Origin of the sequence: Sinimarinibacterium flocculans, assembly GCF_003201205.1 — a bacterium.
In the GTDB taxonomy this organism is placed as follows: Bacteria; Pseudomonadota; Gammaproteobacteria; order Nevskiales; family Nevskiaceae; genus Solimonas; species Solimonas flocculans.
Map to the genome: position 1 here is coordinate 1 of NZ_QICN01000014.1, position 57671 is coordinate 57671.

Consider the following 57671-nt stretch of genomic DNA (forward strand, 5'->3'; position numbering starts at 1 on the left):
TCGGCGCCGAGATCGAGCGCAAGCGCGCCATGGTGCAGATGCCCGATGAACCGGCACCCGCACCCGCGCCGGCAGCGCAGCAGGACGGCGAGGGCCAGTCCTCGCAGGCCCCCGGCGCACACACCGGAACGGCCTGAGCCTCACCCACTCTCCCCCGCGTCCTTCCAGGGCACTTTCTCCTCCGTGCCCAAAGGACGCCTCCTCGGCGGATTGCCGGATCTGGCACTCCGCTGTTTTCTTTCAGGTCAGTCCCACGCGCCTGGCGCCCTCGCCAAACAGGGCAGCCGCTTCGGCGTCGAAGCGAAAGGCTTCGAGAAAGTCCGCAAAGCCGTAGCCCGGCAGCAGACAGCGCGCAGTCGCGGCATGTTCGCGCGCGGCGTCCAGCGCACCGGCCAGGGCGAGGGTACAGGCGGCAATCGCGAAGATGTGCTGATGCGCGTTGGGACGCGCCGCGGCCTGGACAGCGCAGGTCGACGCTTCCTCGAAACGCCCGAGGCGCGTCAGCGCCATCGCGCGCGACCCGAGCATCGCGAACAGCAGCGGATCGAAAGGGCTCAGCCGGCGCGAGCAGTCGGCCATCGCGATCGCCGCATCGGGGTCACCGGACTGTGACTGCACGAATGCCAGCGAGTAGTGGCCGAGCGCGAAGTTGGGACTGAGCTCGACGGCGCGTTCCAGTTCCGCCACCCCCTGTTCGCTGCTGCCGCGCAGCCAGAGGGCACGACCCATGGACCAGTGCGCCGCCGGATCGCGGTCGTCGACCATCAGGGCCTGTCCCGCCGTGGCGTAGGCGCGCTCGATCTCGCGCTTGCGGTCGCCCCAGGCCTGGAAGGCATTCTGGAAATGCGTGAACGACAGGCCGGCGTAGGCGCGCGAGAACGTCGGATCGAGGCGTACCGCGGCGTCGAAGAAATGCTGTGCCCGTGCATTGTCCTCGCGCGTGAACCGGTACATGTGCCACAGCCCGCGATGATGCGACTCCCAGGCGTCGAGCGAGCTCGGCGGGCGCAGGATCGCGCGATTGCGTTCGAGCGTCTCGATCTCGCTGGCGATGGACGCGACGATCCGGTTGCCGATCTCGTCGAGCACGATGAAGGCTTCGTCGAAGGCGTGCTGGAGAATTTCCGACCAGACGACGCGCGAGGTGCGGGTCTCGACCAGCTCGATGGTCACCCGCAATCGCTGGCCGCCGACGCGGATGGCGCCGGAGAGGACGTAGTCGACGTTGAGCATGCGGCCGGCCTCCTCGGGGCCGATGCGCCGTTCGTGCAGGGCGAAGGCGCTGCCCTGGGCGACCACGAACATGCTGCGCAGCTTTGCCAGACGCGTGGTGACGTCGTAGGCCAGCGCGTCGGCGGGGCCGCCGCGCGCGTGCGGCTGCGCGGATTCATCGGCGAACGGCATCACGACGATGGACGCACGTCGGGCTGCGCCGGCGCCGTTGTCTGCGCTCGCGGTCGGGGCCTGGGCTGCGGGGGTGGTCGTCACCTGGCGGTGACCGGTCTGCGCGCGGGCGGCCCGCCAGGCCTCGCGCAGTGGCGCGGCGTCGAGGCCCTCGGCCTCGAACAAGGCCGTGGCCGTGGCGACATGCTCCTCGCCGTCGCGCAGACGCCCGCTCAGGGCCAGGGCCTGGAGCAGGCGCTCGTGCACGCGCCGGTCGAAGGGCGAGAGTTCGAGCCATCGTTCGAGCGGAACAGTCGCCTCGGCCGCGGGCAGGCGCGTGGCCAGTTGTTCCAGCAGCGTCGCGTGGCAGGCCCGCAGCCGGCGCCGCTGCGCGCCCAGCCATTGCTCGAACTGCGGGCTGTCGTCGAGAACCAGGCCTTCGAGAAACTCCCCGCGGAACAGGTCGGCCAGCGACTGTTGCCGCTCCAGGGGCAGGGATTCGAGGCCGGTGCTCGCCGCCTGCGTCACCTCGAGGGCGTCGACCCGGCAACCGTCGAGATCGAGGGCGACCGTATCGCCGTCGGTGCGCACCCGCGACGGTCCGGGCGTATCGATCGCGGCGCGGATGCGGCTCAGGCACCAGCGCAACTCGCCGCGGGGATCGGCCGGTCCGTCCCACAGCAGCGCGCAGAGCTGGCCGCGTCCGAGCGGGCGCGTGGCGAGTGCCAGGTGGGCGAACAGTGCCCGCAGCTTGCGCGACGCCGGCAACGCCACCGGCGTGTCGTCCCGCCACAGGGTCAGCGGTCCGAGCAATTGCACGCGCAGCTCCGCTCGTGGCGGCGGCGACCCTTCCGGGCTCCGCCCACCGGTCTTCCCACGGCGGCTCACACGCTCGGTTCCACGCACGGCCTTTACCGTTGCTCGCGTCGGTCGGACCAGTATGCGCCCGCGCGTTGCGGGGCGGCAGGCCGCCGACACCCGCCCGTCATGGAGTCCCGATCATGTCCACGTTTCCCCGCCTGTTGTCGCTGCTGCTGCCGCTGACCATCGCAGCCCCGGCGTCCGCCGACCCGCCCGCTTCCGAAGGCTCGCGCGCCTTCACCATTGCAGATGCGCGGCTGCAATGGGGGCCGTGTCCGCCGTTCCTCCCCCAAGGCTGCGAGATCGCCGTACTGCACGGCGACCCGGCGAAACCCGGCGTCGACGTGTTCTTCAAGGTCCCGGGCGGTGCGACCGTCCCGGTCCACCGGCATACCTCGGCCGAGCGCATGGTGCTGGTCTCCGGCGCACTCGACGTGACCTATGAAGGAGAGCCGACGCAGTCGCTCACGCCCGGCATGTATGCCTACGGGCCGGCGATGAAGGCGCACGGCGCCGTCTGTGCGCCGGGGGTGCCCTGCGTGTTGTTCATTGCCTTCGACACGCCGATGGACGCGACTCCGGTCGCGCAGAGCCACTAGCTTGCTGCCCGTCCGGATGGAGAACCGCCCATGAACAGCACAGCCGTTGCCGAATCCGCAGTCGTGCCCGATCTGCGCCAGATCAAGTCCCAGCAGCAGGCGGCGTGGTCGTCCGGCGACTACGCCGTCGTCGGTACCACCTTGTCGATCGTCGGCGAAACCCTGTGCGAGGCGCTCGACCTGCGCTCGGGGCAGCGCGTCCTCGACGTCGCCGCGGGCAATGGCAACGCCTCGCTGGCCGCCGCACGGCGCTGGTGCGAGGTCGTGTCCACGGACTACGTCCCGTCGCTGCTCGAGCGCGGGCGCGAGCGGGCCGCGGCCGAGCGCCTCGACATGCGCTTCGAGGAGGCAGACGCCGAGGCGCTGCCGTTTCCGGATGCCAGCTTCGACGCGGTCATGTCGACGTTCGGGGTGATGTTCACGGCCGACCACGTCCGCGCCGCGGACGAGATGCTGCGCGTCTGCCGGCCGGGAGGACGCATCGGACTCACCAACTGGACGCCGGCCGGATTCATCGGCCAGTTGTTCAAGACCATCGGCCGGCACCGACCGCCGCCGCCCGGCACGGCATCGCCGGCGGCGTGGGGCACGCGCGAGCGTATCGGCGAGCTGTTCGAGCGGCAGGCACGATCGATCGTCGCCGCCGAACGCCAGTTCGTCTTCCGCTACCGCTCGCCGCGGCATTGGCTCGACGTCTTCCGCACCTGGTACGGCCCGACGCTCAAGGCCTTCGCCGCCCTGCCGGCGCCCGCCCAGGCCGAGCTCGAGAATGACCTGATGGTGCTGGTCGACCGCTTCAATCGCGCCGACGACGGCACCATGGTCGTGCCCGGCGCGTATCTCGAAGTGGTGATCACGCGTGCCTGACGCGCTCGGCTATGCTGCGCAGCCGGGACCCCGCACCCCCGACCGGGGGTGCGGGGCGGCATGCCCCACAAGGATTGCGAGGTCGCCGTGAGCAGATTTCCCAGCATCCTCGGTACCGTCGGCAACACGCCCGTCGTTCGCATCAACCGCCTGGCGCCCCCCGGCGTCAATCTCTACGTCAAGGTCGAGGCCTTCAACCCGCTCGGCTCGGTGAAGGACCGCCTTGCGCTCGGCATCATCGAGGCCGCCGAGCAGTCGGGCCGCCTCAGGCCCGGGCAGACCGTCGTCGAGGCCACCAGCGGCAATACCGGCATCGGCCTCGCCATGGTCTGTGCCGCCAAGGGATATCCGCTGGTGGTGACGATGGCCGAGCAGTTCAGCGTCGAGCGCCGCCGCCTGATGCGTTTTCTCGGCGCCCGGGTCGTGCTGACGCCGCAGGCACAGCGCGGCTACGGCATGGTCGTGAAGGCCACGGAACTTGCCGAGAAGCACGGCTGGTTCCTGACCCGCCAGTTCGAGAACGAGGCCAACCCCGACGTCCACTCACGGACGACCGCGCAGGAAATCCTGCGGGACTTCGCCGGCGAGCCGCTGGATTGGTGGGTCACCGGCTACGGGACCGGCGGCACGCTGCGGGGCGTCGCCCGGGTGCTGGCCAGGGAGCGGCCCGAGACGAAGATCGCCGTCTGCGAGCCCGAGGATGCGCCGCTGCTGGGCAGCGGCGTCGAGCAGGCGCGACACCCGGACGGTTCGCCTTCGGCTCCGCATCCGGCCTTCAAGCCGCATCCGATGCAGGGCTGGACCCCGGACTTCATTCCCAAACTCGCCGGCGACGCCGTGGCCGCCGGCGGCATCGACCGCATTCTCGCGATCCCCGGTGCCGAGGCGCTGAAGTGGTCGGGCGAGCTGGCGCGCAAGGAAGGAATCTTCGTCGGCATCAGCGCCGGCGGCACCTTCGCCGGCGCCCTGCGCGTCTGCGCCGAGGCACCCAAGGGCGCCAACGTCCTGTGCATGCTGCCGGATACCGGCGAGCGCTATCTGAGCACACCGCTGTTCGCCGAAGTTCCGGCAGACATGACGCCTGAAGAACTCGAGATCTCGCGCTCCACCCCGAGCGCGCAACTGTCGCAATGAAGGCGAATCCCCGACGGGCCATAGCGCAAGCGTGAAAAAGCCCCGGGGCGCGGATCTGGCTGCCTACGCTCGGGTACGCACGCCTGAGTCGGGCATTCCCAGCGGTGGAGGTCCGGCAGCTCGCTGAGCCCCGTGCCACGAACCGCTCGCCTCAGTATTCCTCGCGAGCAGGTAAACCGTTCATGCCGTGGCGCGAGTGATGATCGGCCTCACCTTCGCTTTGAAGCGGCGTTGAGCGTGCCAGAGGTCGTACTTTGCCTGCATGCTGAGCCAGGATCCCGGCGTCGTGCCCAGCGCTTTCGCGAGGCGGAGGTCCATTTCCGGGCTCACGCCCGTGGCGCCGTTTAGCAGGCGTGACAGCGATACGCGCGCGACACCGAGGCGCTCGGCAGCCTCTGTCACGCTGATCTCGTCGAGCCACTCGCGCAGCACCTCGCCGGGGTGCGGAGGGTTATGCATCGTCGCCATGTTTCGTCTCAGTGATAGTCCTGGTAGTCGACGACCTCGGCGTCTCCGTTCACGAATGTGAACGTCAGCCGCCAGTTTTCGTCGACCCAAACCGCCCAATGCCCGGCCAGGGCACCGTGCAATGCATGCAGGCGCCAACCCGGTGCATTCATGTCTGCGGGCCCGCTGGAGTCATCCAGACGAGCCAGTTGCAGCCGCAGACGTTTGGAATGCTTCGGCTGAATGCCCACAGCCTTGCCGGTCTCGAAGAAGGTCTTTAGCCCCTTGTGCCGGAAAGAGCGGATCATGTCGGAACTGTATCATGATGCGATACAGGGACCAAAATGGACACTGCTGCTGCAGCCGTGAGAGCAACCCTGACGCACGCCTGGGCGTGCTCTGATGATGACGGAGGGGGTTCGAGTCCCGTCGCGACGTATGAAAAAGCCCCGGAGGTCCGGGGCTTGATCGTTGCTGCGTTGGTAGGCGCGATTGGACTCGAACCAACGACCCCCACCATGTCAAGGTGGTGCTCTAACCAGCTGAGCTACGCGCCTGCGGCCTGAGCCGAGGGGCGCGAATTATGGCCGCTGCCTCGGTTGTGCGCAAGGCGCGTCCCGCGCCGCCGGGGATTGCGGTCAGTGGATCAGGAAGTACTTCTGATTGATCCAGAAGTGAACCAGGATGCCCGCGGCGTAGCCCAGCGCGATCGCCCAGGTCCAGCGCAGGTGGGCGAAGAAGGTGTAGACGCCGCGCGCCTGGCCCATGACGGCGACCCCGGCGGCCGAGCCGATCGACAGCAGGGACCCGCCGATGCCGGCAGTGAGCGTGACCAGCAGCCACTGGCCGTCGCTCATCTCGGGATACATGCTCAGCACCGCGAACATCACCGGAATGTTGTCGATCACCGCCGACACGATGCCGACGAGCACGTTGGCGGTGGTCGCGCCCAGTTCGCCGTAGAGCAGCTGCGAGCCGACGCTCAGGTAGCCCAGGGTCCCCAGGCCGCCGACGCACATGATGATGCCGTAGAAGAACAGTAGCGTGTCCCACTCCGAGCGCGCGACCTGGTTGAAGGTGTTGAGGCGACGGCGCTCGTGCGGATCGCTGCTGCCGGTGTCGCTGATCCCGCCCTGTTCCATCATCGTGTTGTGCAGGGTCTTGCCGTGGCGGCCCTTGCCGGTGCGGTTGAGGACGTAGCTGACCAGCATCAGCGCGCCGAGGCCGCCCATCATGCCCAGCGCCGGCGGCAGGTGCAGCCACGCGTGCAGGGTCACGGTGAACGCGATCGTGGCGATGAACATGCACAGGATGACCAGGCCGCCGTGGCGGACTTCGGGCTGGACCTTCAGCGGCTCCGGCGTCGCGCGCGGCACGGTCATCGACATGATGAGCGCCGGAATCACCCAGCTGACGATGCTCGGCAGCAGGAGCACGAGAAACTCGTGGGCCGGGAACACGCCCTTCTGCCAGACCATCAGCGTGGTGATGTCGCCGAACGGGCTCCAGGCGCCACCGGAGTTCGCGGCAACGACGATGTTGATGCAGGACACGACGATGAAGCCGGGGTAACCGCGGCCGACCGCCATCGCCACCGAAGACATCACCAGCGCCGTGGTCATGTTGTCGGCAACGGGAGACACGAAGAAGGCGATCAGGCCGGTCAGCCAGAACAGCGTGCGCAGCGACCAGCCGCGCGACACCAGCCAGCCGCGCAGGGCGTTGAACACGCCGCGCTCGTCCAGGGTGTTGATGTAGGTCATCGCCACCAGCAGGAACAGGAACAGCTCCGCGTACTCGACGAGGTTGTGGCGCACCGTGCGGGCAACGATCTCGGTGTCGCCCAGACCGGCGTAGACGCCGCCGATCATGCCCCAGATGATCACCGCGCCGAGCAGCACGGGAATCGACTTGCGCAGGTGCAGTTGCTCTTCGGCGATGACCAGCACGTACGCGGCGACGAACACGGCGATGGCCGCGATGCCGACCCAGTGCGCGGTCAGGTCCAGCGTTGCGGCGGTCTCCGCGGCCAGGACGGAGGCAGGGGAGAACAGAACCAGCAGGGCTGGAACGAGCAGGGCGCGCATGGCTTTCTCGGGTGGGGACGACGACGGCGCGCGATCATAACGGCCGCATTCCGGAGCGGCAATCAGGTCGAACCCGCATCGCGCCCGGCTCCGAGTGCCGGCGCGCGACGGTCAGCGGCTGCTGCTACCGGTGTCCGGCGTACGCAGCTTCGGGCCGCGCGCCGCGATCGGCGTGCAGTCGTTCGGCATGCGCGGTTCGCGGCGCAGCCCTGTCTCGGCGTGCCGGGTCGGCGGTCCCAGTCTGGGCATCTGGCGTGGCATGGACATCGTCTGGCTCCTGCTGAGCGCGATGCGGTTGCGCTCCGATGTCACGATGCGCGCGTTGGCGGCGCGCGTCTGTCCCCGATCGCCGCCGCACCGCCGTCGCGCGGTCTGGCGCATTGTCGTGCGAGCCCCGACCGACCCCGACACGGCCCCGACCGGGCCGGTCAGGCGTTGGCCACCAGGGCCTGCTCGCGCAGCTTGCGGATCTCGTCGCGCTTGGCTGCGGCGGCCTCGAACTCGAGATTCAGCGCGAGCTGCTTCATCTCCTTCTCCAGCTTGGCGATCTTTTTCGCCATGACCTCCGGCGAAACGACCTCGTAGCGCGCCTTCACTTCCGCGGCCTTCGCGGCCTTGCCCGACAGGTCCTCGTAGCCGTAGCGCATCACGTCCGCCACGCGCTTCTGCACGCCCTTGGGCGTGATGCCGTGCGCGGCATTGAACGCGATCTGCTTGTCGCGGCGTCGGGTCGTCTCGTCGATCGAGCGACGCATCGAATCGGTGGTCTTGTCGGCGTAGAGAATCGCCTTGCCTTCGAGGTTGCGCGCCGCGCGGCCGATGGTCTGGATCAGCGAGCGGTCGGAGCGCAGGAAGCCTTCCTTGTCGGCATCGAGGATGGCCACGAGCGAGACTTCCGGGATGTCGAGGCCTTCGCGCAGCAGGTTGATGCCGACGAGCACGTCGAACAGCCCGAGCCGCAGGTCGCGGATGATCTCGGCGCGCTCGACGGTGTCGACGTCGGAGTGCATGTAGCGCACCTTCACGCCGTTCTCGTGCAGGTAGTCGGTGAGGTCCTCGGCCATGCGCTTGGTCAGCACGGTGACCAGCACGCGTTCCTTCTTCTCGACGCGGATGCGGATCTCGCCGAGCAGGTCGTCCACCTGCGTCGATGCCGGCCGCACCTCGACTTCGGGGTCGACCAGGCCGGTCGGACGCACGACCTGCTCGACGATGGCGCCGACCGACTTCTCCTTCTCGTAGTCGGCGGGCGTGGCCGAGACGAAGATCGTCTGCGGGATGATGCGTTCGAACTCGTCGAAGCGCAGCGGCCGGTTGTCGAGCGCCGACGGCAGGCGAAAACCGTACTCGACCAGTGTCTCCTTGCGGTTGCGGTCGCCCTTGTACATCGCGCCGATCTGCGGAACGGTGACGTGCGACTCGTCGAGCACGATCAGCGCATCCGGCGGCAGGTAGTCGAGCAGGCAGGGTGGCGGCTCGCCCGGCGCGCGGCCGGACAGGTAGCGCGAGTAGTTCTCGATGCCGTTGCAGTAGCCGATCTCCTGGATCATCTCGAGGTCGAACATCGTGCGCTGCTCGATGCGCTGCGCCTCCAGCAGCTTGCCCACCGACTGGAAGTGCTTGACCCGCGCACGCATCTCCTCGCGGATCTCGTCCATCACGCCCAGCACCTTCTCGCGCGGTGTGACGTAGTGGCTCTTCGGGAACACGGTGACGCGCGGCAGCTTCTGCCTGACCTCGCCGGTCAGCGGATCGAACAGCGACAGCGACTCGATCTCGTCGTCGAACAGCTCGACGCGCACGGCATCGGCATCCGATTCCGCCGGGTGAATGTCGATGACCTCGCCGCGCACGCGATAGGTGCCGCGCTCGATCGCGACCTCGTTGCGCGTGTACTGCATCGACGTGAGCTGGCGGATCAGCTCGCGCTGGTGGATGCGCTCGCCGCGCACCAGGTGCAGCACCATCGAGAAATAGCTTTCCGGATCGCCCAGGCCGTAGATCGCCGAGACCGAGGCGACGATGATCGCGTCGCGCCGCGTCATCAGCGCCTTGGTCGCCGACAGGCGCATCTGCTCGATGTGCTCGTTCACCGAGCTGTCCTTCTCGATGAAGGTGTCGGTGCTCGGCACGTAGGCCTCGGGCTGGTAGTAGTCGTAGTACGAGACGAAGTACTCGACCGCGTTGTCCGGGAAGAACTCGCGGAACTCGCCGTAGAGCTGCGCCGCCAGCGTCTTGTTCGGCGCCATGACCAGCGCCGGGCGCTGCAGCTCCTGGACGACGTTGGCGATGGTGAAGGTCTTGCCCGAGCCGGTCACGCCGAGCAGGGTCTGGTGGGTCAGGCCGTCGCGCAGGCCCTCGACCAGGCCCTGGATCGCGGTCGGCTGGTCGCCGGCCGGCGGCCAGTCGGCCTTGAGGCGGAAGGCATTCTCGTCGCGGCCCTTGAGCCGGACCACTTTCAGGGATTCTCGGGGGGCTTCCTGCATGGCCGTGAAAGCTTACAGGCTTGGCGACGCGGGCGGATGCACGCCGCGCCGAGCGCCTGCTGACGGCATGACGAACCGATCAGAAGCGCCCGCGCAGATGCAGCGTCACTGCCCGTGGACGCACGTAGACGACGTCGTTCGCCGGACCGGTGAACGCACTCTGGTTGATGCCGCGCTCGTCGGTCAGGTTGCTCAGCGTCAGCGTCAGCGAGGGCCAGATCGCCGCACTGTCGGTCACGCCGAGCTGGAGGTCGACCAGTTCGTAGTCGAACACCGGCACATCGTTGGCCAGCGTCGTGAAGGCTTCGGAGATCAAGGTGTGCGTCAGCGATCCATGGATGCCCCAGCCGCCCGTCAGCGGCCGCTCGTAGGCGATCACGGTCGCGGTCTGCCAGCGCGGCGCGTAGGGCCAGGGCGTGCCCGGCATGGTTTCCACGCCGGCGCCCGTCGTGAAGGCCTCGGTGGTGACGGTCCGGGTGTAGGCGGCCGATACCGAGACGCTCAAACCATCCACCGGCGTGCGCCATTGCAGGGCCAGTTCCGCACCGTCGCTCTTTGCGCCGCCGACGTTGTCGTAGTACGTGGCCACCGGGTTGGGGTTGCTGGGGTCGCGCTGGGCGAGCTGCGGCTGGTCCCAGTCGGCGTGGAACACCGTGAGGTCGGCATGGAGCTGATCGTCCAGCCACTGCGTGCGCACGCCGCCTTCGTAGTTCCAGATGGTGTCGGACTCGAAGGACCGCGGCGCCGTCGTGGACAGGCTGCTGGCGGTGGGCTGGATGCCGCCGACGCGGAAGCCGCGCGAGACCAGTACGTAGCTCTGGAAGCGGTCGCTGGGTTGCCAGCGCAGCGAGGCCTTGGGCGTGAGGCCGCGCTCGGCAACTTCACCTTCGTTGACGTTCTCGACGACGCCGTACAGCGCGCCGGAGGCGCGGGTGACGCCACCCGAGGTGGTGCGGTAGCCGCGCAGGCCCAGCGAGGCCTGCCAGTCATCGCCGAGATCGCGGGTCACGTCCGCGAACAGCGCCAGCTCGCGCACCGTGATGTCCGCACGCTGGTGCCCGAGGACGGCCTGGCCGCCGGGGGTGATGAACGCGTCGCCCGCCGGCAACCCTCCGCCGTACGCCGAGAGGTCCGGTATTGCGATCGGCGTCAGCGTCGACACTCCGGGCGTCGTGAAGATATCGAAGCCGCTGTCGATGGGCTGTTCCTGCCAGAACGCGCCGGCAACCCAGCGCCAGGGATGATCCATGCCGGCGGCCGACGACAGCCGCAGCTCCTGCGACCAGGTGTCGGAGTCGAAGAAGATCTCGCTCGAGATCGTCGACGCATCGGCCTCGCCGGTGGCCAGTCGCGAGAGTTCGGGCGCTTCCTCGAAGCGCTTGCGGACCAGCGCGGTCTCGGCGTGGAAGGTGAAGCGGTCGAACTCGTACGCCAGCGCGAGGTTGCCCATGTCGTAGTAGGAATCCCTGGGACTGGGGCCGGGGGTATTGTCGCGGGACAGTCGCCCGTCGCCGTTGTCGGCGAAGGGCGCGTCGTCGAAGCCCGTGTCCTGGCGCATGTACAGCAGCGAAACCTGCAGCGCGTCCGTCGGCCGCCACTGCGCCATGATGCGCGCACCGCGCTGCCGGATCCGGTTGATGTCCTCCAGCCCCCGGCCGGTGTCGTCGATGTAGCCCGGCGAGCGCCGGTCGAAGCCGACCAGGCGGACTGCGAGCGAGTCGCCCAGCGGAAGGTTGGCGGCGGCGCCGTAGATGGGCGCGCCGTCGCCCTCGCTCACCTGGGTGTACTGCGCGAAGTACTTCACCTCGAAAGCGTCGAGCTCGGGTGACTGCGGCACGTAGCGCACCGCACCGTTGAGCGCGCTGGCCCCGTAGAGCGTGCCCTGCGGACCCTTGAGCACCTCGACGTTGTGCATGTCGAAGGGGTTGGGGTCCAGCGCGACGAACGGAAAGTAGGCGTCGTTGAAGGACACGTTTCCGAACAGGGTGCCCGTGGTCGAGTTCGTGCCCAGTTCCGAGGAGATGCCGCGAATGGTCACCTTCACCGCGCCGGGCTCGTTGGGAATGATGTTGACGCCGGGCACCAGCTTGAGGAAGTCGTCGATGCCCTGCGCGCCCGACTGCTCCAGTGACTCGCCGTCGAGCACCGCGATGCTGGCCGGAATGTCGCGCAGCACTTCCTCGCGCTTGTTGGCGGTGACCACGATCTCCTCGATCGGTGGCTTGCGTGCGGGTTCCAGGCTCGAGTCCGGCTCCGGAGGCGATGCCGTCAGGCTCTCGACCGGTATCAGCGCCTCGATATCGGGCGTGGACTCGGCAGCGGCAGCGGCCGACCACGCCAGAGCCGCGCACAGCATCGCGGCCCGTTTGGCACGCGCCATCGATTCGTTCCCCATGCGGATCTCCCCCCGGAGTTGCACCGCCCCCATGTTCGCCGGGGGCTTCGCGGATCGACTCACCCGATTACGGGGCCTGGCTTCTCAGGCCTGCGGGCCTCAGTGCGCCGAGCGTCCTCGCCACTGCACTGCGTAGAGGTCATGGCGGCGGTCCTTGAGATTCTGCACCGTGCCGTGCGCGCGCGCGGTCGCCAGCGCTGCGAGGTCGAGATCGGCGAAGGCGATCATCTCCACGTTGGGCGTGGTGTCGGCGGCGACGCCGTCGCGGCCGAACGGGAAGTCGCAGGGCGTGATGATGGCGCTCTGCGCGTAGTGGATGTCCATGTTGTGCACCCGCGGCAGGTTGCCGGTGTTGCCGGAGGTGACGACATAGATCTGGTTCTCTACCGCGCGCGCATGCGCGCAATAGCGCACGCGCAGATGGCCGTTGCGCTCCTCGGTGGAGTAGGGCACGAACAGGATGTCCGCGCCCTGATCGACGAGGTGGCGCGTGAGTTCCGGGAACTCGCTGTCGTAGCAGACCAGCACGCCGATCGTGCCGCAGTCGGTCTGGATCGCGCCCACGTAGTCGCCGCCCTCCACCTGCCACCAGTAGCGCTCGGCCGGCGTCGGGTGGATCTTCGGCTGCTCGAACACCGAGCCGTCGCGCAGGAACACGTGCGCGAGGTTGAGCAGGCGGCCGTCCGGCTGCAGCGCCGGATGCGAGCCGGCGATGATGTTGACGTTGTAGCGCAGCGCCAGTTCGCGGAACAGCGTTTCCAGACGATCGTTGTACTCGGCGAGCTTGAGAATCGCGTCGCGCGGCGCGAGCGGCTCGTTCTCCACCGACAGCAACTGCAGCGAGAAGTACTCGGGAAAGACGACGAAGTCGCTCTTGTAGTCGGCAACGGTGTCGACGAAGTAGCGCACGATGTCGGCGAACTCGTCGAACGAGCCGATCGCCCGCTGCAGGTATTGCACCGTGGCCACGCGCACCGTCGACGGGCCACGGTCGGCTGCCGAATGCGCGCGGGCGACATCGCGGCGGGCCTGCGGGTTGCGCCACAGCATGTGCGTGGCGGCGCCGCCGGACTCGGCGTCGGACTTCAGGTATTTGGGCAGCACGCCCAGGAACTCGAAACCCTGGCGCAACTGGAAGTTCATCACCGGATCGCGGATCTGCCCGGCGAGCACCGCGGCGCAGTAGGCCTCGTGACCGCCCAGCTTCCTGGCGCGTCGTGCATAGCCGGGCATGCGTCCGCCGAAGACGATGCCGTCCAGCCCCAGGTCCACGCACAGCTTGCGTCGCGCGGCGTAGAGCCGTTCGGCGATGCGCCGGCCGCGGAAGTCCGGGTCCACGGCCACCTCGTAGCCGTAGAGGAAGTCCCCGTCGGCATCGTGGGTGGAGCCGAAGGCGTTGCCGGTGATCTCGCTCCAGGTGTGGCGGCTCAGCGCTTCCTGCTCGGTGACGATGATCGAGGCGCAGTAGCCCACGACCTGGCCATCGAGTTCTGCCACCAGGTGCCCCGGCGGAAAGTGATTGAGCTGGCCGCGCAGCTGATCGCGGGTGTAGCCGATCCCTTCGCCGTAGGCCTTCTGCACGACGCGGCGGATCGCCGGAATGTCGGCGTGGCGCGCCTCGCGGATGATCAGGGACTTGCTGCGGGGCATCGGCGGCTCCGTCGTGGGGTCTTCATCGCATGGTCGTGGAAGCCCGGCTGCACCGCAAACGCACGCCTGGCATAGCGCAAGGCTATGAACGCGCTGACGAATATGAATTGGACCGATTCTCGGGCGCGGGACTAAGGTCCTTGGCGCATCGCCGCGACGACGGCGATGCGTGCGAGAAACCCGCAAGGACCCACAAGAAAACGGAGACCGAGATGCTCACGAAAGTTCATTCGACGGTTGCGGCGTGCGCCCTGGGCGTGTCGTCGCTGGCGTCGTTCGCAGGGACCGCCATGCAGGCCGGTCCTGGCAACGACTATTGGTGGCCCAACCGGCTCGACCTGTCGCCGCTGCGGCACAGCGCCGCCGTGGCCAGTCCGCTGGACCCGGATTTCGACTATGCGGAGGCCTTCTCGAAGGTGGACCTCGATGCGGTCAAGAAGGACCTGGTGCAGCTCATGCGCAGCTCGCAGGACTGGTGGCCTGCGGATTACGGACACTACGGCCCGTTCTTCATCCGCATGTCCTGGCACAGCGCCGGGACCTACCGTGCCATCGACGGCCGCGGTGGCGCCGACGGCGGCATGCAGCGCTTCGCGCCGCTCAACAGCTGGCCCGACAACGCCAGCCTCGACAAGGCGCAACGCCTGCTGCTGCCGATCAAGCAGAAGTACGGCGCCGCGCTGTCATGGTCGGATCTCATGGTGCTCGCCGGCACCGTGGCGATGGAGGACATGGGCTTCAAGATTCTCGGCTTCGCCGGCGGTCGCGAGGACGGCTGGCAGCCGGCGGACGTCGACTGGGGTCCGGAAACCGAATGGCTGGCCGACCAGCGGCACAGCGGCAAGCGCGAGCTGGCCAAGCCGTTCGGCGCGACGCAGATGGGTCTGATCTACGTCAATCCCGAAGGCCCGAACGGCAATGCCGACCCGCTGGCGGCGGCGCACGACATCCGCCAGGCCTTCGGTCGCATGGCAATGAACGACGAGGAAACCGCGGCGCTGATCGCCGGCGGGCACACCTTCGGCAAGGCGCACGGTGCGCACAAACCGGAAGAATGCGTCGGACCCGAGCCGGAGGCGGCGAGCATCGAGCAGCAGGGCCTGGGCTGGACCAACACCTGCGGCAGCGGCAAGGGCGTCGATACCGTGACCAGCGGCCTCGAGGGCGCATGGACGGTGAGTCCGGCACAGTGGACGCACAACTACCTGCAGAACCTCTACGGCTTCGAGTGGGTGAAGTCCAAGAGCCCGGCGGGCGCGACGCAGTGGGTGCCGAAGGACGGGCAGGGCGCCGGTCTGGTCCCGGACGCGCATGACAAGAGCAAGCGTCACGCGCCGATCATGTTCACCACCGACCTCGCGCTCAAGGAAGATCCGGCCTACCGCAAGATCACCCAGAAGTGGCTCGAGAACCCGGCCGAGTTCGAGGCCGCGTTCGCACGCGCCTGGTTCAAGCTGACCCATCGCGACATGGGGCCGACCTCGCGCTATCTCGGTTCGATGGTGCCGCAGGAAACCTTCGTCTGGCAGGACCCGGTGCCCCCGGTCGATCACAAGCTGATCGATGCCAAGGACATCGCCAGGCTGAAGAAGGACCTCCTCGCCTCCGGCCTCACCGTGCCCGAGCTGGTGCGCACGGCCTGGGCCTCGGCGTCCACCTATCGCGACACCGACATGCGCGGCGGCGCCAACGGCGCGCGGCTGCGTCTGGCACCGCAGAAGGACTGGCCGGTCAACCAGCCCGAGGAACTTGCCCGGGTGCTGCCGAAGCTCGAGGCCGTGCAGCAGCGCTTCAACAAGTCGGCGAGTGGCGGCAAGCGCGTCTCGCTGGCCGACGTGATCGTGCTCGGCGGTGTTGCGGCGGTGGAGAAGGCGGCAGCGGATGCCGGCCACAAGATCGACGTGCCGTTCACGCCGGGGCGCACCGATGCCACCCAGGCGATGACCGATGTCGAGGCCTTCGCCTTCCTCGAGCCGACAGCGGACGGCTTCCGCAACTATCTGGCGAAGGGCAACGCCCAGCCGCCGGCCGAGGCCCTGGTCGAGCGTGCCTCGCTGCTCGATCTGACCGTGCCGGAAATGACCGTGCTCGTCGGCGGCCTGCGCGTGCTCGGGGCCAATGCCGGCGGCACCCGGCATGGCGTGTTCACCGACCGGCCCGGCCAGCTCAGCAACGACTTCTTCGTCAACCTGGTCGACATGTCCACGCAGTGGCAGAAGGCCGAAGGCGCCGAAGGGCTGTACGAGGGCCGCGACCGCAACAGCGGCAAGCTCAGGTGGACGGCCACGCCGGTGGACCTGATCTTCGGCGCCAACTCCGAGCTGCGCGCCGTCTCCGAGTACTACGCCTCGGATGATGCCAGGCAGAAGTTCGTCGAGGACTTCGTCGAGGCCTGGACCAAGGTGATGAACGCCGACCGTTTCGATCTGACCTGATCGCGGTAGCCTGAGGGCGGCGCCTCCGGCAACGGCGGCGCCGCCTTTTTCATGTGTCCGGCGGTCCCGACTTCCAGTATCATGCCGCCCCGTTTGTTCTCCCCCCAACAACGGGACCACCGTGGAACTCTCGCTCGCCCAGCGCGTCGGCCGCATCAAGCCCTCGCCGACCCTCGCCGTGACTGCCAAGGCCGCCGAACTCAAGGCCCAGGGCAAGGACGTTCTCTCCCTCGGCGCCGGTGAACCGGACTTCGATACGCCGGAGCACATCAAGGAAGCCGCCCACAAGGCGATCCGCGACGGCAAGACCAAGTACACCCCCGCGGCCGGCACGCCCAGCCTCAAGCAGGCCATCATCGCCAAGATGAAGCGCGACAACGGGCTGGACTACGGCCCGAAGCAGGTCATCGCGTCGGTCGGCGGCAAGCAGGCCTGCTACAACCTGTGCCAGGCGCTGCTCAACGACGGCGACGAGGCGATCATCCCGGCGCCGTACTGGGTCAGCTACCCGGACATGGTCCTGCTCGCCGGCGGCGAGCCGGTGTTCATCGAGACCACCGCCGAGGCGCGCTTCAAGATCACCCCGGCGCAGCTCGAAGCCGCGATCACGCCGCGCACCAAGCTGCTGTGGCTCAACTCGCCGTCCAACCCTTCCGGCATGGCCTACAGCAAGGCCGAGCTGGCGGCGCTGGGCGAGGTGCTGCTCAAGCATCCGCAGATCGTCATCGCCAGCGATGACATGTACGAGAAGATCCTGTGGAGCGGCGAGGCCTATAGCAACATCATCAACGCCTGCCCGGCGCTGTATGACCGCACCGTCATCATCCACGCGGTCTCCAAGACCTACTCGATGACCGGCTGGCGCCTGGGCTGGGCCTGCGGCCCGGCGAAGATCATCAACGCCATGGCCGACATCCAGTCGCAGTCCACGTCCAACCCGACGTCGATCGCGCAGTTCGCCGCCGAGGCCGCCCTCAACGGCGACCAGCACTGCGTCACCGAGATGGTCGCCGCGTTCAAGGCCCGGCACGACGCGCTCGTCGACGACCTCAACAGCATTCCCGGCGTGCGCTGCCTCAAGGGCGACGGCACCTTCTACGTCTTCCCCAACGTCGAAGGCCTGATGGCTACGCTCGGCTGCAAGACCGACTTGGCGCTGTCCGACCTGCTGCTCGACAAGGCCCTCGTCGCCGTCGTGCCCGGCTCCGCTTTCGGCACGCCCGGCCACCTGCGCCTGTCCTTCGCCACCTCCGACAAGGTGCTCAAGGGCAGCGTCGAACGCATCAAGGCCCTGATTTCGGCCTGAAAGCTGGCGTCCGGGCCCGCTGATCGCTGGTCAGCGGGCCCAGCGTTGCACCCCCGGGATCAGATCACTACAATTCGCGTCCCTTAAGCGCTTCCGCGATAGCTCAGTCGGTAGAGCAGCTGACTGTTAATCAGCGGGTCGTTGGTTCGAGTCCAACTCGCGGAGCCAATCCTTCGAAGCCTCGGTCATGGACCGGGGCTTTGTCGTTTCTGCGGCTCAGAGTGCCCAGACCACCACCAGCCCCACCAGCGCGAGGTGCAGCGCCCACTTGCCGGTGCGATAGGCGGGGCGGTTGCGTTCCTTGAGTCGGCGCATGGTGGCCTTGTAGCGGGCCAGCGGCCTGGACAGGCGGTTGCCGATCCCGGTCTTGGTCGGGTCGAGGTTGTCGATGTAGAACAGGCCGTTGAAGAAGCGGCCGAAGTGGAAGTACAGGCGCTGCACCCAGCGCCATCTCAGCGGCCGGTCGACGTCGGTCATCAGGATGATGCGCGGCACGTCGGTGTCGTTGTGCGTGGCGTGCAGGTAGGTTTCGTCGAAAACGATGGCTTCGCCGTCGCGCCAGACGTAGTCCTGTCCGTTGACGGTGAGCACGCAGTCCGCCGAGTTGGGCGTCGACAGGCCCAGCGAGTAGCGCATGCTGAACGCGAACGGATCGTGGTGGGCGCCGAGCTTCTTGCCCGGCATCAGCACCGCGAACAGTGCGAGGTTCATGCCGGGCACCTGTTCGATCAGCGCGCGCGTCTTCGGCGCGAGCGACCACGCAGACGGCACGTCGTGGTCGTAGACCTTCAGGTAAAAGCTCTTCCAGCGGTTGTCCTTGTAGAAGCTGCTGGCCGGCAGGTCCGCCTTGACCGCGATGTGGCCCTGGCCGTAGAGCGCCATCGCCTCGTCGCGGATGGTTTCCCAATTGTCCTGCAGCAGGCGCAGCTGCGGCAGCGTCTCGACCGGGACGCGCGCACCCAGCGGTACGCGCGAGAGCAGGTAGGCCGGCAGGTTGAACGGCACCATGAAGGTGGAGAAGTCCGTGAGCTGGCGGCCCCAGGGCAGGTGCGCACGGTTGCGCATGCGCAGGAACGCGAGGCTGGCGAGGTAGATCGCGAGGATCGAGAGCAGAACGATCACGGGGACACCGACGGCGAAAAGTGCCCGATTATCCCCGCGCAGGCCGCTTCTGCCTATCCGGGGCGGTCCTCACCTACTCGAACAGGACGACCTGGCGCACGGCCTCGCCACGTGCGAGGCGGTCGAAAGCGGCGTTGATGTCCTCGAGCTTCAGTGTCTGCGTGAGCAGGCGGTCCACCGGCATGCGCCCGGCGCGGTACAGCGCGATGAAGCGCGGCAGGTCGCGCGAGGGCACGGCCGAACCCATGTACGAGCCCTTCACCGTGCGTTCCTCGGCGACGAGGCTCACGGCGGAGATCGCGAACTGTTTCTGCGGATGCGGCAGGCCCACGGTCACCGTGGTGCCGCCACGGCGCGTGGCGGCGTAGGCCTGCGCCAGCGCGATCTCGACGCCCGCGGTCTCGATCGCGTACGCCGCGCCGCCGCGGGTCGCTTCGCGGATCTCGTTCACGGCGTCGGGGCCGGCGAGCACGGTGTGCGTGGCGCCGAGGCTGCGGGCGAGTTCGAGCTTGGCCGGCAGCACGTCCACCGCGACGATGGGGTCGGCGCCGGCGGCCACGGCGCCGAGCAGGGCGGCCAGGCCCACGCCGCCCATGCCGAAGATCGCGACGCTTTCCCCCGGCACGACGCGGGCGGTGTTGATCACGGCGCCGACGCCGGTCATCACCGCGCAGCCGAACAGCGCGGCGATCTGCGGCGGCAGGTCGCGGTCGATGCGCACGGCCGAGCGCGCGGAAACGACGGTGTACTCGGCGAATCCGGAAACGCCGAGGTGATGGTGCAGCTCGCCGCCGTCGGCGGCATGCCAGCGTCGCGCGCCGGACAGCAATGTGCCGGCGGTATTGGCCTTCGCGCCCGGTTCGCACAGCGCCGCGCGGCCGTCGGCGCAGTAGTCGCAGTGGCCGCAGCTCGGCACGAAGGCGAACACGACGGCGTCGCCGGGCATGAATCCCGGCGTGTCCGGCCCGGTTTCGACGACTTCTCCGGCGGCCTCGTGGCCGAGCACCATCGGCATCACGCGCGGGCGCGAGCCGTCGATGACCGAGAGGTCCGAGTGACACAGGCCGGCCGCGCGCACGCGCACGAGCAGTTCGCCCGGGCCGGGGCCGTCGAGCGTGACCTCGCCGATCTGCAGCGGCTGCGATTGCGCGTACGGGGCGGGCAGGCCCATTTCACGCAGGGTTGCGGCGCGGACCTTCATCAGCGGGCCTCCGGAGCGGGGACGATCAGTTTTTCCAGGGTCTGGCGCATGCGCGCCGGCAGCGGGGTGGGGCGGCGCGTGCTGCGCTCGACGAACACGTGCACGAACCAGCCCTCCGCCGCGAGCGCTTCGCTGCCTTCGCGGAACAGGCCGATTTCGTAGCGCACCGAGGAGTTGCCCAGGCGGGCGATGCGCAGGCCGGCATCGACCGCGTCCGGAAACGCCAGCGAGTCGGTGAAGCGGCAATGCGACTCGGCACAGACGCCGATCGTGTCGCCGGCGTGGATGTCCAGACCCGCCTCGCGGATCAGAAGGGTGTTGATTACCGTGTCGAAGTAGCTGTAATACTCCACGTTGTTGACGTGACCGTAGACGTCGTTGTCCTTCCAGCGCGTGGTGATGCGCTGGAAGTACGGGTAGTCCGCTCTGCTGGGCTTGCCGCTCACGCGTTCTCCGGTCGCACAGATTTCCCGCAGTGTAGGGCGCCGTGACCGGCGCTGCCTACCGGTGCGGCGCCTCGCGCTGCACACATCTGAGAATGACTTGAGGAGAACGCGATGGCGACGCCGCTGATGGGCCAGATGATGGATGTGCCGCTGCTGATTTCATCTCTGCTGGTACATGCGGAGAAGTATCACGGCGACGCCGAGATCGTTTCGCGCACCGTGGAAGGCGCGAGCGCCGATAACGGCACCACGATCAACAAGGGCATCCATCGCTACACCTATCGGGACGCTGCCGCGCGCGCGCGGCAGCTCGCCAATGCGCTGACGCGACTGGGGCTCGGGGACGGCGAGCGTGCGGCGACGCTCGCCTGGAACGGCTACCGCCACTTCGAGGCCTACTACGCGATCTCCGGCATGGGCAGCGTGGTGCACACGATCAATCCGCGCCTGCATCCGGAGCAGATCGCGTGGATCGCCAACCACGCGGAAGACCGCGTGCTGTTCTTCGATCTGACGTTTGCGCCGATCGTCGACGGCATCGCCGCGCACTGCCCGAACGTCAAGGCCTGGATCGCGATGACCGACCGCGCGCACATGCCGGCGATGAAGAACGTGCAGCCGTTGTGCTACGAGGATCTGCTCGCAGCGGAGAGCGACGCCTACGACTGGCCGAGCTTCGACGAGAAGGCCGCCGCCTGCCTGTGCTACACCTCGGGCACCACCGGCAATCCCAAGGGCGTGCTGTACTCGCACCGTTCGACGCTGCTGCATGCCTACGCGGCGGCGCTGCCGGACGGCCTGAGCCTGTCGGGATGCGAGGTGGTGCTGCCGGTCGTGCCGATGTTCCACGTCAACGCGTGGACGCTGCCCTACGTCTGCGCGATGGTGGGCGCCAAGATCGTGTTCCCGGGCGCGGCGCTGGACGGCACCAGCGTCTGCGAACTGTTCGAAACCGAGCGCGTGACGTTCTCCGCCGGCGTGCCGACGGTGTGGCTCGCGGTCCTGCAGCATCTGCAGAAAACCGGGCACAAGCCGACGACGCTCAAGCGCATGCTGGTCGGCGGTTCGGCCTGCCCGCCGGCGCTGATGCAGGCCTTCGAGCGCGACTACGGCATCACCCTGGTTCACGGCTGGGGCATGACCGAAATGTCGCCTCTGGGCACGGTGGGCAACCTCAAGCAGAAGCATCTTTCGCTGCCGGAGAGCGAGCAGTTCGCCGTGCGTCTCAAGCAGGGTCGCCCGCCGTACGGCGTGGATCTCAAGATCGTCGACCCGGAAGGGCGCGAGCTGCCGCGCGACGGCCAGACCTCGGGTGACCTGCTGGTGCGCGGACCGTGGATCATCGACCGCTACTTCAAGGCGGATGACTCGCCGCTGGTGGACGGCTGGTTTCCGACCGGCGATGTCGCCACGCTCGACGCGGACGGCTACATGCAGATCACCGACCGCAGCAAGGACGTGATCAAGTCCGGCGGCGAGTGGATCAGCTCGATCGACCTCGAGAACATCGCGATGGCGCATCCGGCCGTGGCGATGGCGGCGGTCATCGGCATCGCCCATCCGAAGTGGGACGAGCGCCCGCTGCTGGTGGTCGTCAAGAAGCCGGACGCGGAGGTTGCCCGCGAGGAGCTGCTCAAGCACTACGAGGGCAAGATCGCCAAGTGGTGGACGCCGGACGACGTCGCGTTCACCGACGCGCTCCCCCTGGGTGCAACCGGCAAGGTGCAGAAGAACAAGCTGCGCGAGCAGTTCAGGGACTACACGTTGCCGACGGCCTGAGCGCTACAGCAGCAGAAACGCCGCCAGCCCGAGGCCGAGCAGCGCCGTCGACACCGTTGTCACCGGCGCGAGCGCTCGCCAGTAGCGCGGCGGGATCTCCGGCGGGCGCAGCGTGTCGAGCACGCGCAGGTGCTGCACGGTGGCCAGGACCGCGAGCACCGTGCCGGCGAGGATGAAGGTCATGCCGAGCACGTGCGCCGCCAGCGACGGGCTCGGGTCGCCGGCCTGGGTCTGCAGGTAGCGCAGCAGCAGGCCCGAGCGCTCGATCAGGAAGCCGAAGCCCATCAGCGTCAGCGAGGTGCGCTGCCACGCCAGCAGCGTGCGCTCGGCGGCGAACAGGACGCGGGGATCCTCGAGACTCGACATCGCGCTCTCCGTGCAGGCCGGGTCAGCCGACCAGGTGACTTTGCGTCGCGCGCCGCTCGGCCTGCAAGCGGTTGAGGTTCAGGAACACGCGCGCGGCGATGCGCGGATATTGCCGGCAGATGCGCTCCTGGTCGGCATCGTCGAAGCGCAGCAGCCGCGTCTCGGTCAGCGTGTCGACGTTCGCCAGGCGCTTCTGGCCGAAGTAGCCGACCTCGCCGATCACGGCGCCGCGGCCCTGGACCATCAGCACGTTCTTGCGCCCCTGCCGCTCGATGAAGATCTCGAGTCGGCCGTCGACGACGACGTAGATGTCGCCCGCCGGATCGCCGCGCGTGCCGTCGCCGCAGGACTCGCCCTCGGTGATCAGGCGCGTGCCGGCCGGCACCGTCTGCAGGTTGGCCATCAGCGCGAAGATGCGTGCCTCGCGCGGCTTGAGGCCGGACAGCAGCGGGATGGTGCGCTGCACGTCCTCGCCCAGATCCACGCGCAGGCTGTCCCACAGCGTGACGATGCGCACGCCGCTCATGAATGCCGGCGTCACGAAAAGATCGACGAGCCAGGCGACGAACAGCGTGCCGGCGGCGAGCCAGCCGAACACGACCTGGTTGTGCAGGTCGCCGGTGATCAGGACGATGAAGCCCAGGCCGAGAATCGCCTTGGTCAGCGTGACCGGGCGCATCACCGCGCCCAGCGCCGCCACCGCGCCCTTCGATTCCGAGACGCGCTGGCGCGCGGCGCTGTTGAAGCGCGCGAGATAGTGGATGGTGTCGTCGATCGCCAGGCCCAGCACCAGGCATTCGACCAGACTCGTCGTCGCGTTCAGCGTCACCCCGCCGAGCCCCAGTGCGCCGAAATAGATCGCCGTCTGCAACAGGGTCGGCAGCGTCGCCAGCAGGCCCACGCGCCAGGACGCGAACTGCAGCGCGAGGCAGGCGTAGATCAGGGCGAGCGCCAGCGCGATGCTCTGCAGCTGGTCCGCCGTGACGATGCGCACCGATTCGGTGACCAGCACCGCGTCGCCGGTGAGTTGCGCCTGCAGCGGTTCGGGCAGCGCCGCGAGTTGCACGCGCAGGCGGTCGAGCAGGGCCGCGACCTCTTCGGTGCGGTCGACGCCGACACGGGCGTGAATCAGCGTGGCCGAGCGTTCGAGATTGAGCACCTGTCGCAGCGCCGCGCTGTCGCCGAAGAACAGGAGCTGCTCGATGCGGTCCCGCTCGTCGGGAATGCGGCCCTCGGGATCGCCGCCGAGCGTGCGCGCGAGCAGTTGCAGGTGATCCACGGCACCGCTGACGGCGCCGATCTCCGGCTGCGTGCGCAACCAGGCCTGCAGCCGTGCGAGGGCCTGCATGTGCTCCGGGTGCGTGAGCACGCCGGGGCCGAAACCGTCGATGAGGATGGTCAGCGGGGTGACGCCGCCGAGCGCGGCATTGGCCGCCTCGTAGTCGATGCGCACGCGCGCGTCCGGCTCGAACACACCGACGAACTGGTCGCCGATGCGGACCTGGCTGGCAGCGATCACCGAGCCGGTGAGCGCCAGCGCGGCGACGGCGAGAATGGCGCGGCGACGGCGGATGTCGAAGGCGCCGATACGGGCCGCCAGGCGCTCGAACCAGTCGGGCTCGCCGTCGCGCGCGCGGGCCGCGGGCGCGCCCTGCGGTACGTACGCCAGTACTGCAGGCACGAACAGCAGTGCCAGCGCGGCCGCGGCCAGCACGCCGAGCACCGAGAGCAGCGCGAACTCGCGGACCGCGGGCAGCGCACTGATGCCCAGCGCGGCGACGCCGATCGCCGTGGCGACCGCGGTCAGGGCCACAGGCGGCGCCATCTGGCCGAGCAGGCGTCGCGTGCGCTCGCTGCGCGTGTCTGCGGGATGGCTGCGCAGCAGCGCCTCGAACTCCGACAACACGTGCGCGCAGTAGGCCAGGCTCATGGTGACGACCAGCGGCGGCACCAGGCTGGTCACGAGGTTGAGCGGGCGGCCGATCGCGACGAAACCGGCCAGGGTGAACAGCAGGGCCAGGCAGATCGTCGCCAGCGGCACCAGCACGCCGCGGAGGTTGCGAAAGGCGCCGGCCAGAAACAGCATCACCACCGAGACGATGGCCGGCACCACCCACGACAGTTGCGAGAGCACGGCATCGCCGGTCGCCGCGCGCAGGACCGGGGCGCCGGTGACGTGGACCGACAGTCCGGGGCCGGCGATGGCATCGGCTTCACGGACGATCGCGGCCGGCAGGCCCTGGGCAGCGCGTTCGGCGTCGCTGCCGGGCGCCAGCTCGACGACGATGGCGGTGGCGCGGGCGTCGGCGGCGACGAGCTGGTCGCGCAACAGCGGATTGTCGAGCGCCGCGTCGCGCAGGCGGGCGAGCCGCTGCGGATCGGCGCCGGACTCGGCGCCGATGCTGGCCGCTTCGAGCTGGCCGTCGCCGACGAGCGGGATCGCCACCCGTGTGAGCGACTGCACGCGCGCCACGCCGGGCAGGGCGAACAGTCGCTGGCTCAGCGCATGAATGCGGTCGAGAACCGGAGGAGCGAAGACGTCGTCGGCGCGCACGACGACGACGACCTGCTCGCGTGCACCGAACCGGCGCTGGACTTCGGCGCGCGTCCGTTCGGCCTCGATTCCGGGCACCACCAGCGTGTCGAGCGAGGGATCGACCCGCAGGCGCAGTCCACCGTCCTGCAGATCGAACAGCGCGAGCACGGCGAGCACCGATGCCAGCGCCATCGCCGCCAACGCCAGCCACGGGCGTGTTGCGACCTGCTCGATCAGGCGCGATCGCGGCCTGGCGAGCGCCGGCGCTGCCATGCGTCGCAGTCCGGGCGGAACCGGGCGACGGTCAGTCGAAGGGCTCGAAGAAGCGTTCCGGATCGAACATGCGCTCCGGCAGGCGTTCGAGCAGCGTGAAGTCGCTCAGGCCGACATGCGTGCTGCTGTTCTGCTCAAGATTGCGCATGGTGTAGTCGAGCACCACCGAGTACTCATCGAGCGTCAGCACGCTGGCCGGGTCGGCTTCGAGCACCTTCAGCGGCGCATCGCCCTTGACGAAGAACTCGCTCTTGAGCAGGACGCAGGCCTCGCGATCGACCTGCGAGACGATGCGGCCGTAGCCGGAGGTGCCGACATCGGTGCGCGTCTCCAGCACATGCGTCGCCCGCCCGCCGACTTCTCCCTCACCGGTGACGGTGGTCTCGCCGGTATAGAGCAGGCCGAGCACCTGCTTGATCTCGCCGTAGCTGAAGTCGGTACCCCACAAGGGCTCCGCCATGTTCTTGCCGGTGACGTGCAGCGAGCGGTCTGCGGCGGGCAGGTGGAACCACACCTGCTCCTGGGCGCCCTGCTGCAGCAGCAGGTAGCTCGATCCCTTCATCGCCAGGGGTTCGAGCAGGCGCAGGTTGACGCGCGGCTCGCCTTCCGGCGACGGTTTCCAGTAGAGCTTGAGCCGCAGTGCGTGCGTCTTGCCCTCGCGGTCGGTGACGGCGACGCTGAGATCGCGCAGGGCGCCGCGGTCGACGAGGTTGCGATCCATGCAGGCCCTGATCTCGTCGAGCGTTGCCGCCTGCGCACCGACGCACAGCAGCGCCGCCACGGCGCCGGCCCCGAAAGTCCACTTCTTCATGCTTACCCCTGGCTGCGTTGCGCCGGCGCCACGTGACCGCGGCGGCGCCCGGTAAAGAAAAGTCGTTGCCGGAGCCGCGATCCGGCGCCATGCGGCTGCCGACGATGCGGCGGACGCACGGGTGTGGGGGGCATTGTTGGAGCGCCACGGGGCGGAGTCAACAAAAAACCCGCCGGCGGAAGCCCGCCGGCGGGTTCGAAGCTACGCCTGCGGCGATCAGTCCTCGATCACCTTGAGTTCGACGCGGCGGTTCTCGTCGCGGCCTTCCTCGGTGCTGTTGTCGGCGATCGGCGTCGACTCGCCGTAACCCACCGGCGTCATCCGCCCGGCCTCGATGTCGCGGCCGGTCAGGTAGGTCTTCACCGCGTTGGCGCGGCGCTCCGACAGGCCCTGGTTGTAGGCGTCGGTGCCGATGTTGTCGGTGTGACCCTCGAGTTCGACCTCGACGTCCGGGTAGGCCTGCAGCGTGCCGGCGACATCATTGAGGATGTCCTTGGCGTCCGGCGTCAGGCGGTCGGAGTCGAACTCGAACTTCACGCCCTTGAGGATGAACTTCTGCTCGACGGCGCAGCCGTTGGCGTCCACCTGTTCGCCGGCGCGCGGCTTGCGGCAGTCGCCGACCAGGGCGCAGCCGTTGGCCAGGACACTGGCACCGGCCGGCGTCATCGGGCACTCGTCGATGTCGTCGGGCACGCCGTCGTTGTCGGAGTCCATCGGGCAGCCGACGTCGTTGACCGTCGTGCCGGGCGGCGTGTCGGGGCACTGGTCGAGCGAATCGGGCACGCCGTCGCCGTCGGTGTCCACGTCGGCGACGACCGGCGCCGGTTCGATGACCTCGACCTCCTCTTCCTCGACCGGCTCGGGCGTGACGCCGAGCGGGAACAGCAGACCGATGTTGAAGACCCCGTCGGTGAACGCGCCGCTGCCGGGGCTGACCCCCGCCTGCTTGCGGTCGTGCTGGTCGGTGCGATAGCGGGCCTCGGCGCGCAGGGCGATGTGCGGATTGAAGGCGTAGAGGTAGCCGGCGCCGATGTCGAACACCGTGGTGTCGTAGTTGGCGATGGCGCCCGGATGCTGCTCGGCGGTGCCGTACATCAGCGCCAGCAGGCCGTAGAAGTTCGGCGTGCCGTTGAACGGGAAGATCATCGCACCGAGGCCGATGCCCTGGAGGTCGGTGGTGGCGTCGCCGACCTCGGCGTCCATCTGCTGGAAGAAGCCGGTCAGTTCCAGCGTCATGCCGCTGGTGACCTTCTTGCCGACCGAGATCGTGGCGCCGATACCGTCGTCCGATCCGCGATCGGCGTCGCTGTGGCTGTACGAGAACATCGGCGAGACGTACCAGGGACGGCCATCGAGCACCGGCGGTGCAGGCTCCTCGTAGTCGTCCTGGGCCAGCACCGGCTGCGCAACCGCGAGTGCGAACAGGCATCCCAACCAGCCGAAACGGCTTGCGATACGGTCTCTCATAGCTTCTCCCCAGATATGCACCGCCGGGGGCGCGCCCCGGGACCGGCGATTAGTAAAGCGTTATGGCGTGGCAAATATACCAGTGCCGTTTGCGCTCGTGCGACCCGTTCCGGCGGTGCGTCGGTATAATTCGCGGCCCTGCGTGAACGACTCCTCCATGGAACCCCAGCAGATCAGAACCGAGGTGACGGCCCTGCGAGCGCGTTTCGACGCGCTGCGGGGCTATCTTTGACTACGAAAACAAGCGTGACCGGCTGATCGAGGTCAACGCCGAGCTGGAGAGCGCGGAGGTCTGGAACAAGCCCGAGCACGCCCAGAACCTGGGCCGCGAGCGCGCGCGCCTGGAGGACGTGGTCGGCCCCATCGAGCGCGCGGACAGCGGCCTGAAGGACGCGCTCGACCTGCTCGACCTCGCCGAATCCGAGAACGACCGCTCGACGATCGCCGAGATCGCCCGCGACGTGACGGCGCTGGAGCAGCTCGCCGAGGAGCTGGAATTCAAGCGCATGTTCAGCGGCGAGCTCGACGCCAGCAACGCCTACCTGGACATCCAGTCGGGCTCCGGCGGCACCGAGGCCCAGGACTGGGCCGAGATGCTGCTGCGCATGTACATGCGCTTCACCGAGAAGCGCGGCTTCAAGGTCGAGCTGATGGAGCGCTCCGACGGTGAAGTCGCCGGCATCAAGTCGGCGACGATCTTCGTCCAGGGCGACTATGCCTACGGCTGGCTGCGTACCGAAACCGGCGTGCATCGCCTCGTGCGCAAGTCGCCGTTCGACTCCGGCAACCGCCGCCACACCTCGTTCGCCGGCGTGTTCGTGTCGCCCGAGGTCGATGACGACATCGAGATCGAGATCAACCCGGCGGACCTGGAAGTCGGCACCTTCCGCTCGTCCGGTGCCGGCGGCCAGCACGTCAACAAGACCGAGTCCGCCATCCGCATCAAGCACATGCCGAGCGGCGTCGTCGTCGCCTGCCAGACCGAACGCAGCCAGCACGCCAACCGCGACCGCGCGATGAAGATGCTCAAGGCCAAGCTCTACGAGCTGGAGCTGCAGAAGCGCAACGTGGCCAAGCAGGCGCTCGAGGACAGCAAGGACGACATCGGCTGGGGCAGCCAGATCCGCTCCTACGTGCTCGACCAGTCGCGCATCAAGGACCTGCGGACCGGGGTCGAGATCGCCGATACGCAGAAGGTGCTCGACGGCCACCTCGAACCCTACATCGAAGCGAGCCTCAAGCAGGGGCTTTAGGCGCACAACCATCCGTCATGCCCGCGAAGGCGGGCATCCAGGGCGGCGACGACCGGATTCCCGCCTGCGCGGGAATGACGACGGAGAATGCAGTGAGCGAAGAACAGCAGACACCGCCGCGTCCCGATGCGGCCGACGAGAACCACATCATCGCCACGCGCCGCGAGAAGCTCGCGGCGATGCGTGCCGCCGGGCAGGCCTACCCGAACGACTTCCACCGCGACACGCTGGCCGAGTTCCTGCACGGCAACTACGGCGAGCGCGACGCCGCGTCGCTGGAGAACGAGACCGCGACCTTCTCGCTGGCCGGCCGCCTGATGGCGCGACGGGTCATGGGCAAGGCCAGCTTCGGCCAGATCCAGGACATGTCCGGCCGCATCCAGGTGTTCGTGCAGCTCAATGCCGTCGGCGCGGAGCAGTACGAGACGTTCAAGACGGCGGACGTGGGCGACATCCTCGGCGTCACCGGCACGGTGTTCCGCACCAAGACCGGCGAGCTGTCGGTCAAGGCCTCGCAGCTGCGCGTGCTGGTCAAGAGCCTGCGTCCGCTGCCGGAGAAGTGGGCGGGGCTGACCGACACCGAGGTGCGCTACCGCCAGCGCTACCTCGACCTGATCGTCAACCCGGAGGTGCGCAGCACCTTCGAGAAGCGCGGCCTCGCGGTGCGCTTCATCCGCAACTTCCTCGACACGCTCGGCTTCATGGAAGTCGAGACGCCGATGCTGCAGCCGATCCCCGGCGGCGCGACCGCGCGTCCGTTCGTCACGCATCACAACGCACTCGATCGCGACCTGTACCTGCGCATCGCGCCGGAGCTGTATCTCAAGCGTCTGGTCGTCGGCGGCTTCGAGCGCGTCTACGAGATCAACCGCAACTTCCGCAACGAGGGGCTGTCCACGCGGCACAACCCCGAGTTCACCATGCTGGAGTACTACCAGGCCTACGCGGACTATCGCGACGCGATGGACCTGGTGGAGACGATGATCCGCGACGTGGCCCTGGCCGTGAACGGCAGCGGCAAGCTCAGCTACCAGGGACGCGACTACGATCTCGAGCAGCCGTTCAACCGCTGGACGATGCGCGAGGCCGTGCAGCGCTTCAATCCGGACTTCGATGCCGCGCGCGCGAACGATCGCAGTTATCTGGCCGAGGTCGCGAAGCGCGTCGGTGCCGACGTCAAGCCGGCCTATGGCGCCGGCAAGCTGCTGACCGAGATCTTCGAGAAGACGGTCGAGGCCAAGCTGCTCGACCCGACCTTCATCACCGGTTACCCGACCGAGGTGTCGCCGCTGGCGCGTCGCAATGACGCCGACCCTGACGTCACCGACCGCTTCGAGTTCTTCATCGGCGGTCGCGAGGTCGCCAACGGCTTCTCCGAGCTCAACGACGCCGATGACCAGGCCGCGCGCTTCAAGGCCCAGGTCGCAGCCAAGGACGCCGGCGACGACGAGGCAATGGTCTTCGACGCCGACTACATCCGCGCGCTCGAGTACGGCCTGCCGCCGACCGCGGGCGTGGGCGTGGGCATCGACCGCCTCGTGATGTTCCTGACCGACTCGCCAAGTATCAGGGATGTGCTCCTGTTTCCGTCCATGAGACCGGAGGCATGAGTACGGCAGCATCTTGACGGCCCCGTCCGCGGCAATGGACGCTGCGACCCAGCGCCGCTGGGTCTTGATGCTCGGCACGATCATCGCGATCGGTCCGATGACCATCGACATGTACCTGCCGGCGCTGCCGACGCTGCAGGCCCACTTCGGCGTCGACACGGCGGCGGTGCAGTTCACGCTGTCGATCTACTTCATCGGCCTGGCCTGCGGCCAGCTCATGTATGGCCCGATCGCCGACCGCTTCGGTCGCCGCCGGCCGCTGCTCGTCGGCCTCGCGCTGTACACCGTGGCCTCGGTGCTCTGCGCCTTCGCGCCGACGATCGAGGTCCTGACCGCGAGCCGCCTGCTGCAGGCGCTCGGCGGTTGCTCCGGCATGGTGATCACGCGTGCGATGGTGCGCGACCGTTTCGATCCCACCGACACCGCGCGCATCTACGCCTCGCTGGTCCTGGTGATGGGCGTCGCGCCGATTCTGGCGCCGCTGGTGGGCGGGCAGTTGCTGGGCCTGATCGGCTGGCGCGCGATCTTCGTCGCGCTGGCGATCTTCGGCACCGTCTGCTGGACGATCGCCTACACCGGCCTGAGCGAGACGCTGGCCATGCGCAGCGAGCCGATCCGCATCGGCCGCGTGCTGCGCGGTTATGCCGCACTGCTCGTGCACCGTCGTTTCATGGGCTATGCGCTGGCCACCGGTATCGGCAGCGGCGGCATGTTCTCCTACATCTCCGGTGCGCCGTTCGTCTTCATCGAAGTGTTCGGCGTGCCGGTGCAGCATTTCGGCTGGCTGTTTGGCGCCAATGCCGTGGGCTTCGTCGTCGTGTCGCAGCTCAACGGCTGGTTTCTGGATCGCTGGAGTCCCGACCGCATCCTGCGGGCTGCGCTGCTCGGCTACGCCGGCTTCGGCGTGATCATGACCACGGCGGCGGCCAGCGGGATCGGCGGGCTCGCCGGCGTGGCTGTGCCGTTGTTCGTCTGCGTGAGCTCGCTGGGGCTGGTGTTCCCGAACGCGACGGCCATGGCGATGGAACCGTTCGGCACCCAGGCGGGCCTCGCGGCGGCGGCGATGGGCACGCTGCAGTTCGGCGCGGCCGCGCTCGGCGGCTCCGCGGTCGGGCATCTGCACGACGGCACGCCGTTGCCGATGGCGGCCGTCGTCACGGCCTGCGCGGTCCTCGCGGCCACCCTGCTGCGCGTGCTGGCACCGCCGCTGCGCGACTGAGGCCGCCGGATGCGCCGACCGCAGGCATGCGGGCGGCTCTGCTAGTCTGCGCGGCAATCCTCCCCGCGACGCCGGCGTCCGACCCCGTGCAGCGACTCGTGCCCGATTCATGCAACTGATCCGCGACTGGCTGAGCCGCCAGCTCGGCAACCCGCAGATCGTCAGCCTGCTGCTGCTGCTGCTGGCGTTCTGGCTCACGCTGACCTTCCTCAGCCCCGTGTTCCAGCCGGTGTTCGCCGCGCTGGTGATCGCCTACCTGCTGGAAGGGCCGGTGGCAGTGCTCGAACGCCGGCGCCTGCGGCGCGGGGCGGCATCGGTCCTGGTCTGGCTGCTGTTCTACGCCGGCGTGATCGTCGTGCTGATCATGCTGCTGCCGCAGCTGGTGCGGCAGGTGACGCAGATCGTGCAGGAGATTCCGCGGATCACCGCCGAGCTGCAGGCGTGGCTGCTGTCCCTGCCGCAGCGTTATCCCGCGATGTTCTCGGAAACGCAGATGCACGGCCTGGCCGGCGAACTCAACATCAATCTCGCCGCGCTGCGCAGCGAAGTGCTGTCGCGCACGCACCTGCTCGGCGTCGGTGTGACCTACATCGTGGTCTACCTGATCCTGGTGCCGCTGATGGTGTTCTTCATGCTCAAGGATCGTCGTCAGCTCGCCGGTTTCGGCCGCCGCTTCCTGCCGCAGGACATCAGCCTGATCCGGCGGGTCTGGGCCGACGTGGACCGGCAGCTCGCGAACTACGTGCGCGGCAAGGCGCTGGAGATCGTCATCGTCTGGGCCGTGACCTGGCTGGTGTTCGAGCTGCTGGGTCTGCGCTACGCGATGCTGCTGGGCGCGGTGACCGGCATCTCGGTCCTCGCGCCGTGGGTCGGCGCGACCGTCGTGACCCTCCCGGTCGCCGCCGTGGCGTACACGCAGTTCGGCCTCGGCAGCGAGTTCGCCTATGTGCTGATCGCCTACGCGGTGATCCAGGCGCTGGACGGCAACGTGCTGGTGCCGGTGATCTTCTCGGAGGCCAACAACCTGCACCCGATCGCGATCATCGTCGCGGTGCTGCTGTTCGGCAGCCTCTACGGATTCTGGGGCGTGTTCTTCGCCATTCCGCTGGCCACGGTCGTCGCCGCGGTCGTGCGTGCCTGGCCCGGCGCGGCCGAGGTCAGCGCCGGCACGCCGGGTGACGGCTGAGCGGCCTCAGCTTTCGATCAGCAGCGCGTCGATCTCCTGCAGGTCGACCGCGGTGAGGCGGCCGGCCGCGGCCTTGAGGCGCAGCACCGACAGCAGGTAGTCGTAGCGCGACTGCAGGTAGTCGCGCTCGGCGGCGTAGAGCTGCTGCTGGGCGTTGAGTACGTCGACCGCGGTACGCGTGCCGACTTCCAGGCCGGTCTCGCTGGCGTCGAGCGCGGTGCGGCTCGACACCACGGCCTGCCGGAATGCCTTGACGCGTGCTGCCCCGGTGACCACGCCCTGATAGGCATCGCGCGTGTTGCGTTCGACCAGGCGCTCCTGGGCGTCGAGTTCCGCGTGGCGTTGCTCGCGCGTGGCGATCGCCTGGCGCACGCCGGAGCGCGTAGCGCCGCCGGCAAAGATCGGCACGGTGAGTTGCAGGCTGACCGTCTCGGTCTCGGCTTCGCCGGAGAAGCGGCTGCCGTCGCTGGTCGCGTCCTGGTATTGCGCCTGGGCACCGAGCGTCGGCAGATGGCCGGAGCGGGCGACGCCCACGCCACGCGCGGCGATCTCGGCGTTGTGGCGCGCAGCCAGCACGTCGAGATTGCTCTGCTTGGCGTTGGCGACCCAGTCGCCGACATTCGCCGGGTCCGGCGACGGCAGCGGGAATTCCTCGCGCAGCGTGGCGATGTCCTGCGTCGGCCGGCCGGTGATCTCGGTCAGCGCTTCGCGCGCCTGCGCCAGCACCTGTTCGGCCTGGATCACGTTGGCCACGGTGAGGTCGTAGCGGGCCTGCGCCTCCTGCACGTCGGTGATCGCGGACAGGCCGACTTCGAAGCGCTTCTGCGCCTGCTCGAGCTGGCGCTCCACGGCCTGCTGCTCGGCCTGCGACGACCGCAGCGTGTCGGTGGCCGACAGCACGGCGAAGTAGGCTTCGGCGGTGCGCAGCACCAGTTGCTGTTCGGCGTTGCGTAGCGTCGTGTTCGCCAGTGCCACCTGTTCGCCAGCCTGGCGCAGGCGCTGGAAGGCGGCCCAGTCGAAGACGGTCTGATTGAGGGTGACGGTCAGTCCGCGGTTGGTCGAGTCACGATCGATCGGCTGTTCCGGCGTTCCCTGAAAGGCTTCGGTGCCCTCCTCGCGCGACTCGCTGTAGCCGTAGCTGCCGTTGATCTGCGGCAGCAGCGCCGAGCGGGCCTGCGGTCTGGCTTCGATCGCCGCGTCGCGAGCGAACTGCGCGGCGCGATAGGTGGCGTCGTTGTCGACCGCGAGGTCGTAGACGCGCATCAGGTCGTTGGCGTGTGCGGGTTCGAGCAGAACCAGGCCGGGCAGGGCGAGCAGTGCCGTCAGCAGGCGGGTTGGAAGGCGCATGGGACTCCTTGGACGGTCGGACGTACACACAGGAGGCCCGTTGCATCGATCCCCCGGCGACGCTTGAGACATCAGTGACTGGTCTTCGTTCCGGCACCTGCCTCGGCATCTGGGATGCTTCGGCACGGCGCAGGGTTTGAATGCAGGCCAGTGTAGCGGGCATTTTCCGCAGGGTCCCGCGGCCCGGGGCGTGAATCGTGGAGTTTCTCTGGAGATTGCGTGGGCGATCGGCGCGGCGCAGGTCAGCGCACGTCGAAGTAGGCATGACCGATGAGCTGGCCGCTGGTCGTGACCACGCGCACCTCCCAGCGGCCGCGCGGATCGGCGGGAAACGCCGTCTTGTGCGACCAGGCGCGATACCCGGCCTCGCGGCCGCCGCGCACGTCGAGCGCGATGGTGTCGATCCGCCGGCCGCGGTGAATCCAGTGATGCTCGACGCGCTCGCGCAGGCCGCGCGGCACGCGGATGCTGCTCCAGGCGTAGAGCCCGCCGGCGAGCGCCGCGGCGTCGATCTGCTGCACGGCGGTGCCGGGTACGCGGCCGGCCACGTCGACGCTGCTGCTGATGCGCATGTCTGCGACCCAGAGCGTCGCCGGCGGGATCGCGATGCGGGCCTGCCAGCCGGCCCAGCCGAGCACTGCGCCGAGCGCGAGTGCGCCGATGCCGCGCAGCAGGTTTGGCGGCAGCAGGGCGTGCCATGCGGGCACGCTGACCACGGCCAGGCAGACCAGGCCGAGCTGCAGGCTCTGCGCGGTAGTCAGGTGCCAGATCATCGGCGCCGCGGTGAGCACGGTGACGAAGGCGGCGAAGGCGTGGAAGGCCCACAGGGCCGCCCTGCGTGCCACCACCTGGCCGTAGTAGATCGGGTCGAGCACGGAGGCCAGGGCGAGCGCGCCCATCGTTGCCGTGAACAGGGCCTGGGGCGAGCGCCACTCGGTGGTCGCGAAGAAGAACGGCAGCGTGAAGAACAGCGATTCCTGGTGGATGGTCTGCGCGGCATAGCCGAATACGACCGACGAGGCCCGCAGGCGTGGCCGACGCTCGGCCAGCCGCTGCAGCCAGGGTTCGATCATCGGCAACAGCCAGGACAGCGGCAGCAGGATCACCAGCGCCTGCGCGACCCGCTCCTGCCGCTCGATCAGGGCAAAGCTGGCGACGCCGGCGCCGAAGCTCAGGGCCGCGACCCAATGACGCCATCGCGCCCACAGCGCCTCCCAGCGCGCGGGCTCTGGTGCCGCCGTTCCGCTCATCGGTTCGCGGTTATTCGTCGGAAGGGGGGTGCACCAGCGCGGCCAGCTCGGTGCGGCTGTAGACGCCGAGCTTGCGGTAGACGCGATACAGGTGGTTGGCGACCGTGGACGGCGCGACGCCGATCTTCTTCGCCGCCTGCTTGAACGACAGGCCCTGCGCGATGCTGAACACGATCTCGCGCTCGCGGCTGGTCAGGCGGTCGAGCGGTCCGGCCGGCCAGATCGTCAGCAGCAGCAGGTCGCCCAGCGGCTCGCAGCGCAGCATCAGGTCCTCCACCGCGACCGTCTGCCCGGGCGGCGGCACCGGCAGCGGCAGGGCGTGCGGATCGCGCTGGGGGAAGCGCTCATCGAGCAGGTCGAGGAAGCGCACCGTGGCCTCGTGGTAGGCCCCGGCGGCATCGACCACGGCCGCCCCCGCGCCGGCCGGGCGCTCGGCATGCGTCCTCGCCAGGTGCAGGAAGAAGGCATGCGAGCCGGCGTTGAACAGGTGATAGGTCAGGCGCTTGTGCTGCGCCTTCTCGATCTCGGTGAAGGCCTGCTCGCGGTCGCGGCGGTACAGCGTGACCAGCGAGTACAGGCCCGACCGCGGATCGAGATGGCCGGTCGACAGGATGCGGGTGATGCCGTAGGGCTTGAACGCCCGGGCGTAGATCTCCGACGAGAAGAACGCCTCGTCCGGCAGCACGTTGGCCATGTCGACCGGGGTGTCGAGGTTCTGCAGGATGCGGGGCAGCAGCGGATTGATCGCGGAGGTCGCCTCGAGCACGTGCGGGAACTCCGGCGGCAGGCCCGTGACCGTCACCGTGTGAAACCGCATGTAGCTGGTGACGCCGCTGCCCCACAGCGCACCGTCGCAGGGGACGACCGACTGGATCTGCTGCAGCGCCCACGCGCGGAACCCGTCCGCGGACACCGACAGCGCCGAACGGTAGAGGCGGGCGATCACCCGGTCCACGGGGTCCAGCGTGTCCTTCTTCGTGGTTTTCGGCATCAAGCTTGGCGGCGCGGTGCTGCGATCTCTTTTAAGTGTTTTTTACTACCCGCTCAAGTCGGCGAAGCGCCCATACTGCCTTGATCGGTCTGGAAATCAGGGGTAGGGGAGAGCCTTTCGACGGCGGCGCGAGCCGCCGTTTTCTTTTGCGGCGCACCCGCAGCGCTCAGTTGCGCGGCGCCTCCGCGCCCTCGTCCGCCTGCGGTTCGGGGGCGATCAGTTCGAGTGCCGCGGGCGTGGTGCGGATCATCGGTTCGAAGTGCGCGTGCGGCACGTTGACCGTGCCGGAGCGCCAGAAACGCCACCACACCAGACCGGCCAGCGCGGCGTGGATCGTGGCGAAGTGCAGCAGCAGGCCGCGCGGTCCGGCGACATCCATCAGCAGTCCCGCCAGCGTCGGGCCGATCGCGGCGCCGATGCCGTGGACCAGCAGCATGCTGCTGGCGCCCTGCAGGGTCTCCTCGGGCTTCAGGAAGTCGTTGGCCAGTGCGATGCTCACCGGATAGACCGTGAACGCGAGACCGCCGAACACGAACATCGCGATCATCAGCGGCCACGGACCGATCGCGCTCAGCACGAACGCCAGAGCTGCGAAGCCGCAGGCGGCGGCCATGACCACGGCCAGCACCAGCCGCCGGTCGTGACGGTCGGAGAAGGCGCCGACCGGCCATTGGATGACGGCGCCGCCGAGAATCGTCGCCGTCATGAACGCGGCGATGCCGGCGGCATCGAAGTCCAGGCGCTGCGCCATGACCGGCCCGAGGCCCCAGAACGCGCTCATCGCCAGACCGGAGCCGAAGGCGCCGATGATGCCCGACGGCGATGCGGCATAGAGCCGCCGCAGGCTCACGCGCGGCTGACGCACCGGTGCCGGCTGGTGGATGCGCGTCGCGGCGATCGGCACCAGCGACAGCGCCAGCAGCATCGCGACGATGCCGAACAGTTCGAAACCCGTGGGCGGATACAGCCGGATGAGGTTCTGGCCGATGGCCAGCGCGATGAAGTTCACGGCCATGTAGGTCGCGAACACCTTGCCGCGGCGCTCGCCCGGGGCGAGCACGTTGAGCCAGCTCTCGATGACCATGTAGAGGCCGACCAGGCACGAGCCGACCAGCACGCGCAGCGCGCCCCAGGCGATCGGGTTGACGATCAGCGCATGCAGGATCGCGGCGGCCGACGCCACCGCGGCGAACATGGCGAAGGCGCGGATGTGACCAACGCGCATGACCGCCCGCGGCGCGACCCAGGTGCCGGTGAGAAAGCCGACGAAGTACGCCGACATGATCAGGCCGATGACGCCGTCGGAGAAGCCTTCGGCCGTGGCGCGCAGCGCGAGCAGGGTGCCGATCAGGCCGTTGCCGACCAGCAGCAGTGCGGCGCCCAGCAGCAGCGAGGAGATGGAGGAGACGACGGAGAGCATGGGATTCGGCCTTTCGACGACTATGGTGCCAGATCGTTCCGCGCGGGTTGACCAATCGCGCACGGGATGGTGTTCTTCGCCCCGCATTCACGCCGGGAGTTCGAGGTGGGTTCTCTGCACGCCCTCGACTATGCAGTGCTGGCGGCGTACTTCGTCGTCCTGATCGTCATCGTGGTTCGCGTGACGCGGGTCTCGCCCGACGCCGACGACCTGTTCCTCGCCGGGCGCTCGCTGGGCGTGGGCGTCGTCGGTTTCTCGCTGTTCGCGTCCAACATCTCGTCGACGACCCTGATCGGCCTGCCCGGCGCGGCCTGGGAAACCGGAATCTCGGTCGCCAACTACGAGTGGATGGCGGCGCTGGTGCTGGCGTTCACCGCCGTGTTCATCGCGCCGATGCTGATCAAGGCGCGGGTGACGACGATCCCCGAGTGGCTGGGCCGTCGCTTTAGCCCGGCAATGCGCAAGTACCTGTCGGCGATCACGCTGTTCCTGAGCCTGGTGCTCGATACCGCGGGCAGCCTGTATGCCGGCGCGCTGGTGCTCAAGCTGTTCTTCCCGATGCTGCCGCTGGCCCCGACCTGCGCGGCGATCGCGGTGTTCGCGGGCCTGTACACCGCGGCCGGCGGCCTGCGCGCGGTGGCGTACACCGACGTGATCCAGGCGGTGATCCTGCTCGGTGGCGCGCTGATGCTGACGATCCTGGTGTTCGGCGAGTTCGACTACTCGTGGTCGGCGCTGATCGAGCGCGTCGAGCCGGAAAAGCTGTCGCTGATCCGGCCGCTCGACGACCCGGCGCTGCCATGGCTGGGCACGCTGATCGGCCTGCCGATTCTCGGTTTCTACTACTGGACGATGAACCAGTACGTCTCGCAGCGCCTGCTCGGCGCGCGCGACGCACGCACCGCCGGTCGCGGGGCGCTGCTCGCCGCCTGGCTCAAGCTGCTGCCGCTGTTCCTGATGGTGTTGCCGGGCGTGATGGCCAGCGCGCTCTACACCGACCTGGAGCGCGCGGACACGGTGTTCCCGCGCCTGATCGCGGACTTCGCGCCGGTCGGCATCTCCGGGCTGATCCTGGCGGGCCTGCTGGCCGCGATCATGTCGAGCGTTGACTCGACGCTGAACTCGGCATCGACGCTGATCATGGTCGACTTCGTGCAGCCGGGCCGTCCGCAGATCGAGGCGCACCGGCTCGCCAGGCTCGGCCGCATCTGCGTGTTCGTGCTGGTCGCGCTCGCGGCGATCTGGGCGCCGATGATCGATCACTTCCCGGGCCTGTTCGCCTACCTGCAGCAGACCTTCTCGTACGTGGTGCCGCCGCTGGTCGCGGTGTTCCTGCTCGGGCTGTACACGCGGCTCGGTGCGCGTGCGGCGCTGTACGGGACGCTGACCGGGCACGCGCTGAGCTTGATCGGCTTCGTCGGCGCGCTGGTGGGCTGGCACGAGGTGCACTTCACGATCGTCGCGGGGCTGCTGTTCGCGGCGACGGTCGTCGCCTGCGGTGCATGGCAGATGGCGCTCGGCGTGCGCGACCGCGCCGGCGAGGCGCAGATCGCCGCCACCGTTCGCGCGGCCGGGGTCGTGGCCACGACCGACGTGCGGCTCGGCGCCAGCGTCCTGGTCGCCGTGACCGCGCTGATGGTGTGGGTGTTCCGCTGAGGCCTGTCGCCCGGCGCCGGGCTACGAAGCCTGGCGCGTTTCTTCGGCGTCCGGATTGGGCAGGGGCGCGTCGACCGCGGCGAGGAACTCGTCGGCCCACAGGCGGTTGTCGTAGTGCTGCACGATGTCGAAGAGCTGCCGCAAGCGGGCACGCGCCTCGGCGCGTCCCATGTTGAGCCCCAGATAGCAGGCCTGCACTAGGTCCTCGGGATCGTGCGGGTTGGTCAGGATTGCGCCCTTGAGTTCGGCGGCGGCGCCGGCGAACTCCGAGAGCACGAGCACGCCGCGCCCGCCGGTCAGCCCTTGTACGGTCACGAATTCCTTGGCGACCAGGTTCAGGCCGTCGCGCAGCGGCGTGATCCACATGACGTCGGTCATGGCGTAGTAGGCGAGCAGCTCCTCGAACGGCACGGCGCGGAAGAAGAACTGCAACGGCGTCCAGCCCACCTGCGAGAAGCGGCCGTTGATGCGACCGACGACCTGCTCGATCTGCGTCTGCAGCGTGCGGTAGATCGTCATCTCCCGCGCCGCCGGCACGCAGATCGTGATCAGCGTGATCTTGCCGCGCAGCTCCGGGTAGGTATCGAGCAGCTTCTCGAACGCGAGCAGCTTCTCCAGCGTTCCCTTGGTGTAGTCGAGGCGCTCGACCGACAGCAGCACGCGCGTACCCTCGAGTTCCTCGCGCAGCGATTCCATGCGCTTGCGGATGTCGTCGCGGCGCAGGATCTCGCCGACGCGGCCGACATCGAGCCCGACCGGGTGCGCCCCCAGGCGCACGACGCGGTTGCCGGCCTCGATGCAGGTGGGGTAGCGGTCGAGGCCCACGGCGCAGCCGTAGGTGAGGAAGCGCGGCGCCGCCGAGGTCTCCTCGAGCACGCGCATCGGCATCGTGCCGCGTACCACGTCGACGAAGTTCTCGACCTGGCGCGGAATGTGGAAGCCGATGTAGTCGCACTGCAGCAGGCTGGCGATGATCTGGCGTCGCCACGGCACGACGTTGAAGACGTCCGCCGACGGGAAGTAGGTGTGGTGGAAGAAGGCGATCTTCAGGTCCGGGCGCAGCTCACGCAGCACCGCCGGCGCCATCCACAGGTTGTAGTCGTGCAGCCACACCGTCGCGCCGTGCGCGGCATCGCGGGCCACGCGCTCGGCGAAGGCCCGGTTCACGCGCAGGAACACCTGCCAGTGGTCGTCGCGGAAGCGCGCGCGCTCCCAGAAGGTGTGCAGCAGCGGCCAGAACGCCTCTTTCGAGAACTGGCGGTAGAAGATGTCGACTTCCTGCTTGGTCAGCGGCACCCGCGAAACCGTCAGGTTCGGATAGCGATCGGCGTCAACCTGGGTGTAGTCCTCGAACGGGCCGCGCTTGGAGTCGCGCACCGACCATGCCACCCACGAGCCGTTGCGGCCGTCACCGAAGAAGCTGATCAGCGTCGGGATGATGCCGTTCGGCGACTGCGGCCGGCGGCGCTTGATCTCGCCGTTCTCGACCACCTCTTCGTACGGCAGGCGGTGGTAGACGATCAGCAGGTCCGAGCGTCCCGGCTCCATGATCGGCGGCGTGTGCTGCTGCATGCTGCGCGGACCGAGAAAGCCGAAATGCTCGATGGCTTCGAGCACGCCGCCGCAGCCCGGGCGCGCCGCATGCAGCACGCGGGTGTTGCCGGCCGTGGCTTCGAGCAGCCCCGGCTCGGAGTGGCCCACGCACACGCCCTTGAAGCCGTGCTGGAACATGGCCAGGTCGTTGAGCGTGTCGCCGGCTACCAGCACGTCCTCGGGATCGATACCGATCTGCTCCACCAGCCGCTTGAGGGTCGAGCCCTTGTTGACGCCGCGCGGCAGTACGTCGAGGTAGAGGTCGGACGAATAGATCAGCTCGCAACCCAGGGCCTCGACCGCTTCGCGGAAGCGATCGCTGATCGCATGCGAGGAGCAGTAGAAGGAACAGCGCCGCTCCTGCGGCACGTCCTGGCGCTCGACGTGCTCGTGCTCGCCGATCGCCTCGAGGACTGCCTGGTCTCCGGGCCACACCGCGTCGATCTGCGACTGCAGCGGCTGGATTGGCTGCTGGGTCGGTCCGTCGACCACGGTGGCGCCGACGTCGCAGATGACGTAGTCCGGCATCGGCAGCGTCGGATCGGACAACAGCGGCAGGACGGACTCGCGCCCGCGGCCGGTGACGTACGCCAGGCGGATATCCGGGTGGGAGGTGATCAACTGGTACAGGCGCAGCCGGTCCTCTGCGGACCCGGCGAGAAAAGTGCCGTCCAGATCGGTGGCGAGCAGCATGCGCGGTCTCCGGGATGCGAAAGTGGAGCGCGCCGACATCAGCCGACGGGCGAATCCTTTCGAGTATAACACGGAACGTCCAACAAATTGATTCTAATGGATTTGATATGTAGGGAAAGCCGGAAAACATCGTGTTATGAGATGGTCTTCGGACCTTTATCTGGGCATCCGGCGGCACATAAATGTCAGATGAATGGCTGCTCGTAACCAATATAATCAGTTACTTGTGAACTCAGAGTGGGTGCCGATACATAGACGAACCAGTAGATCGAAATGGCGCCCGGATGCGGAACAACAGCCTTTCCGCGGGCGGGGGTGTCGAGACTGGCGAAACCGGCGGCGCGACCGTAACCTTGCCGCTCGCCGCCCACCCTCAGCTCAGGATCCCCGCCTTGGAACCGACCGTCAAAGCCACCAATGTCGTCTGGCACGCCCACCACGTCAGCCGCGCCGAAAGGGCGGCCCAGAAGAAGCAGCAGCCCTGCGTGATCTGGTTCACCGGCCTGTCCGGTGCCGGCAAGTCCACGGTGGCGAACGCGCTCGAAGGCGAGCTGTTCCGCAAGGGCTACCACAGCTACCTGCTCGACGGCGACAACATCCGCTTCGGCCTGAACAAGGATCTCGGCTTCTCCGACACCGATCGCGTCGAGAACATCCGTCGCATCGGCGAGGTGGCCAAGCTGTTCGCCGACGCCGGCCTGATCGTCGTCACCGCCTTCATCTCGCCATTCCGTGCCGACCGCGACATGGTGCGCAAGCTGCTCCCGGAAGGGGAGTTCTTCGAGATCCACGTCCACGCCGCGCTCGACGTCTGCGAAGGTCGTGACCCCAAGGGGCTCTACAAGAAGGCGCGGGCCGGCGAGATCAAGAACTTCACCGGCATCGACTCGCCCTACGAGCCGCCGGTCAATCCCGAACTCGTGCTCGACACCGGCGCGCTGTCGATCGAGCAGTCGGTCGACAAGCTGCTCGCCTTCCTCAAGGAAAAGGGGCGGATCTGATCCGCGCCGGCAGCACAGCAAAAAGGCCGCAGCGATGCGGCCTTTTTGCTTCCCGGTCTCGCGGAGCGCCCTACAGCAGCCGCGCGATGTCGCCGTCGATCTTCTCGGGCGTGTCCATCGAGCCGTAGCGCTTCACGACCTTGCCGTCCTTGCCGATCAGAAACTTGGTGAAGTTCCACTTGATGGCTTCACTGCCGAGCAGGCCGGGCGCCTCGTGCTTGAGGTGCCGGTAGAGCGGGTGCGCGTTGACGCCGTTGACCTCGATCTTCGCGAACATCGGAAACGAGACGTCGTAGCTCAGCGAGCAGAAGTTCTTGATCTCGTTTTCGTCGCCCGGTTCCTGGTGGCCGAACTGGTCGCAGGGAAAGCCGAGCACGACCAGACCCTGGTCCTTGTACTTGCGCCACAGGGCCTCCAGGCCCTTGTACTGCGGCGTGAACCCGCACTTGCTGGCGACGTTGACGACGAGCAGGACCTTGCCCGCGTAGCTGTCGAGCTTCTGTGTCTGTCCGTCGATGGTCTTCGCTTCGAACTCGTACACGGTGCTCATGGCGCTCTCCTGCGGGTGACGGTGGTCGCGACGAAAACGGCCCGGGCGCTCAGGCGGCGAACAGCTCGGCGTCGAGCGCCATCAGCGGCGCGGCGCTCTCGCGCACGTTGCCCAGCAGCGCCGGCACCTGCGAGAGCAGGCGCGTGGCGAAGTACTCGCCGGTGACGCGCTTGGCCTGCGCGAAGCCGGCGTCGCCGGACTGCTCGGCGGCACGCACCATGCGCAGCCAGCTCCAGCCCAGATAGGTCAGCGCGAACGCGCGCTGGTAGTCGCAGCAACCGAACGCGGCGTCGTCCGGGTTCGACTTGTAGGTTTCCTGCACCCAGCGCGTCGTGCCTTCGAGCGCGTCGAGTGCCGCCTTGAGCGGCGCGGTCAATGCCTGCGGGCCGTCGCTCGCGAGGTCCGCGCGGACCGCCGCGAAGAAACGGCCGGGCAGGCGGCCGTTGTGCAGCATCAGCTTGCGGCGCACCAGATCCATCGCCTGGATGCCGTTGGTGCCCTCGTAGAGGCACAGGATCTTGGAGTCGCGCACGATCTGCTCGACGCCGTGCTCCTTGATGAAGCCGTGGCCGCCGTAGACCTGGATCGCGAGCGAACCGAGCTCGACCGCGGAGTCGGTGCAGAAGGCCTTGACCAGCGGCGTGTTGAGGTCGACCCAGTCCTGGGCCGTTTCGCGAACCCCGGGGTCCGCATGGTGACGCGCGAGGTCCACGTACATCGCCGTTTCGTAGGCGAGCACGCGCGCGCCCTCGGTGGTCGCCTTCATCTGCAGCAGCATGCGGCGCACGTCCGGATGCTCGACGATCTCGGCCTTGCCGTTGAACGCCTTGCCCTGCTTGCGCTCGAGCGCATAGCGGATCGCGTTCTGCGTCGCCAGTTCGCACTGCCCGAGGCCCTGGAAGCCGACCATGATGCGCGCCAGGTTCATCATGACGAACATGTTCTGGATGCCCTGGTTGGGCGCGCCGACGATCCAGCCCTTCGCGTTGTCGAACTGCAGCACGCAGGTGACCGAGCCGTTGATGCCCATCTTGTGTTCGATGGACTGCGTGGTTACGCCGTTGCGGGCGCCCAGGGTGCCGTCGGCATTGACCAGGAACTTGGGGACGACGAAGGTGGACAGTCCCTTCACGCCCGGCGGCGAATCAGGCAGGCGGGCGAGCACGAAGTGCACGATGTTGTCCGCCATCCGGTGCTCGCCGGAGGTGATGAAGATCTTGCCGCCGTCGATCGCGAAGCTGCCGTCGTCCTGCGGCGTCGCCTTCGTCTTGGCGGCGCCGACGTCGGAGCCGGCCTGCGGCTCGGTGATGCACATCGTGCCCGACCACTCGCCGGTCGCGAGCTTGGGCAGGTAGGTCTGCTTGATCTCGTCGGAGGCGGAGGCTTCGAGCGCCTCGAAGCAGCCCTGGGTCAGTCCCGGGTACAGCGCAAAGGCCACGTTGGCCGAGCACAGCACTTCCTCCAGGACCTTGGCCAGCGTGTACGGCAGGTTGGCGCCGCCGTACTCCTCTTTCTGCGAGATGCCGATCCAGCCGGCATCGCGATACATCGCCCAGAACTCGGCAAAGCCGTCCGGGACGGTGACCTCGCCGTTCTCCAGCCGGCAGCCCTGCGCGTCGGAAACCGCGTTGAGCGGCGCGAGCTGTTCTTCGATGAGCTTGGCCGCTTCCTCGATCAGACCGCTGAGCGTGTCGGGCGTGGCCTCCTGGTAGGCGTCGAGCTCGGCCAGCCGGCCGACCTTGAGCACGTCCTGGAGGACGAAGTTGATCTCGCGCAGCGGCGCTTTGTAACTGGCCATCGAAAGTCCTGGACAAGCGGGGGAAAACGAGGGGGCGTAAGGCTAGCACAGGGTTTCGGCGCTCGAACCGCCCACTCGAACCGGCCCCTCGAAGCACCCCCTCGGAGCCCCCGTACAATCCGCTCCGATGAACCGTCCGCGACCCTTCCGCCTCCGGGCGCCGGCCGCCGTGCTCCTCGCCGCCGCGATGGCGGCCGGCTGTGACCGGCAGACGCCGCCGCCGGCCTACGATCCGCTGGCGGCGGCCTGGGCGAGTACCGGGCAGATCGCCAACCCCGAGGCGGTGATCCCGGCGGCGTGCTACACCGACACGAGCGACGGCGCGAATCCCTGCTGGACCTGTCATACGGCAGGGCAGGGGCGCAATCGGGCGGACACCGTCGAGCTGCAGCGCGAGGCCGCCTTCAGCGAGGCGGCGACCGACAACTACTGGACGGCCCTGTTCGAGGACCGGCGCGAGCAGGCGGCGGCTTTCGCGGCACCGGAGATGGAGGCCTGGATCGCCGCCGACAACTACACGCCGCTGCGTGCCGCCCTGGCCGGGCGCGCGCACTATCCGGGCTTCGTGCCCGATCTCGACCTGCATCGCGGCGTCGACGACCAGGGCTTTGCGCTCGACGGCAGTGGCTGGCGTGCGCTGCGCTTCAAGCCCTTTCCCGGAACCTTCTGGCCGACCAATGGCGCCGTCAACGATGTCTGGATCCGGCTGCCGCCGGCGTTCCGGCGTGACCGCAGCGGAAACCCCGACGGCGCCATCTACCGGCTCAACTTCGCGCTGGTCGAGGCCACGATCGCCGCGCCACAGGGACGGGCGCGCGAGGTCGAGCCCGTGGACGAGCGCCTGATCGGCGTCGACCTCGACGGGGACGGCGAGCTGGGCATGACCCGACGCATCGTCGCGCTTCCCGACCGGTATGCCGGAGGCGCCGCGGACACGCTTCTCGTTCCGGGCTTGCTGCCGCTGGGCACCGAGTTCCTGCACAGCCTGCGCTATCTCGACCTCGACCAGCCGGGCGCCCGCAGCCGCCGCGTGCGCGAGCTGCGGTACGCGCGCAAGTGGCGGATGCCGACCGACGACGAGATCGCCGCGGCCTACGCCGAAGAAGCGCGCGAGAAGGCGGCCGGCCTGCTGCCGCGCTTCGCCGGGACACCGCTGGCCGGGCTCGCCAATGATTTCGGCTGGCGCTACCAGGGGTTCATCGAGGACGCCGAGGGTCGCCTGCGCGTGCAGACACACGAGGAGCAGCAGTTCTGCATGGGCTGCCACAGCACCCTCGGCGTCACCGTGGACGGCAGCTTCAGCCTTGCGCGCAAGCTGCCGGGCGCCGCCGGCTGGGCGCCGCAGGACCTGACCGGGCAGGTCGATACACCGCAGCAGGGCCACGAAGCCCCCGAGGCGCTGACCTACTTTCGTCGTGCGCGCGGTGGCGACGAGTTTCTCGCCAACGGCGAGCTGCTCGATCGCTTCTGGCGCGACGGCCGGCTGGACGAAGCCGAGGTACTGCGTGCGGCCGAAGGGGGCGACCGCGATCTCGCCTGGTTGCTGCTGCCGGGTCCCGAGCGCGCCGACGCGCTGAATCGCGCCTACCGCGTCAAGGTGCAGGCGCAGGATTTCGTTCGCGGACGTGAGGCACCGCTGGCGCCGCCGCAGCGGGTGCTGCGGCGGATCAAGGAGCCCGATACGGGCCTCGCAACACTGGGGCGCGTCTACGACGACGGCTCGCCGTGGCTGGATTCAGGGTTCTGATCGGACTTGATCCGTTCGCTGTCCGCGGTTCAGCGGCCCGGGCGGTACGACGCGGCGACGCGCTGCAGCGTGCCGCGCACCTCGTCGAAGCACGCCGGGTCGGCGGCCGCCAGGACGAGATCCAGCGCGTCCTCGTATCGGTGCACGCGCAGCAGCAGGTGTTGCGCGCTGCTGCCCTGACGGTGGCGTAGTTCGGCGCGCAGTCCGCCGCGCTCGATCACCTCGACGTCGTGGCTGTTGTAGGCGAGCCGGCGGATGCGATCGTCCAGCAGCGTGTCGTCGTCGATGCCGACCGGGGCCGGCGGCAGGCGCGTGACGCTGACCTGGGTTTGCGCACAGGTGCCGTCGCGGGGGCGCGTCCACAGCGCCATGCCCATGAGGCCGGTCTGCGCCTGCCAATCCTCCGGCAGGCGCAGCGACACGCCGGTCTGCGGATCGCTGACGCGCGTATCGCCGCAGGCCGCGAGCAGCAGCGCCAGCGCGGCCGCCAGGGCTCTCACTTCGTCAGCGTCTTCTCGAAGGCGACCTGGGGCCGGCCGTCGCCGTCGAGCTGATACACCGCGCCGAGCAGGCTGCCCTGTGTGACCTCGAACCAGAAGAAGCCGAGCACCTGGTCCTGCTGGTAGAAGACCTCGTTGCGCTCGGCGTCGCCGAAGTTGCGCGGCGAGTCGGCGGCACCGGAGACGATGAAGTGCGTATCGCCGCACTGCGGCTGCGGCTTGATCCATTCGAGGTCGTGATCGTGTCCCTGCAGGTGCAGGTCGAAGCCTTCGGCGCAGATACCGGCCTCGACGAACTCCTTCCACGGCTGGGCGCTGATGGTGCCGGGTACCAGCGGACTGGTGCCGTCGGCGCTGCCGGCATTGCCGTGCAGGCCGTTCGACAGGTAGGGGTGATGGCTCATCGCGATCTTCCAGCGTGCGCTGCTGGCCTGCGAGGTTTCCTGCAGCCACTGCAGCTGCGTGGCCCCGTAGATCGGCCACAGCCAGGCGGGATCGAGGTCGGGCACGATCGCCGCGAGCGGGTTGGAGTCCAGGCCCCAGAACTCGACCAGCGGCGCGGCGCTGCCCAGCGGCGCGGTGAAGGTGTAGTAGCGCGCCGGCATGTTCCACTTCTCCGACGTGCGGTCGCTGCGGTAGTGATAGTCCACCTGGAAGTCACCGCGGCGGTTGGCCGAGCCTTCGCCGGGGCCGAGACTGTTGTCGTGGTTGCCGAGCACCAGGAAGAACGGCACGTCGAGGGCGGCGTAGGGTGCCTCGAACTTGGTCTCGAACTGCTCGTCGTAGATGCCGCTGACACCCGAGAGATAGATGTTGTCGCCGAGTTCGACGACGAAGTCGCAACCGCGCGACGCGCAGACCTGCGCCATAGCCTCGCCGACCGCGAACTGATTGTCGCTGCCGGTGCCCGGGTCGCCGATGGCGATGAACCGCACGCGCGCGTCGGAAGGGACCGGTGCGGCCCCCCCGGCCGGCGGCGTGCTGTCGCCGCAGGCGGCCAGGATCAGGGTGGCGGCGACGAGGCCGGTGGAGGCGGCGCAACGGACGGTCAGGTGCATGGCGGCGGCAGGGCAGGGGCAGATGACGGATGGTAGCGGGCCGGCGGCGTTCCCCCTCGTCCATACGCAGGGGGCGGCGGGGCGCGCACCGTGCCGCGCCGATGTGTCATGCCGATGACAGCATGCCGCCCGTAGAATCGGCCGGATGAACGTGCTGCTGACCGGCGTGGCCGGCTTCATCGGACTGCACTGCGCCCGCGCGCTGCTGGCGCGCGGCGATGCCGTGGTCGGCATCGACAATCTCAACGACTACTACGATCCGGCGCTCAAGCAGGCGCGGCTGGCGCTGCTGGCCGACGCACCCGGGTTCTCGTTCGAGCGCGTGGATGTGGCCGATGCCGACGGACTCGGCGCGCTGTTCGCGCGCGCGCAGCCGGACGCCGTGATCCACTTGGCCGCGCAGGCCGGCGTGCGCTACTCGCTGACGCATCCGCGCGCCTACGTCGACAGCAATCTGGTGGGCTTCGCCAACCTGCTCGAATGCTGCCGCCGCCACCGGCCGCGGCATCTGGTCTACGCGTCGTCCAGCTCCGTTTACGGCGCCAACACGCGCGTGCCGTTCTCGGTGGCCGAGCCCGCCGATCATCCAGTGAGCCTCTACGCCGCGACCAAGAAGGCCAACGAGGCGATGGCGCACGCCTATTCGGACCTGTACGCGATTCCCGCGACCGGGCTGCGCTTCTTCACGGTCTATGGCCCCTGGGGCCGGCCGGACATGGCCTATTACAGCTTCACCCGGGCGCTGTTCGAGGATCGCGAGATCGAGTTGTTCAACCATGGCGAGATGGCGCGCGATTTCACCTACGTCGACGACATCGTCGACGGCGTGCTGCGCGTACTCGACCGGGCACCGTCGCCGGACCCGGCCTGGTGCGCCGATCCGCCGCAGCTCGGCCGCAGCCGCGCGCCGCACCGGTTGTACAACATCGGTCATCATGCGCCGGTCAGCCTGCTCGACTTCGTCGCGGTGCTGGAGCGGCTGACCGGACGTCGCGCGCGTACCGTCATGCGGCCGATGGCACCCGGCGACGTGCACCGTACCTGCGCCGATGTCGACGCGCTCATGCGCGATACCGGGTTCGCGCCGGCGACGCCGATCGAGACCGGACTGGCGCGCTTCGTCGACTGGTACCGCAGTTATCACCGCGTCTAGCAGCACCCTGCGAACTTTCACTCCATCGAGGTAGGCAGTACATGAATGTCACGGTCTTTGGTTCGGGTTACGTCGGTCTGGTCACGGCCGCCTGTCTGGCGGATGCCGGCAACCATGTGGTCTGCATCGACGTCGATCCCGAGCGGGTCCGGGTGTTGCAGGAGGGTCACTGTCCGTTCTACGAGCCCGGCGTCGACGAACTGCTGGTGCGCAACGCCCGCGCCGGCCGGCTGCGCTTCTCGACGGACGCCGCGCTGGGCGTCGCGCACGGCGAGCTGATCTTCATCGCGGTCGGCACGCCGCCGCAGGAAGACGGTTCGGCAGACCTGCAATACGTGCTGCAGGTGGCACGTTCGGTCGGCGAGCACATGAGCGACTATCGCGTGATCTGCACCAAGTCGACCGTGCCGGTCGGCACCGGCCGCAAGGTCCGTGCGGCGCTGGCCGAGGTGCTGGCCGCCCGCGGCGCGCGGATCGACTTCGATGTCGTGTCGAACCCCGAATTCCTCAAGGAAGGCGCCGCCGTCGCCGACTGCATGCGGCCGGATCGCATCATCGTCGGTACCGACAGCCCGCGCGCGCTGGAGCTGATGCGCACGCTGTATGCGCCGTTCAACCGCAACCACGACCGCCTGATGGCGATGGACATCGAATCGGCGGAACTGACCAAGTACGCGGCCAACGCCATGCTGGCGACGCGCATCAGCTTCATGAACGAGCTGGCGCTGCTGGCGGAGAAGGTCGGTGCCGACATCGAATCCGTACGCCGCGGCATCGGTTCCGACCCGCGCATCGGCTTCCACTTCCTGTACGCCGGCTGCGGCTACGGCGGCTCCTGCTTTCCCAAGGACGTCAAGGCACTGCAGCGCAGCGGCGACGAGGTCGGGCTGCCGCTGGGCGTGCTGTCGGCGGTCGAGGCAGCGAACGAGCGGCAGAAGCAGTTGCTGTTCGCGCGCATCGATGCGCATCTGGGCGGCGTTGCCGGCAAGACCATCGCGCTCTGGGGGCTGGCGTTCAAGCCGAACACCGACGACATGCGCGAGGCGCCGAGCCGCACGCTGATGGAGGCGATCTGGGCGGCCGGCGGCACCGTGCGTGCCTACGACCCCATCGCGATGGACGCGACGCGGCGGCTCTACGGCGAGCGTGCGGACCTGGTGCTGGTCGACAGCGCCGAGGCCGCCTGCGACGGCGCCGACGCACTGGCGCTGGTCACCGAGTGGAAGCAGTTCCGCAGTCCCGACTTCGACCTGATCAAGACGCGGATGCGCCATCCGGCGATCTTCGACGGCCGCAATCTCTACGATCCCGCACAGATGGTGCGCCTCGGCTTCCACTACCAGGCGATCGGCCGCCGGGCGGCCTGAGCGCACGATCCGTCCGGCGTGTCCGGCTCGGTACGCCGGGGGCTGCGCGTCCCCGGGGTCGGGCCGGCACCCGTGGCATAATCCGCGCCTTGCTTCAATCCCAAGCCCGTTTCCGGAGCCCGTCCCGTGCTGGATTTGTTCATCAGCCCCGCCTATGCCCAGGCGGCGGCGCAGCAGCCCAATGCCCTCATGCAGTTCCTGCCGCTGATCCTGCTGGTGGTGCTGTTCTACTTCATGCTCATCCGCCCGCAGATGAAGCGCAATCGCGAGCATCGCGACATGCTCGGCAAGCTGGTCAAGGGCGACGAGATCGTGACCAGCGGCGGCATCGCCGGCAAGATCGCCGACATCGGCGAAGCCTATCTGTCGGTTGAAGTGGCCGACAACGTCCTCATCAAGATCCAGAAGGCCTCGGTCGCCAGCGTGCTGCCGAAAGGCACGCTCAAGACGCTCTGATTCTCCCGGCGGGCTCCGGCCTCGCCGGACGCCCGCCCGTGTCGGCCCGTCGAGCCGGCGCGGATCGCACCGCCGCCTATGAAACCGTTCCCGCTCTGGAAGTACCTCGTTCTCGCCGCCTCCGTCGTCGTCGGCATGCTGTTCGCCGCGCCGAACCTGTTCGGCGACGATCCCTCCGTGCAGATCTCGACCGCCGCCGGCGAACTGCCGCCGCCGACCTTCGGCGAGCAGGTGGGGAAAGTCCTCGGCTCGGCCGGCATCGAGCCGCTGAGCAACGGCCCCGAGGAGGGGCGCTGGATCGTGCGGCTCGACGACGAGACGGCACAGCTCGCCGCCGCGGACGCCTTGCGGCGTGATCTGGGGCGCGACTACGTCGTCGCGCTGAATCTCGCTCCGAAGACGCCGCAGTGGCTGCGCGATCTCGGCGCGCAGCCGATGAATCTCGGCCTGGACCTGCGCGGCGGCGTGCACTTCCTGCTCGAGGTCGACGTCGACGACGTGCGCACCCGCGCGGTCGAGCGCATCGTCGACGAAGTCCCGGCCTTGCTGCGCAAGGAAGGCATCCGCTACAGCGGCCGTCGCCAGGCCGGCGATGCCGGTGTGCTCGAGTTCGCAGACGCCGAGCGCCTGGAGGCCGCGCGTCGCGCGATCGCCGGCGAGTTCCCGGAGTACAGCCTCGAAGTGCCGCCGCAGGCGCCGCTGACGCTGCAGATCCGGCTGTCCGAAGAGGAAGCCAAGCGCATCGTCGACTTCGCGGTGCAGCAGAATCTGACGACGCTGCGCAACCGCGTGAATCAGCTCGGCGTCGCCGAGCCGCTGGTGCAGCGCCAGGGGGCGGACCGCATCGTCGTGCAGCTGCCCGGCGTGCAGGACACGACGCGCGTCAAGGACCTGCTCGGTGCCACCGCGACCCTCGAATACCGCGCCGTCGCCGAAGACGACCCGTACACCGCCGCCAGCAGCGGCATCGTTCCGGTCGGCACGCAGCTGTTCTACACCCGCGACGGCAATCGTCCGGTGCTGCTCAAGCGTGAGGTCATCGCTGGCGGCGTGAACCTCATCGACGCCGCGGCGACGGTCGACGAGAACGGCGGCCCGGCTGTCAGCGTGACGCTCGACGGCGTCGGCGCCAAGCGCATGTTCGCGTTCACCGAGAAGAACGTCGGCAAGCCGATGGCGGTGCTGTTCAAGGAGCGCGAGGTCATCACCAACTACAACGCCAAGGGCGAGCCGATCCGCGAGCAGCGGCAGATCGAGGAGGTGATCTCGGTCGCGTCCGTGCGCGGCGTTTTCGGCAAGCGCTTCCAGACGACGGGCCTGACCAGCAAGGAAGCCCATGATCTGGCGCTGCTGCTCAAGGCCGGCGCGCTCGCGGCGCCGGTGGTCATCGTCGAGGAGCGCACCATCGGTCCGAGCATGGGCGCGGACAACATCGAGCGCGGCCAGCTTGCGGCGCTGATCGGCTTTCTCGCCGTGGTCGTCTTCATGGCGGTGTACTACCGGCTGTTCGGCCTGGTGGCGAACGCGGCACTGCTGCTCAACCTGATCCTGCTGGTGGCGGCGATGTCGCTGATCCAGGCGACGCTGACGATGCCGGGCATTGCCGGCATCGTGCTGACGCTGGGCATGGCGGTCGACGCCAACGTGCTGATCTACGAGCGTATCCGCGAGGAGCTGGCGCGCGGCAGTGCGCCGCTGGCCGCGGTGGACGCCGGTTACGACCGCGCCTTCCTGACGATCGCCGACTCGCAGATCACGACGCTGATCGCCGCGGTCGTGCTGTTCGCGCTCGGCTCCGGGCCGGTCAAGGGCTTCGCGGTCACGCTGACGATCGGCATCGCGACCTCGATGTTCACCGCGATCATCGGCACGCGCGCCATCATCCACCTGATCTATCGCGGCAAGAGCCGCCTGCGCGACCTGCCGGTCTGACGGAAGCGACGATGCGTATTCTTTCCCGCGTACCCAATATCGACTTCATGCGGCTGCGTGTGCCGGCCGTCGGCCTGTCGGCGCTGCTGACCGTGCTCGCGGTGCTGCTCATCGCATTTCGCGGCCTGAGCCTGGGCATCGACTTCACCGGCGGCGTACTGGTCGAGGTGAGCTATCCGCAGTCGGCGCCGCTCGAAGAAGTGCGCGAGGCGCTGGCGCGTGCCGACTTCGAAGGCGCGTCGGTGCAGTACTTCGGCACCTCGCAGGATGTGCTGATCCGCCTGCCGCCGACCGCGGACAACGACTCCGCGGCGATCAGCACCGCGGTGCTCGACGCGCTCGGCACGATGGAGCCGGCGCCGGAGCTTCGCCGGGTCGAGTTCGTCGGCTCGGCGGTCGGCGACGAGCTGGCCGTCGACGGCGGCCTCGCGGCGCTGTTCGCGATCATCGGCATCCTGATCTACGTCGCCTTCCGTTTCGAGTGGAAGTTCGCGCTCGGCGCGATCGTCGCCACCGTGCACGATGCCCTGTTCGTGCTCGGCTGGTTCGCGCTGCTGGGTATCGAGTTCGACCTGCCGACGCTGGCCGCGGTGCTCGCGGTGATCGGTTACTCGCTCAACGACACCATCGTCATCTACGACCGCATCCGCGAGAACTTCCTCGACCTGCGCAAGGCAAGTCCGAGCGAAGTCATCAACGTGTCGGTCAACCAGACTCTGGCGCGCACTATCGTGACCGGCGGCACCACGCTGTTCGTGCTGGTCGCGCTGTTCTATCTGGCCGGCAGTGCCGTACACAACTTCGCGATCGCGCTGATCGTCGGCGTGCTCGTCGGCACCTACTCATCGATCTTCGTCGGCAGTGCGATGGTGCTGTGGCTGGGCGTCACGCGCGAGGATCTGCTGCCGCCGGCCGAGACCGAAGTCGACGACATGCCCTGAGGCGCCGTGGCCCGCGAGCGAGGGTTCGCGGGCCGTCGACGGCCGACGGGAACGGGCGCCGCAGGCTCAGGCGCCGCGGCGCTCCTCGAAGACCGGTCGGACCTGCGCAGGGCGCTGGTACCAGCGGCGCGTGCCGGCCGCGGCGAGCCGCTCGATGAAGGCCTCGGCCTTCTGGTCGTCGCGCAGCGAGAAGGCATCGAACCCGCAGCGCAGCAGCTCGGCCGCCTGGTCGACGACTACGGCGGCACCGGTGGCGCGAATCTCGCCCGCGAACCCGTAGCGCTCGCGCAGCAGCCGCGCCTGGCTGTAGGCCCGGCCATCGCCGAAGGCCGGAAAGCTCAGGCACAGCAGATCGCGATCGGCGATCGCCGGCCACGACTCGGCCAGATCGGCGGTGTTCGGCAGCAGGATGCCGACCTTCGGCGCGAGCGCCGACAGGGTTTCGCGTTCGGCCAGCCAGCGCGCCAGCGTGACCACGGCACGACCGGAGACGGGCAGGGTGTCGTCGTCGCCGAGCAGCACGACATCGTCGTCGTCGATGCGCCCGTTGCGGATCAGCGCGCCCATCAGGCGGTCTCCTCGGCGTACAGCCGTTCCTTGAACGGCGCCATGCCGACGCGCCGGTAGCACTGCAGGAAGGTCTCTTCCTCGTCGCGCCGCTGCTCGAGGTAGACGTCGACGATGCTGCGCACCGCGCCGGCGATCTCCTCGCGGCTGAACGACGGGCCGGTGCGATCGCCGAGGCTGGCGTCGTCTTCGGCGCTGCCGCCCAGGGTGACCTGGTACCACTCCTCGCCCTTCTTGTCGACGCCGAGGATGCCAATGTGGCCGACCGTGTGGTGGCCGCAACCGTTCATGCAGCCGGACATCTTCAGCTTGATCTCGCCGATGTCGTGGAGATGGTCCAGTGAATCGAACAAGTCGTTGATATCGGCGGCGACCCCGATCGAGCCGGCGTTCGCCAGCGAGCAGAAGTCCAGGCCCGGGCAGCAGATCATGTCGGTCAGCAGGCCGATGTTCGGCGTCGCCAGGCCGGCTCCGCGCAGCGCTTCCCAGACGGCGTGGACATCCTGCTGGCGCACGTCGGCGAGCACGAGGTTCTGATCGTGCGTCGCGCGCACCTCGCCGAAGCTGTAGCGCTCGGCGAGGTCGGCCACCAGGTCCATCTGCGCCGAGGTCATGTCGCCGGGCGCAACGCCCTGCGGCTTGAGCGAGACGAACACGACCTTGTAGCCGGCTGCGCGGTGTTCGCGCACGTTGCGCTTCACGAACGACGCGAAGGCACTGTCATTGGCCACGGCTCTGTCGAAGCTGACATCGGCGGCTGCGGAAGGCTCGTACGGGTGCTCGGTGAAATGCGCACGCATGCGCGCGAGATCGTCCGCCGTGAGGCGGAACGCCGCATGGTCGAGCTGCGCCCACTCGGCTTCGACGAGCTGCGCGAACCTGGCTGGCGTCTGCTCCTTGACCAGCACCTTGATGCGTGCGCGGTGGATGTTGTCGCGGCGGCCGAGGCGGTTGTAGACGCGCAGCACGGCTTCCAGATACGACAGCAGATCGGCTTCCGGCAGGAACTCGCGAATCCTGTGGCCGATCATCGGCATGCGGCCGAGACCGCCGCCGACGTAGATGCTGTAGCCGAGCTCGCCGTCGGCGTTGCGCACGATGTGCACGCCGATGTCGTGGACCCGGGTCGCCGCACGGTCGGTCGTCGACGACGAGAACGCGATCTTGAACTTGCGCGGCAGCCAGTTGAACTCCGGGTGGAAGGTCGCCCACTGGCGCGTGATCTCGCAGTACGGCCGCGGGTCGATCAGCTCGTCGCGCGCGACACCGGCGAGATGATCGGCGGTGATGTTGCGGATGCAGTTGCCCGAGGTCTGGATCGCGTGCATCTCGACGCTGGCCAGATCAGCGAGGATGTCCGGCACCCGCTCGAGCTGCGGCCAGTTGAACTGGATGTTCTGGCGCGTCGTGAAATGCCCGTAGTCCTTGTCGTAGGTGCGGGCGATGTGCGCGAGCATGCGCAGCTGCTTCGCCGACAGCAGGCCGTAGGGAATCGAGATGCGCAGCATCGGCGCGAAGCGCTGGATGTACAGCCCGTTGCGCAGGCGCAGCGCGCGGAACTCCTCGTCCGGCAGTTCGCCGGCAAGAAAGCGCTGCGTCTGGTCGCGGAACTGGGCGACGCGCTGGTCGACGAGTTCCTGATCGTATCGGTCGTATCGGTACATGCTGGCTGGCTTCGGGGCTGGGCGCTGCTGCCGCGCTCGTCGCAGGGGCGCGCAGGTTAACAGGATGCCCCTGCCGGCCGAAGCCAGTCGCGCAACTAAGGTCAGAACGATGGGTTATGACGCCGCGGCGTGCGTCGCGGCCCGGCCGCGCCCCTGGCCGCGGTTCATGAACTGCCGCAGACCGTCGACCAGCGGCGCGCGCCAGTGCGCGGCATGCCGTGCGCAGTCGGCGAGCGAGCACGGCCAGCCGGTCGGGCCGGGCAGGCGCAGCATCGTGGCGTCGACACCGGCGGCGCGCAGGCGCGTCGCGTAGGCCTCGGTCTCGTCGCGCATCGGGTCGTCATCGGCACTGACCAGCAGCGTCCGCGGCAGGTCCTGCTGGCGTCGCGCCAGCGCCGGCACGGCATACGGATGGTCGGCGTCGCAGGGGTTGCGCAGGTACTGCGCCCAGCCGTCGGCCCACTTGCAGCCGAAGGCGCCGGCCTTGCGGTGGCGCAGCGACGCGGTACCGACGCAAGGGTCGAGCATCGGTGCCAGCAGGATCGAGCCGGCCAGCGCCGGCTCGCCGCGGTCGCGCGCCATCAGCGCGGCGGCGGCGGCGATCGTGCCGCCGGCTTCCTCGCCGGCGACGAACAGCGGTGCGCGGCGACTGCGGCCGAGTCGCGCCCGTTCGCGATCGATCCAGGCCAGCGCCGCGTAGGCGGCTTCGGGTGCTGCCGGAAACGGTTGTGCCGGCGCCAGCGGATACTGCAGCGAGACGACCCGCGCGCCGGCGGCGAGCAGCGACGCGACCAGCGGCGAGGGCAGCGTCGCACAGCCGCAGGTGAAGGCCCCGCCGTGCAGGTGCAGCGCGATCGGACCGGTGCGTCCGGCGGTGCCCGATTCGTGGACACGAAGCGCCACCGCGCCGATCTGCGGCACCTCGATCTGCAGGTCGGTGGGGGCGCCGTCCGCTACGGTATTCATTACCGGCAGTCTAGAACGAGGGCGATGGCGGCGGCAGCACGCTCAGAGGTCGCGGGTGATGAACAGCGAGCCCCAGAGCAGTTCGCGGTCGCCGCGGCCGTC

46 protein-coding genes and 2 tRNA genes (1 of these 48 running past the window's edge) are annotated in these 57671 nt (G+C 68.6%); 19 read left to right on the forward strand and 29 right to left on the reverse strand.

Annotation, left to right across the window (positions count from 1 at the left end; translation table 11 throughout):
* Positions 1-240 precede the first annotated feature (240 nt).
* Positions 241-2202, reverse strand: coding sequence for a hypothetical protein (locus C8D93_RS18720; protein ID WP_211307421.1), 1962 nt, complete (start codon positions 2200-2202; stop codon positions 241-243).
* A gap of 182 nt (positions 2203-2384) precedes the next feature.
* On the opposite strand from C8D93_RS18720, the gene C8D93_RS18725 reads away from it, so the two are divergent.
* From C8D93_RS18725 to C8D93_RS18735, 3 genes are all read left to right on the forward strand, one after another.
* Positions 2385-2843 carry a cupin domain-containing protein gene (locus C8D93_RS18725; RefSeq protein ID WP_110266773.1) on the forward strand — a complete coding sequence of 153 codons (459 nt, stop codon included), beginning with the start codon at positions 2385-2387 and terminating at the stop codon, positions 2841-2843.
* 30 nt (positions 2844-2873) lie between these two features.
* Positions 2874-3710: a class I SAM-dependent methyltransferase gene (locus C8D93_RS18730; RefSeq protein WP_110266774.1), complete on the forward strand. Its 837-nt coding sequence runs from the start codon at positions 2874-2876 to the stop codon at positions 3708-3710.
* Between the two features lie 87 nt (positions 3711-3797).
* Positions 3798-4844, forward strand: coding sequence for a PLP-dependent cysteine synthase family protein (locus C8D93_RS18735; protein WP_211307422.1), 1047 nt, complete (start codon positions 3798-3800; stop codon positions 4842-4844).
* A gap of 180 nt (positions 4845-5024) precedes the next feature.
* Here the strand turns inward: C8D93_RS18735 and C8D93_RS18740 are convergent, their stop codons facing one another.
* From C8D93_RS18740 to C8D93_RS18775, 8 genes are all read right to left on the reverse strand, one after another.
* Positions 5025-5312 (reverse strand): HigA family addiction module antitoxin, encoded by a 288-nt coding sequence (locus C8D93_RS18740; RefSeq protein WP_110266776.1) that lies wholly within the window; start codon positions 5310-5312, stop codon positions 5025-5027.
* 8 nt (positions 5313-5320) lie between these two features.
* Entirely contained in the window at positions 5321-5599 is a 279-nt protein-coding gene (locus C8D93_RS18745; RefSeq protein ID WP_110266777.1) for a type II toxin-antitoxin system RelE/ParE family toxin, read from the reverse strand.
* 172 nt (positions 5600-5771) lie between these two features.
* Positions 5772-5848, reverse strand: a tRNA-Val gene (locus C8D93_RS18750).
* Between the two features lie 81 nt (positions 5849-5929).
* Positions 5930-7378 (reverse strand): sodium:proton antiporter NhaD, encoded by a 1449-nt coding sequence (gene nhaD, locus C8D93_RS18755; protein ID WP_110266778.1) that lies wholly within the window; start codon positions 7376-7378, stop codon positions 5930-5932.
* 111 nt (positions 7379-7489) lie between these two features.
* Complete coding sequence (locus tag C8D93_RS20810; RefSeq protein WP_170124119.1) at positions 7490-7645, reverse strand: hypothetical protein; 156 nt, start codon at positions 7643-7645, stop codon at positions 7490-7492.
* 161 nt (positions 7646-7806) lie between these two features.
* On the reverse strand, positions 7807-9864 hold the full coding sequence (gene uvrB / locus C8D93_RS18765; RefSeq protein ID WP_110266780.1) for an excinuclease ABC subunit UvrB: 2058 nt from the start codon (positions 9862-9864) through the stop codon (positions 7807-7809).
* Positions 9865-9943: 79 nt separating this feature from the next.
* The gene (locus tag C8D93_RS18770) at positions 9944-12259 is read right to left on the reverse strand and encodes a TonB-dependent receptor (RefSeq protein ID WP_170124120.1); all 2316 of its coding nucleotides are present in this window, start codon (positions 12257-12259) and stop codon (positions 9944-9946) included.
* 99 nt (positions 12260-12358) lie between these two features.
* Complete coding sequence (locus C8D93_RS18775) at positions 12359-13909, reverse strand: carbon-nitrogen hydrolase family protein (protein ID WP_110266782.1); 1551 nt, start codon at positions 13907-13909, stop codon at positions 12359-12361.
* Positions 13910-14121: 212 nt separating this feature from the next.
* On the opposite strand from C8D93_RS18775, the gene katG reads away from it, so the two are divergent.
* The 3 genes from katG (at position 14122) to C8D93_RS18790 (ending at position 17818) form a co-directional block, all read left to right on the forward strand.
* Positions 14122-16344, forward strand: coding sequence for a catalase/peroxidase HPI (gene katG / locus C8D93_RS18780; RefSeq protein WP_110266831.1), 2223 nt, complete (start codon positions 14122-14124; stop codon positions 16342-16344).
* A 121-nt stretch (positions 16345-16465) separates the two neighbouring features.
* A complete protein-coding gene (locus C8D93_RS18785; RefSeq protein ID WP_110266783.1) occupies positions 16466-17650 on the forward strand; it encodes a pyridoxal phosphate-dependent aminotransferase in 1185 nt (394 codons plus the stop codon).
* A gap of 92 nt (positions 17651-17742) precedes the next feature.
* Positions 17743-17818 (forward strand) — tRNA-Asn (locus C8D93_RS18790).
* Between the two features lie 48 nt (positions 17819-17866).
* Here C8D93_RS18790 and C8D93_RS18795 read toward each other — a convergent pair.
* From C8D93_RS18795 to C8D93_RS18805, 3 genes are all read right to left on the reverse strand, one after another.
* A complete protein-coding gene (locus C8D93_RS18795) occupies positions 17867-18772 on the reverse strand; it encodes an aspartyl/asparaginyl beta-hydroxylase domain-containing protein (protein ID WP_110266784.1) in 906 nt (301 codons plus the stop codon).
* A 73-nt stretch (positions 18773-18845) separates the two neighbouring features.
* Positions 18846-19973: a zinc-dependent alcohol dehydrogenase family protein gene (locus tag C8D93_RS18800; RefSeq protein WP_110266785.1), complete on the reverse strand. Its 1128-nt coding sequence runs from the start codon at positions 19971-19973 to the stop codon at positions 18846-18848.
* Entirely contained in the window at positions 19973-20419 is a 447-nt protein-coding gene (locus C8D93_RS18805) for an acyl-CoA thioesterase (protein WP_110266786.1), read from the reverse strand. The genes C8D93_RS18800 and C8D93_RS18805 overlap by 1 nt, the downstream gene beginning before the upstream one ends.
* A gap of 111 nt (positions 20420-20530) precedes the next feature.
* Here C8D93_RS18805 and C8D93_RS18810 point away from each other — a divergent pair, with 111 nt between their 5' ends.
* On the forward strand, positions 20531-22198 hold the full coding sequence (locus tag C8D93_RS18810; RefSeq protein WP_110266787.1) for a 3-(methylthio)propionyl-CoA ligase: 1668 nt from the start codon (positions 20531-20533) through the stop codon (positions 22196-22198).
* 3 nt (positions 22199-22201) lie between these two features.
* Here the strand turns inward: C8D93_RS18810 and C8D93_RS18815 are convergent, their stop codons facing one another.
* The 4 genes from C8D93_RS18815 to C8D93_RS18830 all read right to left on the reverse strand — a co-directional run bounded on the left by C8D93_RS18815 (position 22202) and on the right by C8D93_RS18830 (position 27651).
* Positions 22202-22564 carry a YidH family protein gene (locus C8D93_RS18815; protein ID WP_110266788.1) on the reverse strand — a complete coding sequence of 121 codons (363 nt, stop codon included), beginning with the start codon at positions 22562-22564 and terminating at the stop codon, positions 22202-22204.
* A gap of 22 nt (positions 22565-22586) precedes the next feature.
* Positions 22587-25373, reverse strand: a complete 2787-nt coding sequence (locus tag C8D93_RS18820) for an MMPL family transporter (protein WP_110266789.1) — start codon at positions 25371-25373, stop codon at positions 22587-22589.
* 31 nt (positions 25374-25404) lie between these two features.
* Complete coding sequence (locus tag C8D93_RS18825) at positions 25405-26184, reverse strand: outer membrane lipoprotein-sorting protein (RefSeq protein WP_110266790.1); 780 nt, start codon at positions 26182-26184, stop codon at positions 25405-25407.
* A gap of 216 nt (positions 26185-26400) precedes the next feature.
* Positions 26401-27651 carry an OmpA family protein gene (locus C8D93_RS18830; RefSeq protein ID WP_110266791.1) on the reverse strand — a complete coding sequence of 417 codons (1251 nt, stop codon included), beginning with the start codon at positions 27649-27651 and terminating at the stop codon, positions 26401-26403.
* Positions 27652-27808: 157 nt separating this feature from the next.
* On the opposite strand from C8D93_RS18830, the gene prfB reads away from it, so the two are divergent.
* From prfB to C8D93_RS18850, 4 genes are all read left to right on the forward strand, one after another.
* Positions 27809-28904, forward strand: a protein-coding gene (gene prfB / locus C8D93_RS18835) for a peptide chain release factor 2 (RefSeq protein ID WP_110266792.1) whose coding sequence is annotated in 2 segments (ribosomal slippage) — positions 27809-27880 and positions 27882-28904 — 1095 coding nt in all. Because the reading frame shifts where the segments join, the coding sequence is not laid out codon by codon here.
* 74 nt (positions 28905-28978) lie between these two features.
* Complete coding sequence (gene lysS, locus C8D93_RS18840) at positions 28979-30514, forward strand: lysine--tRNA ligase (RefSeq protein WP_110266832.1); 1536 nt, start codon at positions 28979-28981, stop codon at positions 30512-30514.
* 34 nt (positions 30515-30548) lie between these two features.
* Positions 30549-31733 carry a multidrug effflux MFS transporter gene (locus tag C8D93_RS18845; protein WP_110266793.1) on the forward strand — a complete coding sequence of 395 codons (1185 nt, stop codon included), beginning with the start codon at positions 30549-30551 and terminating at the stop codon, positions 31731-31733.
* A gap of 109 nt (positions 31734-31842) precedes the next feature.
* Positions 31843-32919 (forward strand): AI-2E family transporter, encoded by a 1077-nt coding sequence (locus C8D93_RS18850; RefSeq protein ID WP_110266794.1) that lies wholly within the window; start codon positions 31843-31845, stop codon positions 32917-32919.
* Positions 32920-32925: 6 nt separating this feature from the next.
* On the opposite strand, the gene C8D93_RS18855 is transcribed toward C8D93_RS18850, so the two are convergent.
* The 4 genes from C8D93_RS18855 to C8D93_RS18875 all read right to left on the reverse strand — a co-directional run bounded on the left by C8D93_RS18855 (position 32926) and on the right by C8D93_RS18875 (position 37927).
* Positions 32926-34266: a TolC family outer membrane protein gene (locus C8D93_RS18855; RefSeq protein ID WP_170124121.1), complete on the reverse strand. Its 1341-nt coding sequence runs from the start codon at positions 34264-34266 to the stop codon at positions 32926-32928.
* A 242-nt stretch (positions 34267-34508) separates the two neighbouring features.
* Positions 34509-35516: a DUF5924 family protein gene (locus C8D93_RS18860; protein WP_110266796.1), complete on the reverse strand. Its 1008-nt coding sequence runs from the start codon at positions 35514-35516 to the stop codon at positions 34509-34511.
* Between the two features lie 10 nt (positions 35517-35526).
* Entirely contained in the window at positions 35527-36507 is a 981-nt protein-coding gene (locus C8D93_RS18865) for a helix-turn-helix transcriptional regulator (protein WP_110266797.1), read from the reverse strand.
* Between the two features lie 166 nt (positions 36508-36673).
* Positions 36674-37927 carry an MFS transporter gene (locus C8D93_RS18875; RefSeq protein WP_110266798.1) on the reverse strand — a complete coding sequence of 418 codons (1254 nt, stop codon included), beginning with the start codon at positions 37925-37927 and terminating at the stop codon, positions 36674-36676.
* 105 nt (positions 37928-38032) lie between these two features.
* On the opposite strand from C8D93_RS18875, the gene C8D93_RS18880 reads away from it, so the two are divergent.
* Entirely contained in the window at positions 38033-39583 is a 1551-nt protein-coding gene (locus C8D93_RS18880) for a sodium:solute symporter family transporter (RefSeq protein ID WP_211307423.1), read from the forward strand.
* Between the two features lie 21 nt (positions 39584-39604).
* Here C8D93_RS18880 and ggpS read toward each other — a convergent pair whose 3' ends face one another.
* Complete coding sequence (ggpS, locus tag C8D93_RS18885; protein ID WP_110266800.1) at positions 39605-41869, reverse strand: glucosylglycerol-phosphate synthase; 2265 nt, start codon at positions 41867-41869, stop codon at positions 39605-39607.
* Positions 41870-42261: 392 nt separating this feature from the next.
* Between ggpS and cysC the strand changes: the two genes are divergently transcribed.
* A complete protein-coding gene (cysC, locus tag C8D93_RS18890; RefSeq protein ID WP_281269326.1) occupies positions 42262-42870 on the forward strand; it encodes an adenylyl-sulfate kinase in 609 nt (202 codons plus the stop codon).
* Between the two features lie 70 nt (positions 42871-42940).
* Here the strand turns inward: cysC and C8D93_RS18895 are convergent, their stop codons facing one another.
* Both C8D93_RS18895 and C8D93_RS18900 read right to left on the reverse strand, forming a co-directional pair.
* A complete protein-coding gene (locus tag C8D93_RS18895; RefSeq protein WP_110266802.1) occupies positions 42941-43420 on the reverse strand; it encodes a glutathione peroxidase in 480 nt (159 codons plus the stop codon).
* Positions 43421-43469: 49 nt separating this feature from the next.
* Positions 43470-45218, reverse strand: coding sequence for an acyl-CoA dehydrogenase family protein (locus tag C8D93_RS18900; protein ID WP_110266803.1), 1749 nt, complete (start codon positions 45216-45218; stop codon positions 43470-43472).
* Positions 45219-45345: 127 nt separating this feature from the next.
* Here C8D93_RS18900 and C8D93_RS18905 point away from each other — a divergent pair, with 127 nt between their 5' ends.
* Positions 45346-46965, forward strand: coding sequence for an Aq_1262 family (lipo)protein (locus tag C8D93_RS18905; RefSeq protein WP_110266804.1), 1620 nt, complete (start codon positions 45346-45348; stop codon positions 46963-46965).
* A 29-nt stretch (positions 46966-46994) separates the two neighbouring features.
* Here the strand turns inward: C8D93_RS18905 and C8D93_RS18910 are convergent, their stop codons facing one another.
* A complete protein-coding gene (locus tag C8D93_RS18910; protein ID WP_110266805.1) occupies positions 46995-47465 on the reverse strand; it encodes a hypothetical protein in 471 nt (156 codons plus the stop codon).
* Positions 47462-48523: a metallophosphoesterase gene (locus tag C8D93_RS18915; protein WP_110266806.1), complete on the reverse strand. Its 1062-nt coding sequence runs from the start codon at positions 48521-48523 to the stop codon at positions 47462-47464. The genes C8D93_RS18910 and C8D93_RS18915 overlap by 4 nt, the downstream gene beginning before the upstream one ends.
* Positions 48524-48668: 145 nt before the next feature.
* Between C8D93_RS18915 and C8D93_RS18920 the strand changes: the two genes are divergently transcribed.
* From C8D93_RS18920 to secF, 5 genes are all read left to right on the forward strand, one after another.
* Positions 48669-49676 (forward strand): NAD-dependent epimerase, encoded by a 1008-nt coding sequence (locus C8D93_RS18920; protein ID WP_110266807.1) that lies wholly within the window; start codon positions 48669-48671, stop codon positions 49674-49676.
* A gap of 41 nt (positions 49677-49717) precedes the next feature.
* Entirely contained in the window at positions 49718-51043 is a 1326-nt protein-coding gene (locus C8D93_RS18925; protein WP_110266808.1) for a UDP-glucose dehydrogenase family protein, read from the forward strand.
* Positions 51044-51232: 189 nt separating this feature from the next.
* Positions 51233-51499 carry a preprotein translocase subunit YajC gene (gene yajC, locus C8D93_RS18930; protein WP_366515949.1) on the forward strand — a complete coding sequence of 89 codons (267 nt, stop codon included), beginning with the start codon at positions 51233-51235 and terminating at the stop codon, positions 51497-51499.
* Between the two features lie 78 nt (positions 51500-51577).
* Positions 51578-53431, forward strand: a complete 1854-nt coding sequence (gene secD, locus C8D93_RS18935) for a protein translocase subunit SecD (protein WP_110266810.1) — start codon at positions 51578-51580, stop codon at positions 53429-53431.
* Positions 53432-53442: 11 nt separating this feature from the next.
* Entirely contained in the window at positions 53443-54372 is a 930-nt protein-coding gene (gene secF, locus C8D93_RS18940; protein WP_110266811.1) for a protein translocase subunit SecF, read from the forward strand.
* Positions 54373-54438: 66 nt separating this feature from the next.
* Here the strand turns inward: secF and C8D93_RS18945 are convergent, their stop codons facing one another.
* The 4 genes from C8D93_RS18945 to C8D93_RS18960 form a co-directional block, all read right to left on the reverse strand.
* The gene (locus C8D93_RS18945) at positions 54439-54939 is read right to left on the reverse strand and encodes a DUF934 domain-containing protein (protein ID WP_110266812.1); all 501 of its coding nucleotides are present in this window, start codon (positions 54937-54939) and stop codon (positions 54439-54441) included.
* The gene (locus C8D93_RS18950) at positions 54939-56603 is read right to left on the reverse strand and encodes a nitrite/sulfite reductase (protein ID WP_110266813.1); all 1665 of its coding nucleotides are present in this window, start codon (positions 56601-56603) and stop codon (positions 54939-54941) included. Before C8D93_RS18950 ends, C8D93_RS18945 begins: the two co-directional genes overlap by 1 nt.
* Positions 56604-56717: 114 nt before the next feature.
* Positions 56718-57569 carry an alpha/beta hydrolase fold domain-containing protein gene (locus C8D93_RS18955; RefSeq protein ID WP_110266814.1) on the reverse strand — a complete coding sequence of 284 codons (852 nt, stop codon included), beginning with the start codon at positions 57567-57569 and terminating at the stop codon, positions 56718-56720.
* A 42-nt stretch (positions 57570-57611) separates the two neighbouring features.
* Positions 57612-57671, reverse strand: partial view of a lipid A deacylase LpxR family protein gene (locus C8D93_RS18960; protein WP_146216666.1) — the 3' portion only. 1008 nt of this gene lie beyond the right edge of the window; 60 of the gene's 1068 nt are visible here — the last part of the coding sequence; the start codon falls outside the window, past its right edge; its stop codon occupies positions 57612-57614.

Bases quoted from the DNA above. Each gene is read 5' to 3' on its own strand.
- uvrB (WP_110266780.1), bottom strand. From the start codon at position 9,864: ATGCAGGAAGCCCCCCGAGAATCCCTGAAAGTGGTCCGGCTCAAGGGC.
- C8D93_RS18800 (WP_110266785.1), bottom strand. From the start codon at position 19,973: ATGAAGGTCCGCGCCGCAACCCTGCGTGAAATGGGCCTGCCCGCCCCG.
- C8D93_RS18770 (WP_170124120.1), bottom strand. From the start codon at position 12,259: ATGGGGAACGAATCGATGGCGCGTGCCAAACGGGCCGCGATGCTGTGC.
- C8D93_RS18950 (WP_110266813.1), bottom strand. From the start codon at position 56,603: ATGTACCGATACGACCGATACGATCAGGAACTCGTCGACCAGCGCGTC.
- secF (WP_110266811.1), top strand. From the start codon at position 53,443: ATGCGTATTCTTTCCCGCGTACCCAATATCGACTTCATGCGGCTGCGT.
- C8D93_RS18775 (WP_110266782.1), bottom strand. From the start codon at position 13,909: ATGCCCCGCAGCAAGTCCCTGATCATCCGCGAGGCGCGCCACGCCGAC.
- yajC (WP_366515949.1), top strand. From the start codon at position 51,233: ATGCAGTTCCTGCCGCTGATCCTGCTGGTGGTGCTGTTCTACTTCATG.
- C8D93_RS18745 (WP_110266777.1), bottom strand. From the start codon at position 5,599: ATGATCCGCTCTTTCCGGCACAAGGGGCTAAAGACCTTCTTCGAGACC.
- C8D93_RS18920 (WP_110266807.1), top strand. From the start codon at position 48,669: ATGAACGTGCTGCTGACCGGCGTGGCCGGCTTCATCGGACTGCACTGC.
- C8D93_RS18900 (WP_110266803.1), bottom strand. From the start codon at position 45,218: ATGGCCAGTTACAAAGCGCCGCTGCGCGAGATCAACTTCGTCCTCCAG.
- C8D93_RS18810 (WP_110266787.1), top strand. From the start codon at position 20,531: ATGGCGACGCCGCTGATGGGCCAGATGATGGATGTGCCGCTGCTGATT.
- C8D93_RS18925 (WP_110266808.1), top strand. From the start codon at position 49,718: ATGAATGTCACGGTCTTTGGTTCGGGTTACGTCGGTCTGGTCACGGCC.
- C8D93_RS18850 (WP_110266794.1), top strand. From the start codon at position 31,843: ATGCAACTGATCCGCGACTGGCTGAGCCGCCAGCTCGGCAACCCGCAG.
- C8D93_RS18955 (WP_110266814.1), bottom strand. From the start codon at position 57,569: ATGAATACCGTAGCGGACGGCGCCCCCACCGACCTGCAGATCGAGGTG.
- C8D93_RS18825 (WP_110266790.1), bottom strand. From the start codon at position 26,184: ATGAAGAAGTGGACTTTCGGGGCCGGCGCCGTGGCGGCGCTGCTGTGC.
- C8D93_RS18915 (WP_110266806.1), bottom strand. From the start codon at position 48,523: ATGCACCTGACCGTCCGTTGCGCCGCCTCCACCGGCCTCGTCGCCGCC.
- C8D93_RS18860 (WP_110266796.1), bottom strand. From the start codon at position 35,516: ATGAGCGGAACGGCGGCACCAGAGCCCGCGCGCTGGGAGGCGCTGTGG.
- C8D93_RS18830 (WP_110266791.1), bottom strand. From the start codon at position 27,651: ATGAGAGACCGTATCGCAAGCCGTTTCGGCTGGTTGGGATGCCTGTTC.
- lysS (WP_110266832.1), top strand. From the start codon at position 28,979: ATGACGACGGAGAATGCAGTGAGCGAAGAACAGCAGACACCGCCGCGT.
- C8D93_RS18845 (WP_110266793.1), top strand. From the start codon at position 30,549: ATGGACGCTGCGACCCAGCGCCGCTGGGTCTTGATGCTCGGCACGATC.
- C8D93_RS18815 (WP_110266788.1), bottom strand. From the start codon at position 22,564: ATGTCGAGTCTCGAGGATCCCCGCGTCCTGTTCGCCGCCGAGCGCACG.
- C8D93_RS18855 (WP_170124121.1), bottom strand. From the start codon at position 34,266: ATGCGCCTTCCAACCCGCCTGCTGACGGCACTGCTCGCCCTGCCCGGC.
- C8D93_RS20810 (WP_170124119.1), bottom strand. From the start codon at position 7,645: ATGTCCATGCCACGCCAGATGCCCAGACTGGGACCGCCGACCCGGCAC.
- C8D93_RS18725 (WP_110266773.1), top strand. From the start codon at position 2,385: ATGTCCACGTTTCCCCGCCTGTTGTCGCTGCTGCTGCCGCTGACCATC.
- nhaD (WP_110266778.1), bottom strand. From the start codon at position 7,378: ATGCGCGCCCTGCTCGTTCCAGCCCTGCTGGTTCTGTTCTCCCCTGCC.
- C8D93_RS18905 (WP_110266804.1), top strand. From the start codon at position 45,346: ATGAACCGTCCGCGACCCTTCCGCCTCCGGGCGCCGGCCGCCGTGCTC.
- C8D93_RS18895 (WP_110266802.1), bottom strand. From the start codon at position 43,420: ATGAGCACCGTGTACGAGTTCGAAGCGAAGACCATCGACGGACAGACA.
- C8D93_RS18865 (WP_110266797.1), bottom strand. From the start codon at position 36,507: ATGCCGAAAACCACGAAGAAGGACACGCTGGACCCCGTGGACCGGGTG.
- secD (WP_110266810.1), top strand. From the start codon at position 51,578: ATGAAACCGTTCCCGCTCTGGAAGTACCTCGTTCTCGCCGCCTCCGTC.
- C8D93_RS18875 (WP_110266798.1), bottom strand. From the start codon at position 37,927: ATGCTCTCCGTCGTCTCCTCCATCTCCTCGCTGCTGCTGGGCGCCGCA.
- C8D93_RS18820 (WP_110266789.1), bottom strand. From the start codon at position 25,373: ATGGCAGCGCCGGCGCTCGCCAGGCCGCGATCGCGCCTGATCGAGCAG.
- C8D93_RS18945 (WP_110266812.1), bottom strand. From the start codon at position 54,939: ATGGGCGCGCTGATCCGCAACGGGCGCATCGACGACGACGATGTCGTG.
- C8D93_RS18740 (WP_110266776.1), bottom strand. From the start codon at position 5,312: ATGGCGACGATGCATAACCCTCCGCACCCCGGCGAGGTGCTGCGCGAG.
- ggpS (WP_110266800.1), bottom strand. From the start codon at position 41,869: ATGCTGCTCGCCACCGATCTGGACGGCACTTTTCTCGCCGGGTCCGCA.
- C8D93_RS18730 (WP_110266774.1), top strand. From the start codon at position 2,874: ATGAACAGCACAGCCGTTGCCGAATCCGCAGTCGTGCCCGATCTGCGC.
- katG (WP_110266831.1), top strand. From the start codon at position 14,122: ATGCTCACGAAAGTTCATTCGACGGTTGCGGCGTGCGCCCTGGGCGTG.